Raw genomic sequence first — 56364 nt, 5'->3', positions numbered from 1 at the left:
CTGCAGCAAGCCGCTGGCAACCTCATTGATGCCTTCTATTTCGCGCCGGGGCATCCTAGCGTATCCGAGTCGTTGCTGCGGAAACCCGATTCACTGATGCTAGAGAAAGCCATAGCCCGCTTCCAACTTGACCCAAGCCAGTGCTGGATGATAGGCGACCGGTTGCGGGATATGCAGGCGGGTCAGAAAGCCGGCGTCCGGGGCATTCTGGTGGGGCCCGATGAGCCAAGTAGCTTCAATCTTCACCTCCCTGATTTGCCCGCCGCTACGGCGTTTATTCTGCAAAGCAGCTAAGCCTACTCAAGTATAAACATCAAAAGCCAGCGCCGCCCTATGTTAGGGGCGGCGCTGGCTTTTCAGGCTGGCTGGTTGATGCGCTTACTGCTGGTCAGCAGCTACCACCGTACTAGCCATGGCTGGAGCCGCAACCTGGGTGGCCGGCTTTGTAGCCGAATACGCTGGGCACTGTGTTTTGCAGGATGCGGTGCCAAACAGCGCAACAACTCCGAGTATGAATATTTTTTTCATAGCAAAGTTCAAAAAAATGTTTTTACAAGTGGCAGGTAACCAGTTTCTTATTAACCACTTAGAAGCAATAACGATTCCAACTTCTCAAAATTGTTTAGCCAGAAGAAAAAATATAGAAATTGGATAAATGCAAAAAGCCTTCTTCCGCAAGGAAAAAGGCTTTAGCTAAGTAGAGTGCCTAGGCGACAACCAGAGCGGTTGTGTTTTCAGGTTGTTACTGGCGCTCCGTGCTAGTACCGTGCTGAGCCGTGATGGTCGACGAAACGCGCGAGGCATCTTTTGTGCTGGAGTAGGCCGGGCACTGTGATTTTTTGTTGCAGGAGCCTAAGCCGAGGGTAGCCAAGCCAGCAAAGAGTAGCAGTTTTTTCATGAGCAGTAATGAAGTAAAGTATGGGACGCGCCCGCAGTTAAAAGTTGAAGGGTAAAGGTAGAGGAACGCACAACGAGGTGCAACCAGCCTGACATTTAGTTAGCTAAGTAGCTGGCTAGGGCCCACAAAACGGGCAAGTTTCCGTTGAGGAAACTTGCCCAGCATTGCAATTAGTAGCCCAGAATCTGCATCATGGCTTCGCCTTTCTGCTCCTCGGCGAATACGCGGTCCGTGAGGGTACCATCTTCGGCGCGGTCCAGAATCACCATTTTAGGAGCCGGAATCAGGCAGTGCTTGATGCCGCCGTAGCCCGAGAGGCTTTCCTGGTAAGCGCCTGTGTGGAAAAAGCCCACGTACAGCGGCTTAGCGTCTGTTGGCTTGCGCTCTGGCAGAAACACCTGATAAATGTGCTTCTCGGCGTTGTAGTAGTCCTGCGAGTCGCAGGTGAGGCCCCCAAGCTGGAGCTTCTTGTACTGCTTGTTCCAGCCATTGAGGGCCAGCATGATAAAGCGCTGGTTCAGGGCCCACGTATCAGGCAGGTTCGTGATAAACGAGCCGTCAATCATGTACCACAACTCCTTGTCGTTCTGAAGCTTCTCGTCCAGGATGCTGTAGATAGTAGCGCCCGACTCGCCCACGGTGAAAATGCCGAACTCCGTAAAGATATCGGGCTCCGGTACGTTTTCCTCGCCGCAAATACGCTTGATGGAACGCAGCACTTCGGCAATCATATAGGGGTAGTCGTACTCCTTCTGAATGCTGGTCTGGATGGGCAAGCCGCCGCCAATGTCAATGGTGGTAAGGGTAGGGCACACCTTGCGCAACTCGCAATATTTGTGCACAAACCGGCTCAGCTCCGACCAGTAGTACGACGTATCCTTGATGCCTGTATTGATGAAGTAGTGCAGCATCGTGAGCTCAAAGCGCGGATCATTCTTGATCTTTTGCTCATACAAGGGCAGCGCATCAGTGTAGCGAATACCCAAGCGCGAGGTGTAAAACTGGAAGCGTGGCTCTTCATCGGAAGCCAGACGCATGCCCACGTTGCACTTTTCGCGCACGTTGTCGTGGTAGTAATCTACCTCGTTTGGCGAGTCGAGGATGGGCATGCAATTCACGAAGCCGTCGTTGATGAGGGCGGTGATTTCGCGCTTATATTCCTCGGTTTTGAAGCCGTTGCAAATTACATAGGTGTCCTTCGTGACCTTGCCTTTGGCGTGCATGGCCCGGATGATGTTGGTATCAAACCAGGACGAGGTTTCGATGTGCACGTTGTTTTTGAGCGCCTCTTCTACCACAAAGCTGAAGTGCGAGGCCTTGGTGCAGTAGGCGTACGAATATTTGCCCTGATAACCGGTTTGCTCAATACCCACCCGGAACCACTCTTTGGCCCGCTGAATCTGGGACGAGATTTTGGGCAGGTAGGTAAGGCGCAGGGGCGTGCCGTGCTTTTCCACTAGCGCCATCAGGTCGATATCGTGAAAGCGCAATTCGTTCTGTTCCACGCGAAACTCATCGGTCGGGAAGTCGAAGGTTTGCGAAATCAGGTCGTGATAAGTATCCATTAATGGAGGTTCTGAGGAGATTTTTGAAGTGATGCAACCGCGCCACTCAGCCTAATGAAAGAAAGCTGGGCAGCTAGTGTAATGTTCAGCTTACAGGATTTCTAAACCCGACAGCTTTTTCCGAACTTAGGACCCGCAAAGATACCCCCTCGCGGGGGTTTTGGTTGTGCTTTGTTCGTTGGTTGCGCCGGAAGGCCCGCGCGCGTCAAGCCTGAGTGGTGGTTTAGCCACTCAATCGGCAAGCATCTAAACCACTTAACCTCTTATATGCCAATGTAATATGCGACGCATTAAGCTTCTGGAAGTCCGCTCCGAAATTGGGGCCGGAACCCGTGGCGCCAGCCTGGGCGTAGATGCCCTGAAGGTAGCCTGCCTGAATAAAGGCTGCGACTACTTTCGCCGGTTCAACTCGGTTAGCGTGCCGGACCTGAACCATGTGCTCTTCGAGAAAAATCATTTTCCTAAAGCCAAGCACATCGATTCTATTTATACGGTGCAGAAAGGCATTGCCAGCGCCGTAGAGCAAACGCTCCGCTTTGGCGAGTTTCCGCTGGTGTTAGCCGGCGACCATAGCAACGCCTCGGCTACCATTGCCGGCATTAAGGCGGCCTACCCCCACAAAACGCTAGGCGTGGTGTGGGTAGATGCCCACGCCGACATTCACTCGCCGTACACTACCCCCTCGGGCAACATGCACGGCATGCCTATTGCCATCAGCCTCGGCGACGATAACCGCGAGTGCCAGCGCAACCATGTGGAGCCCGAAACTGAATTTTTCTGGCGCAAGCTCCAAAACCTGGGCGAGCCCGGCCCCAAAATCACCGGCGACCACCTCGTGTATGTGGTAGTGCGCGATACGGAGCACGAAGAAGATGCCATTATTGAGCGCCTGGGCATTAAAAACTACAAGCTAGACGAGGTGAAGGCCAAAGGCACCCGGCAGGTAGCCCGCGAAATTTTTGAGCGGCTGCGCTTCTGCGACATGGTATATGTGTCGTTCGACGTGGACTCGCTGGATTCGCGCTTCTCGAAAGGCACCGGCACGCCCGTGGTCGATGGCCTGAACGTGGAAGAAGCCATTAGCCTATGCCGCGCGCTGCTTGATAATGAGCGAGTGGTGTGCTTTGAGATGGTGGAAATCAACCCTACCCTCGACAACGAAAACACCATGGCCACCAACGCCTTCGATATTCTGGAAGCGGCTACTGATGCGATTCAGAATCGTCTGCGCATGGAAGAGGTAGTAAGCCGCTAAACGGAGCCCATCAGAAGCTTGACAAACTGGAAAAAGCGGATACATTCGTGCACTTTCGTTGCGTTTGTATCCGCTAGCTCTTGTTATGATGATAACCCGTTTGCTTTCTGGCCTGGGCCTGGTGGCCCTGCTGGCTTCCTGTACTGCTACCCCTTCCTCGCCGGGCAACGCCGGAGCCAGCACGGTGCCGGTAGTGGTGAAAGATTCCGTTACGGGCACCGTAACGTACCGGGAGCGGATAGCCCTGTCGCCGACAGCGGTGGTACGTGTGCAGCTGCAAGATGCCTCTTTGCAGGATGTAGCTGCTACTATTATCGACTCTGTCACGATTAGGCCCAACGGCCGGCAAGTACCCATTGCGTTTGCTCTGCGCTACGATACGGCCCAGATTCGGCCGAATAATACCTACGTAGTGCAGGCCCGCATCAGTGACGGGGGCCGGTTGCTGTACCTCTCCGATGTAGCTTATCCAGTACTGACGCGCGGCAACTCCAAGCGTGTTGAGATGCTACTGCGGAAGGTGAGGTAGGCCTCATGTTCATTGATTACTAGGTCATCGACAACGCCAAAGCCCCGCCGATTAGGTTGCTTTTTAGAAGCATCTGGTCGGCGGGGCTTTGGCGTTGTCGATGACCTAGTAAATTATCTACTGCGGTGCTGGTAAGGCACTCCGAAAAGCCACGACGAGAGAATGGGCAGGGCGAATACGGCCACGGTCAGCACGGTGAGGCCAGCATCGGCGGCTTCGCTGGCCAGGAAGTGGCTAAACGGATGATTTGGCTGGAAATGCTCAAACAACGAGAGCAGCAGCTTGAGGCCCAGAATACCAATGACGATAAAGGCTGCCGTTTCCAGAAACGGGTATTTGCCCATGAGCAGCACAAAGGCCTGGGCCACGAGCCGCATAGCCAGAATCCCGATAAACACACCCAGGCAAATCAGAATCAGGTTATCAGTGAAGGCCACTACAGCAAACACGTTGTCGATGGAAAACGCTAAGTCCATCAATTCAATAAGCGCCACTGTGGCCCAAAACGGACCTAGTAACCCCAGCGTGCTGCGGTAAAGCCAGCTTTTCTCTTTGTCAAGGTCATCGTCCTCGGAGTTGCCGTGCTTGCTAGTGAAGTGGTCGTAGGCCAGATAGAACAGGTACAGGCCGCCCAGGGGCTTTAGGTACCAGAACTTAATCAGGAAAGAAGCAAACAGAATACACAGCCCCCGGAACACATAGGCCCCGATGATGCCGTAACGTAACGCCTTGTGGCGCTGCTCTTTCGGTAAGTCGGAAACCATAGTGGCCAGCACCGCCGCGTTATCCACGGAGAGCAGACTTTCAATGATGATGAGGTTACCCACAATAGCCAGCGCGGCCACGGGGTTGTCGAGGATTTGTTGTAGATGGACGTTCATGCGGGGGGCGCAAGATACAAGTTGGCGCTATACACGCAGGTAACAGGGTGCGGGTTGGGCTTTGCGCCGTCTTTTTGCCTAGTAGGCAATCGGCTCAGAACCAGGAAACTCGCTAGCATGGTAATTTTTTCGGAGGCATCCGGTCGGGCTTTCTACCTTTGCACCAGCGGCGGCCTAGGGTGGCAGCCGCGTTAACTCCCTATGAAGCCGATTGTTTGGACCCGAAATCAACGACGACTCTAGCGTAAGCTAGGGCAACGCCCGTGCCGCATCTGCTACCTAGGGTAGCGCATGGCAAACAGGCTAGCCCGTAGTTTACGCTGCATCCGTTTTTCGCTCCATAACTATTCATCTTCCGGAAGTCCTGCTGGGCTTCTTTTAAGCGTTTCGCTTTCTGTGCAACAACTAGAACAAACCCTCAAGGCGGCCCTGGGCGCCGCCATCAAACATGTATTCGACGTCGAGGTAGCCTCGCCTCAGCTCACGTTGCAGCCTACGCGCAAGGAGTTTGCGGGGCAGTTTACGCTCGTTACGTTTCCGTTCACCAAAACCCTAGGCAAAGGCCCCGAGCAAATTGGGCAGGCCGTAGGGGAGTGGCTGGTGGCCAATGAGCCGCTGGTAGCCGGCTACAACGTGGTGAAGGGCTTCCTGAACCTGGAAATTGCCGACAGCGCCTGGCTGGAGGTGTTTGAGCAGCTGCGCCAGACGCCGGCCGGCACGCCCGTGGAAACCGGCGGCCCTCAGAATGTGGTGGTGGAATATTCTTCGCCCAACACCAACAAGCCCCTGCACCTGGGCCACCTGCGCAACAACTTCCTAGGGTACTCGGTGGCCGAAATCCTGAAAGCAACTGGCGCTACCGTTACCAAGGCTAACCTCGTCAACGACCGGGGTATTCACATCTGTAAGTCGATGCTGGCCTACCAGCAGTACGGCCACGGCGAAACGCCCCAGAGCGCGGGCATCAAAGGCGACCACCTGGCGGGCAAATACTACGTGCTGTTTGAAAAGCACTACCGCGAGCAGGTAAAGCAGCTCGAAGCCGAAGGCGTACTGCCCGATGTAGCCAAGCGCCAGGCCCCCATGATGCTGGAAGCGCAGGATATGCTCCGCGCCTGGGAAGCCAACGATGAAGAGGTAGTAAACCTTTGGAAGCAGATGAACGGCTGGGTGTACGAAGGCTTCGATGCCACCTACCAGAACATCGGCGTCGATTTCGATAAGTATTACTACGAGTCGGGGACGTATTTGCTGGGCAAGGAGCGGGTAGAGGAAGGCCTGCAGAAGGGCGTGTTCTTCAAGAAAGAAGACGGCTCAGTGTGGGTTGACCTCAAGGAAGAAGGCCTCGACGAAAAGCTCCTGCTCCGCGCCGACGGCACCAGCGTGTACATCACCCAGGACTTGGGCACGGCCGAGCTGAAGTTCCAGGACTTCCACTACGACCTCTCGGTGTACGTTATTGCCGACGAGCAGAACTACCACATGCAGGTGCTGAAGGCGGTGCTCAAAAAGCTGGGCAAGTCCTACGCCGATGCCATCTATCACCTCAGCTACGGCATGGTTGATCTGCCCTCGGGCAAGATGAAAAGCCGCGAAGGCACCGTAGTGGACGCCGACGAACTGGTACGCGAAGTAGTGGAAGCCGCCAAAGCTGCTACCCTCGAAAAAGGCAAAACTGAAGGCCTCACTGATGAGCAAGCCGCGGAGCTGTACCACATGCTGGGCCTAGGCGCCCTAAAGTATTACCTACTGAAAGTGGACCCCAAGAAGCGGATGCTCTTCAACCCCGAAGAATCGGTGAGCCTGGAAGGCCATACCGGACCGTTCATTCAGTACTCGCATGCTCGTATTTCGGCCATTCGTCGGAAAGCGGCGGAGCTAGGTATCAGCGAAACCGCTGCGCTTACTAGCCTCACGGCGCTGCACAACACCGAGCGTGAGCTGGTGCAGGAGTTGGCGCGCTACCCCGAGGTAGTAACCGAAGCCGCCCGGACCCACTCGCCGGCCATTGTAGCGCAATACGCCTACGACCTGGCCAAAGCTTACAACCGGGTGTACACCGAGGTAGAAATCTTCCGCGAAGCTGACCCAACCAAAAAAGCGTTCCGGGTGGCGCTTTCAGCGCAAACCGCGCAAGCCATTAAAACCAGCATGGGCTTGCTGGGCATTCAGGTGCCGGAGCGGATGTAAGCTGCCGCATGAGCTACTTGCTCGCGCGACAGTCCCTAGTCGAATTTCACAGCAGCAATGCCACAAAATGGCGTTGCTGCTGTTTTTTCTTTTGTCATCAAATCAGGCGCAAAACCGAGTTTTGCGCAGCAGCTTATGAAAAGTGTAGCCGTGTATTGCGGTGCCAGCAGCGGCACCAACGAACAATTTACCCAACAAGCCCAGGCCATGGGCCAGGCGCTGGCTGAGCGGAACTTTACGCTGGTGTACGGCGGCGGCCGCGTGGGCCTGATGGGCGCCATTGCCGACAGCGTACTACAGCATGGCGGCAATGCCATTGGCGTCATCCCTGACTTTCTGGCTGATAAGGAGCTAGCCCATACCGGCCTCACGCAACTGCACATTGTGAAAAGCATGCACGAGCGCAAGCTGATGATGGCCGACCTCGCGGAAGGGTTCGTGGCCATGCCCGGCGGCTATGGTACCCTAGAGGAGCTGTTTGAGGTGCTCACCTGGGGCCAGCTCGGTCTGCACCGCAAGCCCATTGGCGTGCTCAACGTAGAGGGCTACTACAACCACCTGCTCCGCGCCCTCGACCATATGGCCGACGAAGGCCTGCTGCGCCGCGAAAACCGCAACCAACTCCTGAGCAACCCCAACCCCCATGGCCTGCTCGATGAGATGCTGGCGTACCAGCCCATTGCTCTGGAAAAGTGGCTGACCCCGCGCACCACCTAGGTCGAACCTAGTAAAAAGTAACTATCCTGCTGTTCTTGCCGAAGCATCTCTACCGTGAGTAAGCAAAGGAGTTAGACAGCGGTAGAGATGCTTCGACTAGGCTCAGCATGACGGTTTCTTTGGCAACGTCAGCCGAGCGAGATGCTTCGTCACATGCTCTGCAGGACAGTCAGGAAAATCAAAACAACTTTTCAGATTATAGCCTACGCCACATCTGCCTGTTGCCTAGCGGAAGCACCACGTTTACTAGGTAGCATAGTGGGTCAAAGCCATCCGGCCAGAACATTGCGTATACGCCGTGGTTTGTCTCTGACATTTCCCTCAACCTCTTCCCACATGAAAGCTTTTGTTCTGCTGAGTGCGCTGGCTGCTGCCGGTTTCTCCTGCAACTTCACTTCATCCTCTTCTACTCCCGCCATGACCACCGAAACGACTGCTCCCACCGCCGCCGGCACCGTATACGACTTCACCGTGAAAAGCATTGACGGCAAAGACGTGAAACTGAGCCAGTACAAAGGCAAAAAGCTGCTCATCGTGAACACGGCCTCGGAGTGCGGCTACACCCCGCAGTACAAAGAGCTAGAGGAACTCTACCAGAAGCACGGCGACAAAGTGACGGTGCTGGGCTTCCCGGCCAATAACTTCGGTGGGCAGGAGCCCGGCACCGAAGCCCAGATTGCCGCGTTCTGCGAGAAAAACTACGGCGTGACGTTTCCGCTGTTTTCCAAAGTATCGGTGAAGGGCGATGACACAGCGCCGCTCTACAAGTTCTTGGCAGATAAGGCAAAAAACGGTGCGGTAGGAGATGCGCCGAGCTGGAACTTCTGCAAATACTTGGTAGATGAGCAGGGCCATGTGGTAGCCTTTTACCCTTCCAAAGTAAAGCCCATGAGCGAGGAGTTGGTAACGGCTATTCTGCGCTAGGTAAGGACCTCAGGATAGGCGGCGGCCTGTGCTTTCTGTGCTGCCTAGGGCTAGCAGAAAGCACAGGCCGTTTTTTTGTGCCCCGGCGCGCAACAGGTTTTTCTACCTTCGCCCCGAATTCACCACGCATCTGCATGATACGCACTGTTATTTTTGATATGGATGGGGTTATCGTTGACACCGAGCCCGTGCACCGCTATGCCTACTACCGGCATTTCGAGGAGCTAGGCATTTCGGTTTCCGATGCGGAATACGCCGAGTTTACCGGCCGCTCCACCAAAAATGTCTATCAGCATCTAAAAGAAAAGCACAGCCTCACACCTCAGGTAGAAAGCCTGGTAATGAGCAAGCGAGAGTTTTTCAATAGGGCCTTTGATGAAAAACCCGATCTAGAGCTGCTCGGTGGGGTAGGAGCGCTGATTGAAAACCTGCACCAACATGGCGTGCAGCTTATTCTGGCGTCCTCGGCTTCCAAATCGACCATCGACCGGGTGATGAACCGCTTTCAGTTGGGTTCTTTCTTTTCGCATCTGGTCAGCGGCGAAGATTTTCCCAAGTCCAAACCCGATCCGGCCATTTTTGTGCACGCGGCCTCGCTCTCCACTGCTCCTAATGCGGAGTGCTTGGTTATTGAAGATTCCTCGAACGGTGTGACGGCCGCCAAAGCTGCTGGGCTGTATTGCATTGGGTACAACAGCGAGCATTCACCTATGCAGGACCTCAGCCACGCTGATTTGGTAGTAGGGCACTTTTCGGAGCTCACTGCCGCCCAAATCGCCGCCATTGATACGCAAGCCAGCAGCTAGACCACGGGTGCTTCTGGCTGTAGTTGATGCCTAGCAAAGCTAGCCGAGCTTCGGCTCGTTTACTAGGCAGCCCTCGCGCCCAAACCGCCGATGCGGGCGGGTTCGCTCACCCGCATCGAATAAATTTTACTTTAGTTTACCCCTATGGCATCTTCTTCCGCTGGCCCTGCTACCCCTCCCAGTACGGCTAAAGCCTGGCTTTCGGCGTTTCGGCCCCGTACGTTGCCGCTGGCGTTGGCTAGTATTATGGCTGGTGGTTTTTTGGCGGCCAGCACGGGCCATTTCCGGGCTTCAGTGGTGGGCTTAGCGGCCCTTACCACCATTCTGCTCCAGATTCTGAGCAACCTTGCCAACGACTACGGCGACTCTCAGAATGGCGCCGACAGTGTGCACCGCGAAGGGCCCCAGCGGGCTGTGCAGAGCGGCGCTATCTCGCCTCAGCAAATGAAAAAGGGCATGCTGGTATTTGGCGCGTTGTCGTTGCTGAGCGGACTGTTGCTGCTCTGGGTAGCCCTAGGCACCGCCGGCGCCTGGATCTTTGCCTCGTTTTTTGTGCTAGGCTTGTGCGCCATCTGGGCCGCCATTAACTACACGGCTGGTTCCAACCCGTATGGCTACGCCGGGCTAGGGGATATGTCGGTGTTCATCTTCTTTGGGATAGTAGGCGTGTGCGGAACGTACTTTCTGCAGGCGCGCACGTTGCCTATTGTAATGCTACTGCCTGCCGCCGCCCTCGGCTGTTTTGCCACGGCAGTGCTCAACGTGAATAATATCCGCGACATCCGCTCGGATAAGCTGGCTGGTAAAATTACTATTCCGGTGCGGCTGGGCGCTGTGAAGGCCCGGCGCTACCACTGGCTGCTCCTGATCTGGGGCTTTGGCTGCGCGGTGCTGTTTGTGGCCTTCACCTATCATTCGCCCTGGCAGTGGCTGTTTCTGCTCTCGGCCCCGCTGCTTGTGCGCAACGCCACCCAGGTGTGGCAACGCCAGGAGTCCATGCAACTCGACCCCTTACTGAAGCAAATGGCCCTGACCACTTTGGTGTTCACGCTGCTTTTTGGGCTAGGGCAGGTACTGTAACACGATGGGATTTTGGATAAGCTATATGAGGAGGATCAATCCGGCGATCCTGCCACTTGTGGTACTGGCAATAATTAGCCTATATACCATATACTCAGTTTTATTCAAGTCTATAATTATAGAAGCCACTCCATTCTATGCCGGGCTGGTTCTGTTGCTCATCGCTTTCGGGTTATTTCAAATCAAAAGCCGATATTTCAAGTACGTAGTGCTAGTGCTACTGCTCCTGTGGCTGGTACGGGTAATCAACTACCTACCAATGAAATTGTATGTAAGTGTTAATCGTAATGAGACCAGCATATCAATACAACCGGTCGCTTTACTGTTTTTGCTAGCTTACTATTTGCTCTACCAAAGACGTGTGAATAAGTGGCTGCTAAGCTTAGTGGCCTTAGATCCAAATTCAGAGAAAGCGAAACAGGCTAGGCGTCAGGAAATTGATAAGTTTAAAACAACGTTTCGCAACTATCCGGTTGAAAAGCTGGAGCTCATTGTGGCCGAAAGAAAGCTTGTAGGTAATGCTGTCATAGCGGCAAAAGAGTTGCTGATAGAGCGTACTGCAGCCCTGAGCAACCCTACTACTTAGTAGGAACCAGTTTTACAAGCAGCCTTGGAAACCGGGAAACCCAGCTTAGGCTGGGTTTTTCGTGCGAATGAGTATGTTTGCAACGTTGTTGCATATAATATAAATCGTCATGAATCAGGTTGATGTAGTGATTGTAGGAGGGAGCTATGCTGGGTTAAGTGCTGCCCTACTGCTCGGGCGCTCCATGCGGCAGGTGCTGGTGCTGGACAATAACCAACCCTGCAACCGCCAAACGCCGCATTCGCACGGCTTTCTCACGCGCGACGGAGAAACGCCCGCCACCCTGGCGGCCATTGCACGCGAGCAGCTAGCACACTACCCCACCGTATGCCTGCAAACCGATACAGTAGTGCAGGCCAGGGCCGAGCTAGGGGGCTTTCAGGTAGAAACCGCCAGCGGCTTAGTGGTGAAGACAAGGAAGTTGCTGCTGGCTACGGGGGTAGTAGATGAGTTGCCCGCTATTCCGGGGCTAGCGGCGTGTTGGGGCATTTCGGTGCTACACTGTCCGTATTGCCACGGGTATGAGGTACGAGGGCAACGGCTGGGGTTGCTGGCCAATGACGAAACGGCCATCGAGTTGGTAACGCTGATCCGAAATTGGAGCCGCCACTTGACTTTGTTTACTAACGGACCTGCCGCCTTTACGCCTGATGTGCAACAGGTGTTGGCCAGGTATCAAGTGTCCGTAGTAGAAACCCCAATAGCAGCAATAGCGCATGCAGCTGGCTACTTGCAAGAACTTCGTACGGCCGATGGACAGCACCATGAAATAGATGCGTTGTTTGCTCGCTTTCCTACGCACTTGGCTAGTAATCTGGCCGTGTCACTAGGCTGCGTTCTAACCGAAACCGGGCACATCGAAGTATCGGAGTTCGGTCAGACGAGTGTGCCAGGAGTATTTGCCGCTGGCGACGCCACTACTCCCATGCGGCAAGTGGCTAATAGCGTTGCTGGTGGTGCAAAAGCCGGTGCCTTTATCAATCGGGAACTGATTATGGAGGGGAGTTACGCGGAAATATAAGGGGAGGTACCGGAGCCGTATATAGGGGGCTTCAGCTATTGCTAGCTGAAGCCCCTTTTGGTTAGACACCTAATAAAGCAGAGCCGTAGCGCTGTGCAGAAATATTTTGTAGCAAAAAGAAAGATTAGTTTGTCTGTTTCCGATGCAAGTCAGTACCTTTTAGTGCCTTTAGCACTATCCGTGGTTCGTGTTAAACGCGCAAGTGTCCCCAGCACATTGTTTAATCCCATCATCACCTCTTTCCTGTTCTAGTATACACAATCGATTGTGATGCATCGTAATGATATCTGCACAATCGATTGTGTGTGACCTTTCTTAAATCCCACCATTTTATGAAACACACAGTACTCATTCGATTTTGGCCCAACCAGATACATCAGGCATTGGCCCGGCTTGTGTTGTTTACGCTAGTGCTATGCGGCTCTCTAGCGCCGGTTTATGCCCTCGACGGTGCCATTGGCTCGCACGATCCATCTACCATCACCAAAGACGGCAACAAATATTGGATGTTCACTACCGGAGCGGGCATCTACGCGGCTTACTCAACCGATATGTTTCATTGGGAGCCGGGACCCAAAACGGTTTTCCCTATCGGCACGTGGCCTTCCTGGATTAACCAGGCAGTGCCCGGCTTCGATGGTACGTTTTGGGCCCCCGATCTGACGTACATGAACGGGAAGTACTACCTCTACTATTCCTGCTCTGCCTTCGGCTCGCCCCGCTCAGCTATTGGAGTGGCTACTAGCCCTACGCTCGACCAAAACTCCCCCAACTACAAGTGGACGGACCTAGGCATGGTGGTTTCATCCGCCACTCAAACCGACATCAATGCCATCGACCCGGCGCTCCTGAAGGACGATGATGGCAAAGTGTACATGACCTACGGCTCGTTTTCGGGCGGTATTGGTATTGTTGAACTCGACCCTGCCACCGGCCTGCGGAAAGCGGCTGCTCCTATAGTGCACGTAGCCGGCGGCAACCGAGCCTCGTGGGAGGCGCCTTACCTCTTTAAAGAGGGCAACTACTATTACATGGTAGTTAACCGTGGCGCCTGCTGCCAAGGTGTGAACAGCACGTATTTCCTCGTAATGGGCCGCTCAACTAACATCAACGGTCCGTATATAGACAAGGCCGGTGTAGACTTGCGTAGTGGTGGCGGTACGCGCATTTTGTCGAGCTCCGGCAAATACGTAGGCCCTGGGCACTTTGGTCTGTTGCGGGAAAACGGCGCCAACTTCGTTTCGTTGCACTATTACGACCGCAACGACAATGGCAACCCCAAGCTGGATATTGCCAATATGGGCATCAGCACCACGGATGGCTGGCCCTTTGTGACCCGCGACTGGGTAGCCGCCGGGCGCTACAGCATTACCAACCAAAACAGCGGCCTCTCGTGGGATGCCTGGGGCTGCACCGGCGCGGCGGGCCAAGCCATTGCCCAAGGTCAGTACAACAACATGACGTGCCAACAGTGGGACTTCACCCCCCTCGGCGATGGTACCTATAAGATTACGAATGCGCAGGGAGGGTTGGCCGCCGATGTTATCAACTGCAACCCCGGCAATGGTACCAAGCTGCACCTCTGGCCCTACCTCAACAACAACTGTCAGAAGTTCAAGATTGAGCGCACGGCTGACGGGGCTTACTTACTGACTTCCCTGACGGGAAACCGGGTAATTGAGGTGCCCGCAGCTTCTACCACGCCCGGTACGCAACTGGCTTTGTGGGACCAGAACGGCTTTTTGTGTCAGCGCTGGTACATCAACCGCACCAGCACCGCCACGGCTAAGGCTACGGTGGTAGCACCGGCCAGCGGGCAGGCCGGAGTGAACCCCGAAAACGTAACGATGCAGTGGTCGGGCTCGGCTCCTAGCTACAACCTGCTGCTCGGCACTTCGCCTCATGACTTGCGTGTACAGGCTACTTCGCTTACGGCAACTTCCTTTACAATTCCTGGCACCAGTGCCTTGGGGCAGTATTACTGGCGCGTTGATAGCAACACGAACGGAGTAGTGGCCCTAGGTGACCTGTGGTCGTATACCGTGGAAGACAAAGTGCCGCCCGTTGCCCTGGCCCGCGACCTCACCGTGCTACTCGATGCCCAAGGCCACACCACTATTACAGCTGCCGACCTCGATAACGGCAGCAATGATGCCTACGGAATAGCCTCCGTGAAAGCCAGCCAAACCACTTTCGACTGCACAAACCTAGGGGCCAATACGGTAGTGCTGACCGTGACGGACAACAACGGCAATACGGCCACGGCGCAAGCAACCGTAACGGTAAAAGATGAACAGGGGCCAACCGCCATTGCGCAGAATATCTCGGTTACGTTAGTGCAGGGCCGGGCCACCATTACGGCGGCCAGCATCAATAATGGCTCCTCTGATAACTGCGGTATTCATGCCATGATCGTGTCACCGAGCACCTTCACCTGCGACAACCTGGGCGATAATACCGTAACGCTAACGGTGCGCGATGCCAGCGGCAACGAGGCCAAGGCAACAGCGGTAGTGCACGTAGAAGGGGCACTGGCCTCGGCCGCCATTACCGCAACACCCGAGAACACGGTGTACACGGGCGGTGTGCCCACTACCTTGTATCTGGGCTATGGTCCGCAGCGCCTTACGCTCACGGCCACCGGCGGCACCAGCTACCAGTGGAGCCCGGTGGCCGGCCTAAGTAGCACCACGGCTGCTAGCCCCGTTTTCACGGCCACCACTCCCGGCACGTTCCAGCTTGAAGTAACCGCTACCAACGAATACGGCTGCACTGCTACCGCCCGCCTTACACTAACGGTGCTGGAAGCTCGTTGCGGCAACAAAAACGACAAGGTGCTGCTCTGCCACAATGGGCAAGAGCTGTGCGTTGATGCCAGCGCCGTAGACAGCCACTTAAGAAGCCCCGACCACCACGATAACCTAGGAAGCTGCGCCGCCGTGGCTGCCCGCTCTACTGCTCAGAGTGCAAACTTGGCTGCCAACAAAACGGTGCTCGAGCCCGAGTTTGGCGCGTTCCCGAACCCATTCACCACCAGCACCACTATTCGCTTCCAGTCGGCCACAACAGCTCCGGCTCAAGTGCAGGTCTACAATTTCCTGGGCCAGCTAGTTGCTACGCTGTATGATGGCTCAGCCGAGCGGGGCCGCGAGTATTCGCTCACGTTGGATGGTGCCAAGCTAGCTAGCGGCATCTACACCTGCCAGTTGCGACTTGCTGGCAAAGTACATATCCAACGCCTAGTGATGGTGAAGTAACCTTGCTAGAGCTTTTGCCCATAAACACCTCCTTTACGCTGTAAGGGAGGTGTTTTGCTTTAGATGCCTATGCTGGAAAGCACGCTCGCACACTTCCAGCAAACGGCAGACCTAGTATCACTAGAAAAAACAGGTCGTTGCAACTGTCCAGAATGCGCTTGAGTCATAGCACTTAGCCTATATTCAACGCGCAAAAGAAAGCGGGTTAGTTTCGCTGTAGTCCTGACACTATCCCAAGCTGACGCAAGCGAGAAATGAATTACTACCGATATGTATTGCTACCAGGTAGCAGCAGGCGCGTCCTGAAGGGAATAATATTGCTAGGGTGGCTAACGAGCTGTACCGCCTCAGCTCCACATGCTTCCGCATCCGGTTCTCTCTCCGAAGTAGTAGTAACAGGTGCCGCCAAAAGCTCCCCCAACTCCACTGCTGCCGAGCTGCCGGAGCAACAGGCGCCGCAACCCGCAGCCCCAAGGCGCATGGTGTACGATGCCGACGTGCGCCTGCGGGTAACGCGCCCCGATACCGCCCAGGCCCGCGTAAGGCGCTTGGTAGTGCGGGAGCAAGGCTACCTGGTCCAGACCAGTGAAGAACGGATGCAGCTGCGGGTGCCGGCTGAGCGGTTGCCGGTGGTATTGCAGGCCCTGCCCGGCATTGGGAAAGTGGAAAGCCAGAACCTGCGCGGGCAAGATGTGACGGAGGAATACACCGACTATCAAATCCGACTTGAGAATGCGCAAAAGGCTCGGCAGCGCTACCTCGAGTTGTTAGCGAAAGCGGCCAACGTTACGGAGGCCGTGGCCGTGGAAAAAGAGCTGCAACGACTCAACACCGAAATAGACCAGTTTACCGGGCAGTTGCAGCGGCTGCAGCACCTAACCAGCTACGCTACCCTAACCATCGAGTTGCGGCCCAAAACCCGGCTAGGGCCTTTAGGCTACGTAGCAGTAGGCGTGTACAAAGCCGTGCGTTGGTTATTCATTTGGGGAAAGAGCGACGCTTAAAATTCTCCCAGTCATCTAATGAAAAAGCCCCCGCTACTTCCGCAGCGGGGGCTTTTTTGTGTGGTTTTCGCTTACTCAGCGCTAGGTGCTACCGGGCTCGAAACCGTAGCGTCGGAAGGGGCAGTGCCGCCTTCCGGGCGTGGGCCGCGGCCGTTGCGGTTGCGGCCACCCCGCTTGCGGCGGCGCTGCCCTTCGGCCTTTTCGCCTTCCGCGCGGGGCTCTGTGCCTGCCTCACCTTCGGAGCGGGGCGCACGGGGTTCGCGGGGCGGGCGGGCTTCACCTTCCGGGCGCGGGGCGCGGGGCTCACGGCGCGGGCGGCTTTCACTGCCTTCTGCGCCCGCCTCGCGAGCGGGGCGCTGATAGGGCTGGGCTGGCGCCTGGCCCGAATCTAGTGCTGCCAGTGCGGCCTGGGCTTTGGCAATTCGCTCCTGCTGCTGGGCATCGGGCTTGCCGTCGCCACGGTCGGGGCGCGGGCCTTTGCCGTCGCGGGGGCCGCCAGAGCGTCCGCCGCCTTCGCTGCGTGGGCCACGGTCGCGGCCACCACTACCGCCGCCGGAGCGGCTGCCACCACGCTCAGGGCGGCCGCCCACTTTGCCGCGCAGGCCACTGAAGCGCTTGGGGTCAAACTCCGGGGCCTCGCCAATGCCTAGCTCTTCGGTAATGTTCTTCTTCTCAATTTCGCGCTCAATCAGCTTCTCAATCTTCACCACGCGGTCCTGGTCCTGGTCCGAAATGAAGGTGATGGCTGTGCCTTTGGTAGCGGCGCGGGCCGTGCGGCCAATGCGGTGAACGTAGTCTTCGGCAGCACGCGGAATATCGTAGTTTACCACGTGGCTCAACGAGTCGATGTCGATGCCGCGGCTCAGTACGTCGGTGGCTACCAGAATGGGGAATTGCTTGTTTTTGAAGGCCCGCATGATTTCCTCACGCTCCTCCTGGGTGCGGTCGGAGCTGATACCGCGGGCCTCAATGCCAAGCTTGTTGATAGCCCGCACGATACCTCCCACAGCTGCTTTCTGGCTCGTAAACAGCACCATGCTCTGCACATCCTGCGTTTTGATGATGTGCTCGAGCAAGTAAATCTTCTGGCGGTCGAAGGCCAGGTAGAACTGCTGGTCGATGCCGGCTGCGGGCTTCGAAACGGCCAGCCGGATTTCCTCGGGCTGATTCAGGATCTGCTGCGAAAACTCCCGGATTTTGTTGGGCATGGTGGCCGAGAACAGCAGCGTCTGGCGCTGCTTGGGCAACTGGCGCACAATGTTCATGATGTCATCGGAGAAACCCATGTCCATCATCTTGTCGGCCTCGTCGAGCACTAGGTACTTCAGGTCCTCGAACTTCACGTAGCCCATTTGCATGTGGGCAATAAGGCGGCCGGGCGTGGCAATGATGATGTCGGCGCCGGAGGTGAGGGCGCGCTTTTGCTGCTCCCAGCCTTCGCTTTTGCCGCCGCCATAAATGGCAATGGAGCTAGCTTCTACAAAGTAGCCGAAGCCGGTGACCTGCTCATCAATCTGGGTGGCCAGCTCACGGGTAGGCACCAGCACCAGGGTAGAGGTGGTGCCGTGCTTGGCGTGCGAAATCTTATCCAGGAGCGGCAACAGGTAGGCGGCCGTTTTGCCAGTGCCGGTTTGAGCGCAGGCAATCAGGTCTTTGCCTTCAAGTATTTTAGGAATGGCTTGCTCCTGAATGGGGGTAGCGTTCTGGTAGTTCATGGCGTCCACGCCGGCCAGTAGGTCGTCGTGGAGGTTGAATTCGTGAAATGTCAAGGCGCAGCTTGTTTAAAATGATTGATGGCTGACCTTGCTTTCTGGTCAGCGAACCGCTGTATTGTAATGGGAACAAAGATAGAGGGATTTGGGTGCGACGAGCCACGCAACCTCTTCAATAACCGGTCAGGCCCTAGGTCCGCTATGTTTAAGTACTGTCGAGTCCAAAAAACTACTTTACGTACCCCACCTACGCGTGCAAATGCGCTGCGTTTCATTACCGGTGATGCCAAAACCAGCTTGCGGTAGGCGCTCCCACGCGTGCTCGTGCTACAGAAAGCAAAGTACCCGCCAGTGCTTGCAGGAAAACGGCAGCCATCAACTAAAAGTCATCCGACAACCAAGCTTGCCCATACGGCGTGCCGTTAGATGTAGCGCTTTCACATGATAAGCCAGGAGAAAATAGACCTCAACCTATTAGATAGGTATAATACTAAATCATAATTATCCGTTATTTGACTTCTGAGGCCTGCACTGTTCAGCTTTCTGTTACTTAATCGGCTTTATTCCACGTTTCCCTATCTATGAAAAAGTATTTACTAGGCCTCCTGCTGCTTGCACCGTGGTGCGCCAATGCCCAAGCTCCTGCTCCGTTCGTTATTAAGGGCAAACTGGGTAAGCTAAATGCGCCGGCCAAAGTATATCTGGTGCGCGGAATGACCGTGACGGACTCAGCCACGCTTAAAAACGGAGCTTTTGAGCTGAAAGGCACCGTTGAAGCGCCCGTTATGGCCGAGCTGATTATGCGCCGCAACGGCCGGTTCGGCAGCTTGTTCGGCGCGCTGGGCGACCGTGCCCGCCTCTACCTGGAACCCGGCACCGCGCTTGTAACCAGCCCCGATTCTCTGGCCCACGCTACCCTCACTGGTGGGGCGCTTAATAAGGATTATGCGCGGCTACTTGCCGCCACAGCACCTGCCATTGCGAGTATGCATGCCATTGGGGCAGAGTCTCAGAAGACCACGGAGCAGCAACGCCAAGACCCCGCTTTCCAGGAACAGATGAGGGGCAGGTTTCAAGCAGTCAGCAAGCAGATTGCCCAGGCCCACTATGCTTTCATTAAGGACAATCCTAACACACTAGTTAGCCTTGACGCGCTAATGGGCATGAAGATGATGGATGTGCCGCAATACGCCACCGTAGGTCCTCTCTATGAGGCCTTGAGCCCCGCGCTGAAGAACACGCCTCAGGGCAAAAGATACGGCGAGTTGGTACGAGGGCTGAAAGCCGTAGCTATTGGCGCCCAGGCACCAGACTTCACCCAAAAAACTCCCGACGGCAAAACTATGTCGTTGCACGATTACCGCGGCAAATACGTGCTGGTTGATTTCTGGGCTTCCTGGTGTGGTCCCTGCCGCGAGGAAAACCCTTCTGTGGCCAAAGCCTACGAGGAATACAAGGGGCGCAACTTTGAGGTGCTGGGCGTATCGCTCGATAAAGAAAAGGACCGCGAAAAGTGGATAAAGGCCATTCAGGATGATAAATTGTCCTGGCCGCAGCTATCGGACCTGCGCGGTTGGGAAAACGAAGCGGCGAAGAGCTACCAAGTGCGTAGCATCCCGCAGAATTACTTGATTGACCCTGCTGGCAAAATTGTGGCGGTCAACCTCAAAGGGGCGGAGTTGCGAGCTGCTCTGGCGCAGTATATCAAGTAATCTGGCTACGGTGATAAGCTCCCGTGCGAGATGCCGCATGTATTTCGTTCCGTTAGTGCACAGTTACGTTGCCGCTAGTTCTCTGCCCTGCTCGCGTTTGAAAACAACAGCGTGGCGCCCCCTTCGCATGAAAGCTCTTGCGCTGCTCTGCCTGGGCTGGCTAAGTGCCTCTGCCGCACTAGCCCAGGTAACTGTGGCAACCGACTCTGCTGTGGCCGCGAGGCCAGCCATGGCACCCTCTGAGGCACCTGCTACGGGGCCGCTTACCACCTACGGCTTTGTAGATGGCTATTACGGCTACGACATACAGCACGCACGGGGCAACCAACGTCCTAGCTTCCTGTACTCGCACAACCGGCAGAATGAATTCACGGTGAACAACGCCGTGTTGGGCGTGCGCTATGATAATGGGCAGGTGCGCGGCGCGCTAGGGCTACACGCGGGCACCTACGTCTCGGCGAATTATGCGGTCGAAGACCAGGTATTGAAACACTTGTTTGAGGCCTACGCCGGTTTCCGTCCATTCCAAAAAGCCTGGCTGGATGTGGGCGTTTTCGCCTCGCACATTGGGTTTGAGTCGGCGCTTAGCAAGGATAACTGGACGCTGACTCGCTCCCTGATGGCCGAAAACTCGCCCTACTACGAGGCCGGTGCCCGTTTCACCTATGCGCCTACCCCCAAGCTGACTCTTACCGCCTTAGTGCTCAACGGATGGCAGAATATCCGCGAAAACAACCAAGCCAAAGCCCTCGGCACGCAACTGCAGTGGAAGCCCACGGATAAGCTGGTCGTCAATAGCAGCACTTTCCTAGGCAACGAGCAGCCCGAAGGCCAGCCCAAGCGCCGCCGCTATTTTCATGATTTCTACCTCAGCTACAGCATCACCCAGCGGCTGAGTGTAGCCGGGGTGTTTGATGTGGGCAAGCAGGAGCAGGCCGTTAGTGGCAGCAAAGCCGATACCTGGCACGCCGGCGCCGCCTTTTTGCGCTATCGGTTGGCCGAAAAATGGTCGGCGACGGGCCGGCTGGAGTACTACTATGCCCGGCACGGTGTCATAATCAGAACTGCTTCACCACTGGGCAGCGAGGCCGATTTCAATGTGAAAGCTGCTTCTCTGAACCTTGATTACCTGCCTACTACCAACGTGGCGTTTCGGGTGGAGGGGCGCGTGTTCCAGGGCCGCCAGGATTTCCTGACGGACCGCAACGGCCTACCCACCCGCTCGTACGGCAACCTGACTTCTAGCGTGGCGCTGTCGTTTTAAGCCCGGTTACTGCTCCAGTATTGCCAGCTGCCACCGCAGTTCCTCGGCCCGGATGGGGTAGGGGGCGCCGTGGCGTAGGGTTTGGTAGACGGCCTCAAACAAACCAGGGTAATTGCCGCGCGGTGCCGGTATTTCCGTTACGGTTTTAGCGCCAGGGCTGCTTATCGTCGTCAGCGTTCCAATGGAGTCATCCAGGCCATACTGGTCGTCGGTGGGCAGAATGCCTTGGTCGAGTTGAGGTTCCTGCACGTCGGTACGCTGCTTCTGGAACGAGCCTAGCGTGCCGTGCAGCACGTACGCCGGTATGGGCGCGGCTGTGAGCAGGCTGCCCGTCACGAACACGTTCAGGCCCTTGGGGTACGTAAGGTGAAAATGAAAGTAGTCATCGACGCGGGAGCCAGGCCGGTTACTAGCCCGGGTTGTATGCCAAGCCTCGGGCCGCCCAAACAAGCTCAGCGCTTGATCGAGTACGTGCGGGCCTAGGTCGAAGCTAAGGCCGCTGCCCGCCGTTTCCGGGTCTTCTTTGAATACCTTCGTGTTAAGTGCCGCCTTGTACCGATCAAAGCGAAAATGCACCTCTGTGAGCCGCCCCAGTTGGCCGCTTTCTACTACTAACTGCACCAGTTGAAAGTCGCTGTCCCAGCGCCGGTTGTGGTACGCCAGCACGTGCAGGTTTTGCTCCGCAGCCAGGGCTAGTAGCTCGTCGAGTTGCGCGAGAGTAGTGGTAACGGGCTTTTCGATGAGCACGTGTTTGCCCGCTTGCAGGGCCGCGCGGGCCAGCTCGAAGTGGGTATTGTTCGGCGTGTTGATGATGACCAGCTCCAGCTCCGGATCAGCTAATAGCTCGGGCACGCTATTGTAGCTGATAATGCCCGGGTAAAAATCGGCGGCTTGCTTGCGGGTGCGCTCTACCACGGCCCGCAGCTGAAAGCCCGGGTGCGTAGCCAGAAACGGCGCGTGAAATATCCGGCCCGACATCCCGAAGGCCAGCAGGCCCGTTTGCAGTACGTTGGTCATAATAGAGGCGTGAGTAAGTGACGGTGACTAGGTAGTCGGCGCCGATAAACCCATACGACGCTACGCCGCGAAGAACCGCAAACAAACGCACAAACTCCCGAATACGCTATGCCCGCCCTCGACCGTTTCTCATCCCAAGCTGATTTGTACGCCCGCTACCGCATCAATTACCCGGCGGAGCTCTACGCCTGGCTGCTGCCTCAGGTAACACACCGCGGCCGTGCTTGGGACTGTGCCACCGGCAATGGGCAGGTGGCCGTTGTCTTGGCTGAGCACTTTGGGCACGTGGAGGCCACCGACATTAGTACGGCGCAATTGGCGCAGGCTCCGACGCGGGCAAACATCACGTACCAAAAATCCCCGGCCGAGCACACGCCATTTCCTGCTCAACATTTCGACCTCATAACGGTAGCGCAGGCGGTGCATTGGTTTGATATGCCGGCGTTTAATCAGGAAGTCAGTCGGTTGCTGCGCCCCGGAGGGGTAGTGGCCGAATGGGGCTACGGCCTCGTGCACATTAGCCCCGAGCTGGACCCGCTGCTCCGTACCTTTTATGCCGACACCATGCGCCCCTACTGGGACGAGAACCGCTGGCACATTGATGATGCGTACGCCCGCCTGCCGTTCCCATTTGCAGGCGTGCAGCAAGCCCGGTTTGCCGTGCACCGCGAATGGTCGGCGGAGTGGTTTCTGAACTACCTGCGCACGTGGTCGAGCGTAGTGAAATATGAAAAACAGCACGGACAGGACCCTGTGCTACTCATTGCCGATGAACTGACTAGGCTGTGGGGACCCGGCGAGCGAAAAGTAGAGTTTCCGGTGTTTGCGAGGCTAGGGCACAAAGACTAAACCGGCAACCGGCGCGTTAGGGCCGAGTATTCATGTAGCCCTATTCATGACGCTTTATCTGAAGGCCCTGGCCCTGTTTTACCGCTCCGTGCTGGTGTACACGCTGCTCGTATCGGGGCTGATTATCGGTTCCTCGTTGCTGCCCCAATTCGGTAACTGGCCGCCCCCGCTAGTACCTGTGCTGCTGCTAAAGCTGCTGACTTTTCCGCCAATTATTTACCTGACCTCCCAGTTGCGGCCGCATCAGTACTGGTTTTACCGTAACCTGCACCTCTCGCCCCGGCAGCTGTGGGGCGGCGTGATGCTCCTGGATGGAGTGCTGTTTGTGTTGCTGGTGGTAATTGCTAGCCTGCTGATTCCATGAAACCCACCTCGCAACCAGAGCCGTGGGTGTTGGAAGCCGATGGCATTCAGCTCGCCTTTGGCCAGCGCGCCCTCCTGACGGATGTGTACCTGCGAGTGCAAACCGGCCAGATTGTGGCTCTGCTAGGCCGTAATGGCAGCGGCAAATCAACTCTGCTCCAAACCGTTTTTGGCTCCCGGTCCGTGCCCGATGCCTCCGTGCGCGTGAACGGCCAGCGTGTAATTCCGGCTTACCAGCAAGCGGGCCTGATGAGCTACCTGCCACAGGCACCCTTATTGCCCGGCAACCTCACCATCCGGCAAGCCGCTCGTCTGCTTGCGGTGGATGCGGAGGCGGCCTTGGCGGGTTTTCCGGAATTTCAGCAGCAAGTGCAGGCTGGGTGCCGGCTCAATGAGCTGTCGGGGGGCGGAGTACGGCTGCTGCAGGTGCTGCTGTTGCTGGCGCGCAAGAATCGTTTTTTGCTGCTGGATGAGCCGTTCTCGGGAATTATGCCGGTACACGTGGAGCAACTCGCTAGCCTGATGCAAACGGCCAAGCACCATACCGGCGTGCTCCTCACCGACCACCGCTATGCCGAGGTGCTGGCGCTGGCCGATGTGGTGTACTTGCTGCACGGCGGGCGCCTGGAAAAACTCCGTGACCCCTGGCCCGAGCTGCGGGAGCGAGGCTACCTAGCGTCCTGAGTTTGCGTTGCGCCTCCTACCTTCGGCCCATGGTCGAACTCTCCCAACAATTACCTCTTGACGGCCTGCGGGTGCTGGAGCTGGCAACGGTGCTGGCTGGCCCACAAGTCGGGCAGTTTCTGGCTGAACTAGGGGCCGACGTACTCAAGGTTGAACCACCCACCGGCGACGTAACCCGCACCTGGCGCACCCCCGCTGAGGATCCAGGCACGTCTGTATCGGCGTACTTCTCGTGTGCTAATTGGGGCAAGCTGAGCTTGGTGCTGGACCTTACTACCCCCGCTGGCCGCACCGAAGTGCACCAGTTGGCGGCTACCACCGACCTAGTGCTGGCTAGCTACAAACCCGGCGACGCCGAGAAACTGGGCGTCGACTACGCCACCCTGGCGGCCCTGAACCCGCGCCTGATTTATGGCCACATCACCGGCTACGGCCCCGAGGCCCACCGCGCCGGCTACGATGCCGTATTGCAGGCCGAAACGGGGTTTATGCACCTTAACGCCGCCGGGACAGGGCAAGAACCCCAAAAAATGCCCGTAGCGCTAATTGATCTGCTTACCGCGCATCAGCTGAAAGAAGGCCTGCTCACGGCGCTCTATCAACGCGAGAAAACCGGCCGCGGTACACTAGTGCAGGTGTCACTCTGGGAGAGTGCCTTAGCCTCACTAGCCAACCAAGCCGCCACCTACCTTGTCACGGGCCACGATCCGAAGCCTATGGGCTCTGGGCATCCTAGCATTGTACCGTATGGGACGGTGTATGAAGCGGCGGATGGCGTACGGCTACTGCTAGCCGTGGGCGCCGACCGTCAGTTTCAGCACCTGTGCGGCGTACTAGGTCGGACGGAATGGGCAACCGATGCGCGTTTTCAAACCAACACCAACCGGGTAGCGAACCGAGTAGAGCTGGAAGCCATGCTGCGCCAGCGGATTTCGGAAGTAGCGGGGGCGGAGTTGCTGGCGGCGCTGGAAAAGCTGGCTGTACCGGCGGGAGGGGTACGCACGGTAGGAGAGGCCCTTGGGCAAGCGTCGGCCCAAGCCATGCTGTTGCCCGCTACCCCGGAGTTTCCGCACTCTGGCTTGCGCACCGTAGCGTTTCGAAGTGCTTCATGGCCAGCGGCTAAGGAGCTGCTTCCGCCGCCCAAGCTGGTGCCTCCAGCGGTGACTTAATAGGATGTAGCCGGGAAGAACAGGGAATTGCCAAGACAGAAGATGCATTGGTCGAAACATGCGCCGGTAAAACTCAGAACTGGTTATTTTGCGTAAGTGATAGTTTGCACCTGCTTACTACCTAGGGCCACCTGCTCCTTTTCGTGCCCGTGTGTGGGCTTTTTCATAGCATTGAACTTCATGGACGAAACGCTCAATAGCCACTCTACTTCTGCTAGCTCTTCGCACACCGAAGAAAGTACGCACGCTACCACTGGTAGCCCCAATACGGACGGGCAGCGCCCGAATGCCCCCGGCGAGCCCGCTCCAACTCCCGAAGACCGCCTCGACCTGATTTTTGAGGGCCTGAAACAGAAGTCGTCGGCCAAACAAGCCATTTACCGCAACACGCAGGCCACCTTTGCCATGCTGCGCAAGGTGTCGCAGGAGCTGGTAGTGGAGCTGAGCCGCAAAATCACGCCCGTCGACTCGACAGTAATTATCGAGTACCGGCCCGTAAACGAGATGGAGTTCCACATTCGTTTCTCCGGCGACCTACTGGTGTTTGTGCTGCACTCCAACATCGTCACCTTCCCCGATGACTACGGTCCCATGGCCACCAAGTACGTGGAAGAAGACTTCCGTCGCCGGTTTTTCGGGCACATTATGGCCTATAACTTCATGGCCGACAGCATCAAATACCAGCGCATGAACGACCCCGGCTACCTAGTAGGCCGGTTGCTCATCAACATCGACAACCACTATTTTCTGGAAGGCGTGCAGCAGCTAGAACTGCCTGACAACGACATGTCGGACAATCCCGTGACGGAAGATGGCCTCAAGCTGTTCGTAGAAAGCGCCATGATTGCCGCCGTAAACAACGACCTGATTGCGCCGCCGCTGGAAGACATCCAGAAAATTAACGTGAAGCAAAAGCTGGAAAACCAGCAAGTCAGCCGCCCCCGCAAAGTCGGCTTCAGCTTCTCCAACGAACAGGATCATCACCCCATCAACATCGACGGCCTGCCCTACTAGGGTACTATCTGGCGCAGTAGTCATAAAAGAGAACAGTCAGCCTGAGCATTGCCCAAGCTGACTGTTCTCTTTTATGACTACTGCGTTAGCGGCGTGAGTAACCTACTTTCTCGCGCACTTTATTCAGTACTTCCGAGCCGTAAGCCTGGGCTTTGCGGGCGCCTTCAGCCAGGCGCTTGTCTACCTCGGGCAGGTTGTTCATGTAGAAGTTGAACTGCTCCCGCTCCGTGGCAAAGCGCTGCACAATCAGTTCATAAAGAGCCGTTTTGGCGTGGCCGTAGCCGTAGCCGCCGCGCAGGTAGTTCTGGCGCATTTCCTCCGTCTGGGCCGGCGTGGCCAGCAGCGAGTACAGCTTGAAGGTGGTATCCGTTTCGGGGTTCTTCGGCTCCTCCAGCGGCGTGCTGTCCGAGACAATACTGCGGATGGTTTTAAGTAGGGCCTTATCATCGGCGAAGATGTCGATGATGTTGCCGTAGCTCTTGCTCATCTTCTGCCCATCGAGGCCCGGAATCGTCATCAGTTCGGTATCTACGCGGGCCTGGGGCAGCACGAAGGTTTCGCCGTAGCGGCCATTGAAAGCTGAGGCAATGTCGCGGGCAATTTCCAGGTGCTGGATCTGGTCTTTACCCACGGGTACCACTTCCGCGTCATACAGCAGAATATCGGCCGCCATCAGCACGGGGTACGTGAACAAGCCCGCATTTACGTCGGAAAGCCGGTCGCTCTTGTCCTTGAACGAGTGCGCGTTGGCTAGCATCGGATAGGGCGTGAAGCACGAGAGGTACCACGTGAGCTCCGTTACCTGTGGCATATCTGACTGGCGGTAGAACAGGTTTTTCTCGGTATCGAACCCACAGGCCAGCCATGCAGCAGCTACCGCGTAGGTGTTTTGGCGCAGCAGCTCCGCGTCGCGCACTGTGGTGAGGGAGTGCAAGTCAGCAATGAAGTACAACGACTCATTGGCTGCGTTTTTCGACAGCGCGATGGCCGGAAGAATGGCGCCGAGCAGGTTGCCCAAGTGCGGGCGGCCCGTGCTCTGAATGCCGGTAAGAATGCGGGACATGTAGTTTACTTTGAATTACGCGTTATCGGCTTCTAATGAGCCTGTCGGAGCAGAAAGTGAATAAGTACTTATCTAAAAAAGCATTACACACTTACATCAGCGGCCGCTTCCTGCTGCAGCTCCACGGTTTCCTCTTTTCCTAGGTAGCGGTCGATGAGAAAGTGGGCTAGGTACAGCACAGGCGTGAGCAGAATAGCTGCCGCGAATTTATACCAGTAATTGGTGTTGGCCACGCTCAGTACCTGATCAAAGGTCCAATTACCAAATACATAGAACGCCACGAACAATACCACAAACGAATCGACGAGCTGGGAAACCAGTGTAGAGCCCGTGGCCCGCAGCCATACGTAGCGCCCGCCTGCTACCCTTCTAAACCACTGAAAGATGGACGCATCCAGCACCTGCCCGATAATAAAGGCCGTGATGGAGCCCAGAATAATGCCCAGGCCCTGCCGGAAAATGCTCTGGTAGGCAAACTCAATATTAAAGGGTCGGCCCTGGGCATCCTTGCTGTTCACATCGAGCCAGAACTGGGCCGGCGGCAGCTTAGTGGTAGCCAGAATCACGAGAAAGGAATACAAGATCAGGCCCACGGTCAGGAAGCTGACGCGCAGCACGCCCTGCCGCCCGAAGTACTCGTTGATGATATCCGTGGTGACAAACACCACCGGCCAAATGATAACGCCGGCGGTTAAGTTGCCGGGCAGACCTAGCAACGCATCGACCGAAAAAATCTTGACGCCAATGATTTCGGCCAGTAGCGCATTTACAATGAAGATGCCGCTGAGCACCAGATACAGCTGTTGCTTTTTGTGCGTAAACGATTGGGCCATAGAAGACAAGTAAAACGGACGGCGCGGCAGGCGTGCCACGGCGGCGCGAGTTTTCGGAACAACAACCAGAACCAGACGACAGAGTTATTCCGCTATACTTATCTGTAGCCCTTCTACTGCCAGTTCCGTCCACTCAAACATGGTTTTGGCCTCGGCCAGCAACGGCGTCAGGTCGCGGTAGCGGGAGGAGAAATGCCCGATCAGGAGGCGGTGCACCTGGGCGCGGCGGGCCAGCAGACCAGCCTGGCGGGCCGTGGAGTGGTGCGTGGCCAGGGCCCGGTCGCGCAGGTCATCGGCAAAAGTAGCCTCGTGATACAGCAAATCAACACCACGTACTAAGTCGGCCAGGCTTTCCGTGTAGAGCGTGTCGGAGCAGTAGGCGTAGCTGCGAGCGTGTTTGGGGTTGGTAGTTACGGCAGCATTCTGCACCTGCACCTGGCCCAGGTCATCGAGCACATCTTCGCCGAGGGTGAGGGCATTAAGCTGGGCAGGGGTGAGGCCGGCCGGCAGGCGCTCGGAAAGCAGGCGCCGCCGCTTGGGCTTCTCACGGAATAAGTAGCCGCAGCACGGAATGCGGTGGCGCATGGGCAGCGTGTGCACCGTCAGGTTCTTGTCCTCAAAAATCTGAACGTGCTGGGTGGGGTCAACGGGCGTAAACTCCAGCTCAAAGTTGAGGTGGGTATAAGAATGCCTGAACTGCGTGGTTAGCACTTCATCCAGGCCCGGAGGGCCAAACAGGCGAAGGGGCTCCGTGCGGCCATTCAGGTGCATGGTGCCAAGCAGCCCAAACAATCCAAAAAAATGGTCGCCGTGAAGGTGGCTGATAAAGATGGTGTGGAGGCGCTGATGCCGGATTTTGTGCTCCATCAGCCGGCGCTGGGTGTCTTCCCCACAATCAATCAGGTACTGAGTGCCGCTCACCGTCAGGACCTGCGCCGTGTGGTGGCGGTCCATGAACGGCGTGGCCGAGGCACTCCCCAGAATTTTCAGCTCAAACTCCAAAACCGGCGGTACGCTTCTTTTAGTGAGAGGAAAGCAGAGTGCAGCACAAGGCGGCTACCTGCTGCCGGAAAACAACAGAAAAGAAAAAGCTGCTGGCTGGTAGCTGTCAGCACGAAAACTAACAACCAACAGCCAACAGCTAGCAGCTTACAAAAAGCTATTCTTTGCTGGTCAGGTCACGCTCAATGGCGTGCAGGAAAATGCGGTCAATCCCTTCTTCCACAGTTGGCAGAATGTGCAACACCGACTCGAGCTTCGAGATGGTAATGAGCTTCATTACATGGTCTTGCAGGCCCGTGAGCACTAACAAACCGCCGGTGGAGTTGCACAGCCGGTTGGCAATCAGGATAGAGCTGAGGCCCGACGAATCGGTGTACTTTACGTTGCTCAGGTCCAGAATTAGGTTGTTAATGCCCTCGGCATTTAGCTTCACGAATTCCGACTTCAGATCAGGCGCGACGGTGGTGTCGAGCTTCTTTTCATCAATCGTGATGATCGTGTAGGTTTCTTTTTTATCTATGGAATACTTCATACCGCAGGTCATTCGGTGGTTATGGGAGTTACGAAGGTAACAAAAAAACTATTCGTTGGTGAACAGACGATGAAGGAGTGAAAAACTGACACAAGGCTGCTTCACGGGTGTTTTTGATTTCGGATTCCAAAGGTCAGGCTGCTCCAAGTGCTCTGCCAGTCAGTTTCTTGCCCGGCGGGCGCCGCGGTAATCCGGACGGTGCTAATCAGGTATTCACCGGGCCCGGCTATACGAAACAGCACTCGCCCGTTTTGGTTACTGCGAAGTTTGCTTACCAGCGCGTGCGACGCAACACCGCCCCGCCGCCAAAGTACTACCTGCTGACCGGCCACCGGCTTTCCTTCGGCCAGTACCCGCACGGTAAGCGCCGCATTGGGTGGTAGGGTTAGCGGGTTTTGCTCGGGTAGCAATTCCAGAGGTAACCCTATTGGCCGGGCCCATGTGCGGGTCGTGTCGGGGGTGCGCTCAGGCCCCCCCACCTGCACCAGTGTTTTGGCGCAGCGGCGGTACGCTTCGCGGCCGGGGGTAGCGGCCTCCCCGCGCTGCTCGCGCAAGGCCAGCGCATGGTCCAGCCCTTCTTTCTTTAAATATGCCGTGAACTCCAGAGCCGGGAGCATACTCAAGACCTCTGTGGTGGCAAGGGCCACCACGTGGGTGCCGGGCTGCTGAAACGTGAGCGTGGTACTTAGCGTGTCGGGGGGTGGCGGAAGGGCAGGGGGTAGCAGCTGATGGGCTGGCTGTCCCGGCGCGAGGTGGAGCAGGCACACCAGGCGGTTGCGCTGGCCGGGCCAAGTACTACCCTGAAAGTTTTCGCCAATCAGCCGCCGCACATGCACCTTGGTGCCAGGCATCACAAAAAACCGGGCCGGCTCCAGCCAAAACTCACGGGCTACCGCCTCGGCCCCTAGCAGGCAAATAGCCGCAAAGGCCGCAGTACGGGAAGCAACGGAAACAGAGTGCATGGGGCCGCAGGTAGGCTAGCCAAGTTACAAGATGATGGCATAAGTGAAAAAAATCAGGTAGAAAGCCAACAATACGGTTGAGTTATCGGTAGTGAAGTAAGTTGTTTAATATTTCACCCAAAAAAGTTAAACAAAATGGATGCTCTTTCAAGAAAATGGTCGATTCTGCGAGTGCTGGCTTTATGGCTATGCGGTCTGGCTACTGTTAGCCTATCTGCCTGCGACGACGACGATGACACGCTGCCCGACAACTCCTCGCAGAACATTGTGCAGGTAGCCCAGGGCAATGCCTCGTTTAGTACCCTAGTAGCGGCCGTCACAAAGGCCAACCTGGGTACTACCCTCAGCGGCACCGGGCCGTTCACGGTATTTGCGCCCACCAATGATGCCTTCGCGAAGCTGGCGCCGCCCTTCAACAATGCCGCCAACATCACGGCCATTACTAACCAGGCCCAGATCGACCAACTGCGGGGCATCCTGCTCTACCACGTGGTAGGGGCCAGTCTGCCGGCTTCTGACATTCCGAACGGGGCTAGTAACCGTACTACTGCCCGGCCCGCCAGCACGGTGGGTGGTGCGGCCATCAACGATAACACACTGTATATAACCAAAAACACAACCGGCGTTTTCCTTAACGGAAGCACCCGCGTAGTAACTGCCGATGTAAGCGCCAGCAACGGCGTTATTCATGCCATTGACAACGTACTGATGCCGCCTTCGCAAACAATTGCTGGGCTGGTAGTGAGCAGCGCCAGCAGCACCACGGCGCCTGAGTTTACATTGCTTCTGGAAGCGCTACAGCGCCCTGCCGCGGCAGCCATTCTGGCCGCAGCGGGCAGCTCCAGCGCGAACGTAACGGTGTTTGCTCCTACTGATGCTGCTTTCCGCGCCTTGCTGGGTACGGCTCCGCTGAGCTCCGTATCGGATGCTGATCTGACCGCTATTCTGTCGCGCCACGTAATCACATCGGGCCGCGTTTTCTCTTCTGATCTGGCACCGGGCACGGTAGCTACACTGGGCGGCAACGTAACAGTAGCGGCAGCCGGTAACGGCTTTACCGTACGAGGCGGCAACGGCACAGCGGCCACTATTACCGCAGCCAACTTGCTTGCCACCAATGGGGTAGTGCACGTAATCAATCAGGTGATTCAGCCCTAGTGAGCGGTAACCGGCACTACGCTCCATACCGTCTTCAATAAAAAACAAGCCCGGTCCTGCATTGCACGGCCGGGCTTGTTCGGTTTAGCGCTAATAGCAACCTAGTATTCTATTCCCGTTCCAGGGCTAGAGTATAGGCACGGTCGTAGTGTACGCGCAGGTTTTTCCAGTCGAAGAGCTCGGCGGAGCTTTCCACGTTGTTGCGCTGCATGATTCGCTCGCGGCGGTTGAGCTGCACAAATTGCCAGAGCATTTCGGTAAGTTCTTCGGCCGCTTCATCAAAGCTTTTTTCCTGGCGCTGCACCACAAATATGCCTTTGTCTTCGTGGTTGGGCACGGTTTGCATTACGTAGTCGCCGAAGCCGGAAAGGTCACTGGTGATGGCCGGCACGCCGCGGGCCACGCACTCCAGCGGGGTGTAGCCCCAGGGCTCGTAGTAGCTCGGGAAAATCCCTAGGTGGCAACCGCGCACAAACTGTCCGTACTCCATCCCGAACAGGGGCGAGGTAGGCGACACGAAATCAGGATGATACACGATTTTCACCCGGTCGTGCTGGTTGTTTACTAGGTTGGCCCGGCGCACAAAGTTCAGGATGTCGTCGTTGGCATCGTCTACTAGGTTGTGCGTGATGACGGGCGGCAGGTTTGTGGTCTTCCAGCTTTGCAGCGTGCGGCGGTAGCGCAGTTTCCAGTAGTCATCTACCATGCTGCTGAGGTCGGGCAGGCGGTGGTCGGTGCTGGCGGAGGCGGCATAGAACAGCCGTTCGCCCACCTGCCGCTCAATGGCCTCGCAGGTAGCCTGCACTTCATCCAGAATGGCACGGCTTTGCAATACCTGCGGGTTGATGCTGTGGAACGGGCGCTTCGTGATAAAGAACATCACAATATTGCCTTCCAGCCCGCTTTGCTGCAAACGGTAATTCAGGCGGGCCAGCGCCTCCAAAGTCAGGTCGAAGCCTTTGTTGTGGTACTCGTAGCGGCCGCTCGTGAACAGGTACAGCGTGTTATCCAGATCAAAAGAGTAGCTCTGGAAAAAGTGCGCCATCACGAACTCGTGAATCTTGGTCTTGTACTGCTGGTGCAGGTTCTGGAACTCGTGCAAGGCCACAAACCGCTCAATGTTGAGGCCGTTGGGCAGCACCGCATCCGGAATCCGGTCGAGCAGATAGATACACTCGCGCACCGTTAGCTCGCTTACCGTAGTAAAGACGTGGGCGCCGTGCGCAGCGGCCCGCTCCATCGTCACGGCCGGCTCAATGTTAAAGTGTCGGGCTTCCTGCTGCCACTCCACCTGCATGAGGTGGTCGTAGAAGTTGGGATCGTTCATGGCCAAATAGCGACCTAGCAGCGTGGCGTGGGTAGTAAATACCAGATGTACTGGCACTTGGTCGCGGCGCAGGGCCGGTATAGCCACGCCCGTCATCCACTCATGGAAATGCGCTACCAGGCGCTGCGGCGGCACTACCTCGGCGGCCAGAATTTCCAGGAAGGTTTTGGCCAGGTCGCCGAAGGCTACAACTTGGTGCAGCAGGTCGTCGCCGTCGGGCATCGGAATGTGGTGGTCGTTCCAGAGGTCGGACTTAATCTGCCCTAGGCGCGGGTAGGCCTGAAACGGATTGATGAGCACCACACGGGGGCGGCCCGTTACCAGCCAAATGCCCATGCACACATCGAAGCCGCGGCGGCGCATTTCGCGCACGGCCCCGGCAAACGGATCGGTGAGGCTGGCCATCTGGTGGTCGTCGTAGGGCTCAAACTCACCCTGGGCCTGGTTGGCGAAATACGGGCCTAGCAGGCAATACCGGTCGTCCCAGCCTTGCACAGTGGCGGGCACTTTGCTGCGGATAACAGTATAAATACCTCCCACCTGATTGCAGACTTCCCAGGCTACTTCCACGAGCAGGGCGTCCGGAGCAATTGGTTCGGGGGTAGGGAGAGGAACTTGCATAGCGTGGGAATTGGGCGAGTGGGCAAGATAGGCTTCTGGCGGTGTTTGGCTAGCGTTTTCCTACGGGATGCGCTAAAAAAAGTGGGGTTTGCCCAGTGAACTGCTTTTTACAGCACTACACTAGGCAAACCCCAAAGCCAAACCTGCCGCAGCAGGTACGCTAGCTCGGCTCTTGCGAAATAATCAGCACCGAATACGGCGCTAGGCCAAACGTGCCATGAAATGGCTGGTCGTCATATACACCTTCCTCCGCCTGGGTGTCCATGCTCTCAAAGTTGCCGAACTCCTGGTCGTAGCCTTCCCAATCGGAGTTGAAGCGTACGCGCCAGTGGCCGCCCCTGGGCAGCCCAATGGTGTAAGCCGGGTGGGCAGTATCGGCAAAGTTGCAAAGTACTACCGTGGTGTCGCCGGGGCCGCCTTGGTCGCGGCGGATGTAGGCCACAATTTTATCCTCGTTGTTGAGGTGGGAAATATCGATGCTCTGACCCATCAGGCCGCGGGTATTCCCATCGAGGTTGCGCCGCAGCCGAATCAGGTCGCGGTACAGGTGCACCAGGCCCGCGTGTTCTTCGGCGCGGCTCCAATCCAGGGGCTGGTCGTCGGAGAAGGAGCCGTCGGCCAGCATCGTCTGGCCCTGAAAAATCATCGGGATGCCGGGAGCGGTAAACACCAGCGCGGCCCCTAGGGTAGAGCGCTTTTTCGGAAACCACGAGGTAGCATTGCCGGGCATAATTTCCTCCGTAACGCGCGCTTTGCCGTTGGCTACCTCATCATGCGATTCGGTGTAGATGACGCGCTGAAATGCATCGCCGTTGTAGGAATAGCTCAGCGCTTTGGCCACTTCTTCCATGTTGCGGTCCTCGTCGTTGGGCGTCACAAGGGCCTCGCGGATGGGGTACACAAAGGCTGCATCCCACTGTGCCGAAAAGCCCTGGCCATCTTCCTCCGGCGACTTGGTGATGTACTCATTGCCCTGCAGATCTTCGGCAATGGTAATCTTCCAGGGCATCCGCTCCCGAATTTCCTCGTTGATCCACTTCATCAGGCTCCAGCCATCGGGCAGGTCGTGGGAAGGGTCGTTGGTGCCGTGCACGTTGCGGATGTGCGAGATAGAGTCGCAGCGCAGCCCGTCTACCCGGAACTCTTCCAGCCACATCAGGGCATTGTCGCGGATGTAGCGGCGCACGGCTTCGCGGCCGTAGTCGGGGCGGTTGTGGCCCCAGGGCGTTTCGGCGCGCCAGTCGTTGTAGAAGTAAATGCCGCCGCCGTCGTTTTCAGCCCAGCCATCAAACTGCCACAAGTCCAGGTCGCCGGGCCCGAAGTGGTTGTACACCACATCCAGAATAACAGCAATGCCGCGGCGGTGCGCCTGCTTGATAAACTCCTTGAAAGCCACCGGCCCGCCGTAGTCTATTTCAATAGCAAAGGGATGAGCCGGATTATACCCCCACGACAAGCTACCTGGAAACTCCGTAGCCGGCATAATTTCTACGGCATTGATACCGAGGTCCTGCAGGTAATCGAGCTTTTCAATGGCATCATGAAAGGTGCCGGGGCGCGTTGGGTCGGGGGCGTGGAAGGTGCCAATGTGCAGCTCGTAAATTACTAGCTCATTCCAGGCCGGCATCTGAAACTGGTCGTCTTCCCAGTCGAAGTTATGAGTAGGCACCACCGAGTTGCCGGCCGAGTGCGTGACTTCGCGGGCGTAGGGGTCGTTGCGGGTTAGCTCGCCCGAGGGGGTAGTGAGGTGGAACTTGTACTCGGTGCCAGGACCAAGCTCCGCAAAATCGGCGGCCCAGTAGCCGTCATTTTCATGGGCGAGCGGGTGGGTACTAGGGTCCCAGGAATTGAAAGGCCCAACTAGCGCTACAGCCGTAGCGGCAGGTGCCCAAACTCGAAAAGTAGTGCCTTGGAGGTGCGGTAAAGCGCCCATACCATCCTGTAAGGTGGTACGGGGTAGAGCAGAAGCGGTTTTAACCATTGTAATTCAGAAAAAAGGAGCATAAAGCTCGACAACTGACTCATACTGCTTTTCACGAGTTTTAGTTATCGATGCCTATTCCTTGCCGTTGGTGTGCCGGCACCAGAAGCCTACACACGCTTTCTACTGAAATTTCAGGAGCACATGCTCCTTATGTAGTATCCGACTGCTCCTGCACGTTCTGCTGAGCGGAGTCAATGCATCTCATCGCATGGTTGGGGGTGTTAGTCAACATCAGTCAAGCAACATGCTTCGGCTGCTGGCCTGATGCGCCAACTGCTCCGCAGGATGTTCACAGATGATTAATAGCACTTTTCAGGTACTGCCTAACCTATATCTGCCGGGGCTATGGCAGCTAGTGGTTTACCTTCGGCTGCTTTCTGCTATCCGGTAGCGGCTACCAATAGCCAGGCACTTTCTTAACATGAAACTACTAGCCCTCGATGAACGAAGAGCCCATGTGGGTAGTTATATCTAAAATCCGGAAATTGCCCCTGGTAAATCACTTGCCAGCGCCTTGAAATTGGGCCTAGTGCCAGCTGAAGGCCTTTATGTTGACTTTGCCTATGTGGGGCCGTTGCTTCGGATTTTAGCTGATTACCTGTTGTAGTACCTCTACTTTTTTGCCTCGTGCCTCGTCCCAAACCTGTCATTTACGGCCTGTATTCCTGGACGCCCGACTACGGGCTGAGCTACATTCATCCTGCCAACCGCCGCACCTTTGAGTGGCTGGAACCGGTGGGCAAACTATTCGAGAAAATCGACGAAACCGACGACTGGATCTTGCTCCGCTATGATGAGCAGCAGTTTAAAGTCAGCCGGGAACTGTTCAAGGAGTTGTATGGCAAGCCTCCGTTCAGCTTTGGCGACCTAGTGCAGGAAGTAAACCCCGCCCCGGGCCAGCCGCCGCATCAGGGCCAGATTTCAGATGTATACTGGGATGAAGCCGCCGATAAAGCCCGTTTTCAGATTGTGGAGAAGAAACGCAAGCTCAAGCGTGTATTTGAGGCTGAGGAGTTACAATTTGTGTAACGCCGTTGGGCTCAACGCAAGAGGCCGCGAATCACGTGATTCGCGGCCTCTTGCGCTGGTGGGCGCCTAGGTCAGATGCCAGGCTACACCCCGATGGCAATGCCCACTACTACGGCCACGGCTCCTAGTAGCAGCAACGCTAGGTAGAGGGGGAGCGCAAACTTCCACCACTCATCAAAGCGCACGCCGCAAGCGGCCACAATAGCCATGAGGGCGCCATTGGTGGGCGTGATAAGCTCGCAGAGGCCAGCACCGTATTGGTAGGCCAGCACCGTAACCTGCCTCGAAAGGCCAATGAGGTCGGAGAGGGGCACCAGCAGCGGCATGGTCAGGACGGCCTGGCCGCTCACGCTGGGCACGGGCAAGTGCAAAGCGGTGTGTACACCCATCATGCCCAGGGCCGCGACCCAGGCGGGCAGCCCGGCCAGCGGCGCCGACATGCTGTTGACGATGGTATCGACGATTTGGCCCTGCTCCAGCACTACAAAGATGGCCCGGGCAAACCCAATCAGCAGGGCCGAAAAGGCAATGTCGCGAAAGCCGGCAATAAAGCCCTCGGCCGTGCCCGTAAGGCCCAGCCCACCTACTAGGCCCGCCACTACCCCCAACGCAAAGAACAAGGCGGCCATCTGCTCGAACTCCCAGCCTAGCTGCAGTACTCCGTAGGCAAAGAAGGCAAACCCCCCAAACAGCAACGCCAGTACCACGGCGTGGTTGCGGCCCTGAGCAGCGGCCCCGGGTTCGGAGGTTTCAGCAGTTTCGGGGGCTAGGCGATGACGCACGGCGTAGCGCACGGTGCCACCAATCCAGATGGCCAGGGCCAGCACCAGAAACACCATCCGGAAGGCACCACCCGAAAGCAGGGGCAGTTGCGCCAGTTTTTGGGCAATGCCCACCTGAAACGGGTTTAAGGGGCTGAATGCTGCACCAACTGCCGCCGAGCCAATACTAACCGCCGCAGCCGTAAGGGTAGGGTAGCCAATGCGGCGCATCAGAATCAGCAGCACCGGCACCAAAGGCACGATTTCTTCCTGCATATTCTCTAGCGCGCCCATGGTGGCAAACAGCACCGAGATAATGGGAATCACGATGGCCTCGCGGCTCCGAAACTTGTTGAGCAGCCAGTCGACGCCCTGGCGCAATGCACCGGTCAGGTCAACTACCGTGAAGGCACCGCCGGCCAGAAACACCAGAAAAATAACCGAGGCCGCATCTACCAGTCCTTTCGGGATATCGACAATGGCTTGCAGGGGGCTGACGGGTGAGGCAGGCACGCGGTGGTAAGAGCCGGCCACTACTACCTCGCGGCCGGTAGCAGCATCGGCGTGGCGCTCAAACAGGCCGGCGGGCAGTACGTAGCTGAGGGCACATGCCAGCAGGATAAACCCCACCAGCAACACTAGCGGGTGCGGAAAGCGAATCGATTTCATGCCGCGAAGATGGTGAAATTGTGAGACGAGGAAGGCATGAAAGCGCTTGCTGGTGTGCTGGGGCCTAGTACGCTCTGGCTTGGTCATTCACCTTTTCGCTACATCGGAACCGCTGGGGTGTACCTTCGGGTTATGGAAGCCGCTCATGAAATACGCCGAATTTAAACAGCTGCACATGTACCGCCAGGCTGAGCACCTACGCCAGCACGGCCACCTGCTGGCCGAGCGCCGCCAGGACAGTTTCCGCCTGCGCCTGTTTGCAGCCGGCGACTTCTATGCGGAGGAATGGTGTGAGTGGGACGAGGAGCGTATTCTCTTCATTCATCTGTTTCAGCACCCGGCCGGCCTGCGCGACTACCTCGACGGAATCAGGCTGCCGGAAGAACTGTAGGGATGCTATCTTGAAGCCTCGACCCTATCAGAACACGTGGGTCTGGTGCCGAACTGACACACGTATTGGCCTTTTACGTTTGAGCAACCTGAGCACTTATACCGCTTTGAGTAAGTAGTACTGGCAGAAAATGTAATAGCCGCCGTCTACTGCTGTTGAGGCAGCATAAGTATTTCGAGCTGCATATGCAGTAAATCCTATATTGAGGCGTGAAATCTTCCCGCTTCCTTCCGTTGCTACTGGCGCTCATCAAATTTGCCACTAGCTACCTGCTGGCCAGCCACGCCTACGAACTACACCGCGACGAGTACCTGTACCTCAACTACGGCCACCATTTGGCCTGGGGCTACCTAGAGGTGCCCCCGCTTACTGCGCTGCAAAGCTGGATTACCCTGGCCCTGGGTGGTGGCTGGTTTTGGGTGAAGTTCTGGCCTATTCTGTGGGGTAGCCTGACCATATATGTGGTGGCGCGGGCCGTGCAGCGCATGGGGGGCGGTACCTGGGCGGTGCTACTGGCGGGAGTCTGCTACCTCAACAGTGCGTTTTCACGAGTCAACTTCCTGTTTCAGCCCAATTCCTTCGAATGTTTTGCCTTTACGCTGGTATGCTACTTGCTAATTTGCTTTCAGGAGCGGTCGGCGGCGCGCTACCTCTATAGCGTAGGCTTGGTGTTAGGACTGGCGCTGCTAAACAAGTACACGACACTGTTCTTTATTGCGGCGCTAGGGGTTGGAATTCTGGCAACTCCACTGCGGCGCGTGCTGGCCACGCGCGCATTTTGGGGAGGTGCGGGCCTAGCGTTGCTGCTCTGGCTTCCCAATCTGGTGTGGCAGCTTACCCACGACATTCCGTTTCTGCACCACATGCAGTTGCTACAGGAAAGCCAGCTAGTAAATGTATCCGTAGGCGATTTCTGGAAAGACCAGATGCTGATGTGTTTCCCAACGTTGCTGGTGTGGCTGGCAGGCATCGGGGCATTGCTGCTAAGCCAGCGGCTGCGGCCCTACCAGGCAGTGGGCATTGTGTACTGTACCGGGCTGTTGATATTGACGGTGCTGCACGGCAAAAGCTACTACGCCCTGGGCTACTACCCCATTCTGTTTGCGGCGGGCGCGGTGTGGTGGGAGCACCAGCTTCAGCGTGTGCCCCGCGTGGCCGCAGTGCTGCGGCCCGTGTTTCTGGTAGTTCCGTTTCTGGCCAGTATTCCGGTGCTGCCGTTTCTGTTTACGCTGTACTCACCGGGCCGCATGGTGGAGCTTGGTAAGAAGTACCGCGACCTTGGTTTGTTGCGCTGGGAAGATGGCCGCGACCACCCACTACCTCAGGACTATGCCGACATGCAGGGCTGGCAGGAAATGGCCGACAAAACCTGGCAGGCCTACCAAAGCCTACCCGCTGCTACCCGCGCCCACACCCTCATCCTGACGGCCAATTACGGGCAGGCCGGCGCCATCAACTACTTTAACCGAAGCCGGCCTATGCCGTCAGCCCAGAGCTTCAATGGCAGTTACCTGTTTTGGTTTCCGGCGGCCGCTGTGCAAACCTGGCAGCACATCCTTATCATCGACGACGAGCCCGATGACTTGCAAGCGCACTTCCAGGAGTTTTGCCGTTTTGACGAAGTCCGGAACCCATACGCGCGGGAGCAAGGCACGGCCATTGTGCGGTGCTCAGGTCCTGATGCGGCCATCCGGAGGCAGATAACGCAGGAACACCAAGAGGCACTGGCCGAGTGGGGCGACTTTCAGGACCACTAAAAAGGCCCGCCAAACGGTTGGCGGGCCCTGAAGGGGTAGTACCAGAGAACTGCCTAAAGCACTAAAGGTTACTCGCGTTCTACGTCCACAATTTCCTCTTTCTCCAGCATAATCTTCAGATCGTAGCGGGTAAGCTCAACGGGGTCGGCGGCAAAGTTCTCGGGCTTGTTGAGCTCCTCCACGTTGGTTTCGTTTTCCATTTCGTAGTTATTGGCCAGCAGCTTTACGCTGTTGCCGGCCACCTCGTGCACCTTCATTAGGGAGTAATGGCCGTTTTCGGTCCGGATGTGGTACAGGTCGCCTTTGTGCGGGGCCGTAATAAGCGTTTGATTTTGCTCCCGGTTTTTGCTGCCCACCACTAGGCCCCAGCCCACGATTAACACTACCAAGCCCAACCCGGCAAAGTGCCACAGCGGCACTTTAGCATTTTGCTTCACGCCCTCAAAAGCCTGTTTCAGGCTTGGTTCCATCTGTTTGGGCTCCAGCACCTGCCGGCAGTGGCCACACTCCGAGGCGCCGGTCTTGCCAATCGGGAACAACGGAATCCAGTAGACGTGCGCATAGCGTCCAAATACGCTGACGCGCAAACTGTCAGGAGTAGCACAATGGCTGCAGGTGCCGGCCACCGGCTCGGTAAGAAGCTTTGGAACCGTAAATAATCATAAAGCAAGCATAGATGATGTGAACAGGCCAGGGCTACCCTAAGAATAACCCTACTGCAAGCAGTACGGATGGCTACCAGGAAGCACGGCAGTTGAGCGGGTAATATTCGGAAATATATATGGAATTCAGATAGGAAAAATGGCTGGCCAAACAGAACAACTTGTCTGTTTGGCCAGCCACTACTTTTGACTGCTTACTTACCTGGCGTACTAGCTAGGGCTGCTGCGCAAACCGCTGCCCAAAAAAGTCGCCGGGGTTCCAGGTGGGGCGCTGCGGGTTTTGAGCTACCAGGTAGCCAATCAGGAAGTTAAGCTGCACGTATTTCTGGCCTGCTTCAAAGTCAAACGTGCCGTTGATGTCATCCTGGGGCTTGTGGTAGGTGAGGGCGCGCCACTTCTGTACCTGCTCGCTGAGGTTGTTTTTGCCATCGGCGGTGCGGTTGCCGTACTTGATGTGCAGGGCCGGAATGCCCTGCGCCACGAAGCTGTACTGGTCGGAGCGGATAAAGCGGTTCTGGTCGGGCTCCGGGTCTTCTTCCACCGTCAGGTTGAGGTAGCGCGCGGCTTCGGCCACGGGTTGGGCCAAGGTGGAGTGTTTGGCCCCCAGTGGCACCACCGAAAGCAGGGGCGCAATAATGGTGGGCATATCGGTGTTTACATCGGCCACAATAGCCGATTTTGCTACCGTAGGGCGGGCTGCAAAGTAGGCTGAGCCTAGGAGCCCCAGCTCTTCGCCGGTTTGCAACACCAGCAAAATGCTCCGCTTGGGTTTCTCCTTCAGGCGCGAATACAGCCGGGCAATTTCCAGCACAGAGGCTACGCCAGAAGCGTTATCGTGGGCGCCGTTGTAGATAGAGTCGCCTTTCACGGGAGTGCCCACGCCTAGGTGGTCGAGATGGGCCGAGTGCACCACGTACTCCTCGCGGAGCTTGGCATCGGAGCCCGGAATTTTGCCAACCACATTGTAACTTTCAAAGTCTTGGTAGCTAGATTGCCAGCTGGCCTGCAACGTGCCACCCAAGGCCACCGGAGCCGGCTTACCTTGGCGCAGGCTACCAAATACGCGGGCCGTATCGGACGCCACGCTACGCAGCAGTGTTTGTAGGCCGGCCACTGATACGGTGCCCGTCAGCTCAATGCCCGAGCCACTGATAAAACCGCGCGCCGCGGCTACGCGGCCATCAGTGCCTAGTACACTAGTGGTAGTTATAGGCCGGCTGCCGGCAGTAGCGGCCGCCGTCGTGGGGGGCTTCATGGAAGAGAACAGCACACCAACTGCGCCGTGGCGGGCGGCGGTTTGCACCAGCAGCGTTTGGTCTTGGCTGGCAGCAGCCACAGTGCTGGGGAAGCTGCGAGGAGCTCCGCGCACAATCACTACTACCTTGCCTTTCACATCAAGGCCCTGGTAGTCGTCGTAGCCCTGGTCGGGGGCCGAAATCCCATAGCCAGCAAACGCTAACCCCGAAGCGGCCAGGCTGGTGCTGGGCTTTTCGGGGTGGGGGTAGAGGTGAACATCGGAGGGAGCTAAGGCCGTGCTGCCGGCCGCCGGCTGGTGCGTGACGGTAGCGCCCGGGCTGGTAGTGGCGCGGCGCAGGCGCACGCGCTGGGTAAAGCTGCCCTCCTCGCCGGCCGGCTGCACGCCAAAGCTTTTAAGCTGATTGGTTACGTAGTCGACGGCCAGTTGGTAGCCCGGCGTGCCCGGCTTGCGGCCCAGCAGTCGGTCATCGGCTAGGTACTGAATGTGCGCTTTTATATCGTCGGGCTTCACCTTGGTCAGGGCCTTGGCTACGCGTTTCGGGACGGGGGAAGTGGTTTGAGTGGTTTGGGCAGAAGTGGAGCCGGCAAGCAGTATGCCGGCTGCCAGCAGGAGGGGCAGTTGTTTCATCGGCCCAAAATACGCAGCCGCGCCCGTACCTGCGCCAGCTTACTTGGTTCTGCTCCAGCTAAAGGTGAGGGTAGTAGCTGTGCGCTTGCCCTGCGTGTAGGCTGGCCGCCAGCGGGGCGAGGCCAGAATCAGGTTTTGCAGAAACGTGGTTTCTGTTTGGGTGAGGGTAGTAGGAAGCAGTACCTGTTGCAACGAAGCAAAGCCCAAGGAGTCTATCTGCAGCTCTGCCCGAAACCCTTCAGGCTTAATTTTTCGACGTAGTTCCGGCTGTGCAAGTGCTTCTTCCAGAAAGGCGCTAAACTCAATTTTGCCGTAGCTTAAAAAATGAGGCCCGCGTTGTTCGTCTATTGAGGTAATAAACCTGCGAGGGGTAAAGGTGGCCGGCAGTACGCGTACTAGGTGCTTGGTGGCTGTAAGGCTGGTGCCGGCAATTCCCATAGAAAGACCAATCCGATCCTCGCTGTAGCGGTACCACACGTTATTGAGACTGTCGCGGATTATGAGCTTAACGCTGGGCGTAGTAGTAGCCGGACCGATGCACAGCACATCTGCATAAATGAAGTCAGAATACTGCTGGGCGGCCAGCTGCGCAAACTCCTGGCGGTCGTGTACTACGCGGTAGCCCATACGGGTAAGTTGGTCGGCTACCAGCTGGCGTACCGGTGCCCCATCAAATGCCTCACCTAAGGCATTGACGCCCCGGGGAGCCAGTACCTGCAGGAAAATGGAATGAGGCTGTTGTTGCCCAAAAGCAGATAACGCGGCTGCCCACAACAGCAGCAAGAAAATAACTCTCATTCTATAAAATCGTCACACTATCTGGCGGCTGGCCTACCGTTGAGGCCTAGCCTGCGGATGCTTGCTCTAGCTGCTTAAGCAAACTTTCAATGCGGGCGGCATGCGCATCGAGGCGCTCCAAGCCCGAGCGGGATTCCTCTAGCTGGCCGCGTTGGTATTGTTGCACCAGCTCGCGACTGGTATCGAGCATGCGCTGCAACTCCTGCTCCAGCTGCTGCACAAACAAGGTGGCGCCATACTGCGGCTTTAGCACCGCGTACAGCCATTCGCCCAACGGGTTTTCGCGCATGGAAAACATGGTTGGGTCGGGCTCCCGAACTCCATAAAGAATGGAGCGCAGCCGCGACTTAAACAGCACCTGCTTGATGCGAGCCTGTTGAAAATCAAGGTTGGTTAACTCCATACTAACTGAAATAAGCGCCCGAAAGCAGAACAAGTATTCGGCCTAGCGAGCATCAGAATTCAGTTTCTCAATAGCCTGGCGGGATAACACCAAATCCGTAACATCGAAGGCAAACACAGTGATGCCCGCCTTGTGTCCGTTTTCCTGAAAGAGTTGATAGGTAAAGTTGAGGTAGTGTCGCTGCAAGTTGCCGCTGCCATCCTGGTCGAGCATAATTTCTACTTCCTTGCCCTCGAAGGTCTGGCCCGTGTTGTACACGCCATCCAGCAACTCTATAAAGCCTTGTTCAATAACTTCGGGCAGGGCCTCTTGCACAGTTTTGCCTACTAGCTCACGGTTGGGGAACAGCTGCTGATACGGCGGGTTCACGAACTCAAAGCGGTGCTCCGGCCCGCGCAGAATGCAGATCAGGGCCGGCGTCTGGATGAACAGGTTATAGAACGTTTCGCGCTGCTTTTGCACCTGCTGAAACGCCTGGTACGCCTGATCAGAGAGGATGGCCTGCTGCTCGTTTTGCTCCAGCAGCTCCTGCACCATCTGCTTCTGGTCCTGAATGTCGGTGCCGCCGCCTACCCACATGGTAATGTGGCCTTGGGAGTTGCGGTGGGGCTGGCCGCGCATCAGAATCCAGCGGTACTGCCCATCGTGGCGGCGCAGGCGGTACTCGGCCTGGTAGGGGTTGCCGGTGCGTACGCTTTCGTGCCACAGGCCCAGTATCCGCTGCTGGTCATCGGGGTGAATTTGCTGCAGCCACTGCTCACCGGTTTGCTGGCCTAGCGTGCTGCCCGTAAACTGCAACCAACGGGAGTTAAAGAAATCGCGCTGCCCATCGGGAGAAGCCGTCCAGATCATCACGGGCAACGACTCCAAGATAAAGTTGGTGCGCTCCTGCTGCCGCGCTAGTTCAAGCCGGGTTTGCTCGCTGAGCAGTTCCGCCCGATACCGCTCGGTCACGTCCTGGGTGCGCTGTAGAATAAACTCCAGTTGGCCTTGCTCGTCCAGAACGGGGTAGTGCGTAGCCTCCCAGTACCGCTCTTCTAAGCCGCCTCCCTGCTCGCTGGGGCGCTCCAGGTCATAACGAATTAGAGGCATAGTATGTGGCTCCCGGTACAGGCGCACGTGCTCATGCGACTCCCGAATGATGCGGGCCGACTCCTCATCGGAGGCTGGATAGGCCTCAAAAAAGGGTTTGCCTACCGCCTCCTCCCGGCTTTTCATCGAGACCCGCTCGTGGCTGTTGGTGTTATCAAGAATGGTTGCGTCAGCATTCGGCGCAATCAGCAGAAAGTTGTCGGAGAGGGCATGAAACAACTTCTGGTAGTTAACCGGAAATTCGGGAGTAGGCATGATGTGATGAAAGAGCAGGTATAAAACGCTTGCTACTAGGCGAGCCCGCCGCTACAGCGGAACAGTAAAACGTAATGCTTATTACTAAACTAGCCGAAAAGACGGCCGGCACTGTGCGAGGTGGTGGCGTAAAATACGATAAACTGAACCGTACAAAGGTAGGGCCAGAATGATGCTGGCCCCAGCGGTTTAGCGCTGCAAGAAACCTAGGCGCGAATCATGTGGATGTGCGGAATATCGTCTTCTAGGTAGCCTTCGCCCACCTGCCGGAAGCCGAAGCTTTCATAAAAAGCCTGCAAATACAGCTGGGCCCCAATCTGGATGGGCTGCTCGCCAAATAGCTCGGCAACCGCCGCAATAGATTGCCGCAGCAGCTCTTGGCCCAGCCCGTAGCGCCGGAATTTGGGGCTTACCACCACCCGCCCGATGCTGGCCTCGGGGTAGCTGATGCCGGCCCCAAACAGGCGGGAGTACGCCGCTAGCTCACCTGCCTCGGTAAACCCTAGCAAGTGATGTGCCGCTTGGTCCTGCCCATCAATGTCCTGAAAAGCGCAGGTTTGCTCCACCACAAATACCTCCGAGCGAAGTTGCAGCAGGGCATACAGTTCCGCCAGCGTAAGAGCAGAAAAGGGTTTGGTAGTCCAGGTTAACGTCATGAGGCGAAAATAGTAGCACGAAGGCCGCAAAGATGGGCGGTATTAGGCAGAACGCAGCATGGGGCAGCGCTTAGGCCGGCCGGCGCGTATACCTATTGGCTGCTCTCTGCAGTAGCTGAGTTGTTAGCCACTCTTTGTCCGCATCTGGTGGGGCGGATTCTGGCGGTGATTTCACTAGCCCTAGGGGCTGGCTAAAGTCCTGCTTACCCGCGCTGCCACATTCTACTTTATGCTTATGAAAACGCTTTTTTTCGTGCTTGCGCTAGGGGTGGCCACGGCCGCCTGCTCCCCGGTTCGGGTAGAATCAACTACCCAAACACCGGGCGTGAATTTCACGGCCTACAAAACGTATAATTTCATGGATGTTTCGGCCCGGAACGAGGCCTTTTTTGCCGGGGGCGCCCTAGGGGTAAATGAGCTGAAGCAAGCCGTGGCCCGCGAGATGGAAAGCCGCGGCTACCAGCGCGCCGACTCGCCAGACTTGTGGGTAAATATTGGGGTAGTAACGGAGCAGAAAGTGCAAACGCGCGAAACCAACATTCGGGAGGCGCCGCGCTACATAGGACAGCGCCGCTACCATTGGCAAAGCCAGCAGGTACCCGTCGGGACGTACCAGGAGGGCACCGCCACCGTGGACATTGTAGATGCGGCCCGCAACGAGCGAATCTGGCAGGGTGTGGCCGCCAGCACGCTTTCCAAAGACCCCGAAAAACTAGCTTCCCGCATCAATGAGGGTATTGCCACTTTGTTTGAAAAGTACCCGGTAAGCCCCACCAAGCCCTAGAAAAGTAGGGCCTGTGGTCACCTGGTTTGGGTTTGCTGCGTACAGCAGGCTAGCAGGGCAACTACTCTTTCCTGTCAATCCGCATCCTCACCTACCTCTTCCTATCTCATGGCTAAGCAAAAGAAATCAGCAGCAAGCAAGACAACGGCTGGCAAGCCAGCAACTGGCAAAAAAGTTAAGGTTAGCAAGAAAGTGGCACCGGGTAAACTAGCTCTTATTGGGGCCGGCGTGGCCGCGGTAGCTACGGGCATTTACCTGGCGGCTACCAAATCGAAGAGCAGTAAGGCGGCCGCCCCAGACCTGAAGAAAACTGCTGCAAAGGGCGCTCCTGGCAAAACGAAAAAAGGCGCTGCCGCCGATGTAGATGTGGCCCTGACCAACGAGGTAGCCAGCTACACCGAGCACAACCCTAAAAACGCCGCCAACTTCACCGACGACGGCGCCACCGGCAACGCCGACTAGGGTTACACCTGCTTCGAACCTAAAACAGCCAAGGCTCCTGCACATACGGGGGCCTTGGCTGTTTTGGGGTAGGGGTTTAGCCCGCAGCCAGGGGTAGCAACCGGCTAGCGGCCGCTGGCTTGGTCTAGTACGGCCACCACATCCTTGGTCGATACCTTCTGGCCAGTTTCGGCGGCGCGGTAAATGGCTTCCAGAATCTGCACGTCGCGCAGGCCCATTTCGCCGGGCACGCGGGTGACTTTGTTGTTGAGCACGCAGTCGGCAAACTCATCCATTTGGCGAGCCTGTTGGGGCACGTTGGGCAGGTTCATGGGGCCTTGGCTGGTGCGCCCTTCCAGGCCTCCATAGCCAAAAGCTGGCCGCAGTTCCATCCAGCCTTTGGCAGCTTCGGCGTGCAGGCGGCTGTTTAGGTTTTCGGCGTAGCTGGTGCGGCACTCGGCCACGGCGCCATCGGCAAACTGCATTTGCCAGTTTACGCCGGCTTCTACTTCCTTGAACAAGCCTTTCGGGTCGGGGTTAGGCGCCAGTTTGGCCGTTACGGAAACGGGCAACTGGCCTTTGGTATAAATAACGCCCTGTACGCAGTAAATACCCATATCCATGAGCGGTCCGCCGCCAGCCAGCTTCTTGCTCACGCGCCAGGGGGTGTCGTTAGTAAAGCGAAACCCATTGTCGGCCACTAGGCTTTTGATGGGGCCTAGCACCTCTCGCTGGCCTAGGCGCATCATTTCCTGGTGGTGAGGCTCGTGGTGGAGGCGGTACCCAATGCCAAGCTTTTTACCGGCCTTCTTTACCGCTTCAATCATGCGGCGGCAGTCTTCGGCAGAAGTGGCCATGGGCTTCTCGCAGATGACGTGCTTACCGGCCCGCGCGGCGCGCTCCACAAACTCGGCATGCATACCCACGGGCAGCACCACGTACACAATGTCAATGTCGGGGTTGTCGGCTATTCTATCGAAGGTCTGGTAATCGTAGATGTTCTTGTCGGGCAGGTTGTACTGCTTTTTCCACCTAGCAGCTTTTGCGGGCGTACCCGTCACGATGCCGGCCAGCTTGCACAGCTTGGTTTCCTGTAGGGCCGGCGCCAGCTGGCTCGTGCTGTACTTGCCCAGGCCTACCAATGCCACGCCTAGTTGTCGGCCCGTCTGCCACGCCTCTCGGCTGGCTGGCCCGTAGCTTATTTCCTCCAGCCACGAAAGAGGTTGCCCCACCGCCGAAGCGCCCACGAGCGTTGCCCCAAGGCCTAAGGACAAGGTGCGCACAAAGTCCCGGCGCGAGGAATACGAAAAGGTATCAGAATGAAGCATAGCGTAGCCATAGATAGATGATAGATAGAAGTACCTGATTTTACCTGTACGGGTTGCTGCCGCTAGGTAGTATTTAACTCTATAATAGTTTGGCTTAGTGATGTATAGGTTGTCGATAATACTGTATGTGCTACACAAAAAGGCCTGGCGTGGGCCAGGCCTTAAAAAGAATTTGTCGCAGAAAAACCACGTCTATTCGGTGTACGTGTACGCCCCGGTTTTGGCAATTACTTCGCTGGTGCTGCTGCCAGGGGCTCTGGCAAGCAGATAAAAATACACCGTAACGGGGTGCTTCAACCGAGTATCCTTCCAGAGCTCTGAGAGAGGTATAGTTAAGCTAGTTTTGCCCGCCCGGTCTGAAAGCACCGCCGTGGAACTAGAGCCTGTTCCAATGGTGGTGCCAGCCGTAGTGGTTTCAAACTGCGCTGTGATGGAGTAGATGTAGTCCGTTCGCTGGTTTTCGGCCAGGGCATATGTGAGGGTGGCAGTGATAGTGGACGCGGCCGATAGCTTGGCGCCTGTTGCCGGCGTTACTGCATCCGCCGCAATAGTGTTAGGCGCTGGGGTAGGAGGTGTACTAGGGGTAGGAGTGTTCTGCTTATCGTCCTGGCATCCGGATAAGGAACTTCCACCGACTATTAGGCCGATCATTAGAAAAAGTGCTTTGCGCATGCTGATAATGATGAAAATGGGTAAGTAGATATAAAAGAAGCAGCCTGAAAAATAGACCGAGACTAAAGCAAAAGGCCCGAATATATAGGCTTTCCGGTACTTTCTCGGAAAGCACTTGGCGCAGCCGGATGAGGCTGGCTGCCTTGTACCCTTCAGTGGATATGAAGCGCGCGGAATACTAACTAAACAGTGGGCATTACAGTGCCCGGACAAAAGCCGCCATTTTCTCGCGCGTAGCGGAGTCTGGCATGGGGCCTTCCGCAGCAAGTAGATTATCGGCAAGGTGCTGAGGGTTGCTGGTGCCAGGTATCACGCACGTCACGGCCGGATGCGAGAGAATGAACTTGAGCAGAAACTGCGGCCAGCTGCTGATGCCCAGTTCGGTGACCCATTCCGGCAGGGTATGGCGGCGCACTTTGCCTAGTAAGTTGCCCTCCGTGAAAGGCCGATTGATAAGCGTTGCTACCCCCAGGTCGGCGGCGGCCGGGAGCAGGCGCTGCTCAGCATGGCGGTCCAGGACGGAGTAGTTAAACTGCACAAAGTCAAAACGCTCGGTGCGCAGCACGTGCTCCAGCTCCGCGTGCATAGAGTCAGTGTAGTGCGTGATGCCGAGGTAGCGAACTTTGCCCGCCGCCTGCCACTCGCGCAGCGTAGGCAGGTGCGTTTGCCAATCTACTAGGTTATGAATCTGCATCAGGTCGAGGTGCGAGCGGCGCAGCTTGCGCAAGGATTCCTCCATTTGCCGGATGCCCACCGCGTGCCCCTGGGTCCAGACTTTGGTGGCGTAGAAGAATGCGTTCTGCGTGGGCAGCAGAGCTGTCAGCTCGCCTACTACCGCCTCAGCCCGCCCGTACATCGGTGATGAATCAATGACGCTGCCGCCGGCCGCTTGCAATACCTGGAGGGTTTCGAGTAGGCCGGGGTGTGCTACCGCATTCCCAACATCAAAGGTTTGCCACGTGCCTAGGCCTATCACGGGTAGCGGCTCCTGGCTGGAAGGAATTAAGCGGGTACGCATGTGATAGGGTAGTTCTGGATGAGGAACCTACTATATTGCTTGCCAATCAATCAGATACACACTGCGCTTCATTGAAATACAACAAGCTAACCGATACCATATTCACAGTTGAAGACTTCCTGAGTCGTAAAGAGTGCCTCGACTACATCATACGTAGTGAGGGCCTCGGGTACGAACGAGCGAAAGTAAATACGGCCAGAGGGTCCAAAGTGATGACCAGCGTACGCAATAACAACCGCGCCTTCTATAACAGCGAAGAGTTGGCTGCTAGTCTCTGGAATAAAATTCGCCCCTTCGTACCCGAGCAGCTAGGCAACAGCACGGCTATTGGTCTTAACGAGCTGTTCCGATTCTATCGTTACCAACGCGGCCACCAGTTCAAGGGCCACTTTGACGAAAGCTACGTGCGTAACGCTACAGAAGCCAGCTACTTTACCTTCATGGTGTATCTGAACGATAATTTCGGGGGCGGTGACACCACGTTCCGGGGCCTCCGAATTCAGCCTAAGCAAGGTATGGCCCTGATTTTCCTGCATAGCCTCTACCACGAAGGAAGTGAAGTAACGCAGGGCGTGAAATACGTGCTTCGAACCGATGTCATGTATCGTACAACACAAACCAGTTTAAACTAGCTGCGGATAGTTAGCTGGGTGGCGTGCATTCCAAAACTACTGCTGCCGAAGTGCCGTGAGCAGTGCCGTGGCCTGCTGGCGTACCCGGGCTTTTTCTTGCTGCGTTAGGTTAGGCTTCAGGAGCAGATCAAAGAGGGGCTGCTGCCCAGCCGGAAGGCCGGCCCGTTTCACGCGCTGATCCTGGGGCTTTAGGCGTTTTACTAGGGTAGTAACCTCCTGCAAGGCTTTGTCAGGACTGATAGCGGGGTTTGCGGGCATTGGAGGGGTAGTGGCCGAGCCTCCACCCATATACCGAAACTCGACAATGCATCCTTTGCAAACGGTACCTTTGGGTGCTTCCTCTGAGGGGCCGGAAGTGACGGATGCGCTGTCGGTGGCCAGGTAAATGCGGGTGCCATCCGGCGAAAGCGCTAGGTCGCGGTAGCGGACAGGGGCTTTAAAATACATCAGTGTATCGGAGGCAATGCCGGTACCATTCTCATGTAGTTTCAGCCGAATCAGCTTGCCCCTTTTCAGAGTCGGAATCAGAAGGGAATTTTGCCAGCCCGGAATAGTAGTGGCAGTATACATGGCCAGGCTGCTTGGGGCTTCTGAGTTCCAGGTGGGTTGGGCTGGAGCTTGGTTGCGTATGCGCGTGAGTATGGTGGTCAGGAACTGGTTGCTTAGCGGGTAAAGCGAAAAAATGGGGTTGCGGTACGCAGCGCCTAGCTGGGTAGCAGCTGCCTTCTCGCTGCCAATGGTGGGGTAGGTAGTGTGCCAGCGGCCCGGCAGGCTTGGGTGCTCCGAGGCGGCGGCAGCTAGGCCATCATAGTTGCCATCAGCCAGGCCAATCACGAGGGGGTGGCCATAGTTTTTGCCTTGCTCCACGAGGTTGATTTCGTCATCAGAGAAAGGTCCGTGCTCAGAGGAGTACAGCCGGCCGGTACCGCCTACCACCGCATACGCCAGGCCTTGGGCGTTGCGGTGGCCTAGGCTCCAAACGGCGTTGGGGCCTTGCTGAGAGAAGGGGTTGTCGTGCGGAATCCAGCGCCCCGCCGGGGTAGCCTCTGCCTGGGGCTCCAGATGAAAGCGCAGCACTTTGCCCTCGTACGACGTTGGGTTTTGAGCGTGGTTAGGCCGCCCCCCGTTTTCAAATTGACCGGCTCCTAAATCGCCCACGCTATAAAACAGGTAGTCGCGGCCTTGTACCGGCGCAATCAGGAGGCGGCCGGCGTTGTGGTCGTTGCTGCCCGGAATAGTGTCGCTGAGCACTTGGGGGCGGTTCAGCGTTTGGGCTTTGGCATCGTACTCGTAGCGTACCAGGAGGGTAGTGAAGAAGTAGCCGCCATAGTTAGGCGCGCAGCCGTTGCCCGGTTCCTGAGCACCTGCAAACCGGTAGATGTAAGCCAGGTACACGTAAGGCTTACCAGTAAGCAACTGCGGATGCAGGGCTAGGCCCATCAGTCCGCCCTGGGGCCAGGGCTTGCCGCCATCTACCTCGTCCGGAATCTTATCATAGCGCGGAAACTCCCGGGCTTTGCTCAGGTCCAGCAACACATGGCGGGTGCCGGTGGCAGGATCAATACGGCTGACGCGGTAACCTCACGCTTCCGTAACCCACAGGTAGTTATCGGGGCCATACGTTATTTCCCACGGGTCGCTGAGCTGCTTAGCTACCACGCGCATGGCAAACTGCTCGCCTTGGGGGCCGGTACTCGTTTGGGCGGAGGCCAGGTAGGGTAGCAGGGCCCCTAGGCTCCAGAGTAGTATCAAGCGTAGCCGCATAACATAAAGTAACGCCGGTAAGTAAGGTAGATAGCCCGCAGGCGCCTTTTGCTTACTTACCGGCGTTACTTTATGTTATGCTTGACCTTGTCAAAAATGACTAGGGCGGCGCTCCGGGAAGCTGGTTATTCGTCTTCCGGAAACGTGCCCATGCCTCCGCTTTCAAAGTCGGCAATGGCTTGTACCAGCTCTTGGTTGGTATTCATCACGAAGGGGCCGTAGGTAGCCAGTGGCTCCTCAATAGGAGCGCCGGACAGCACCAGCAGAACCGCGTCTTCAGTGGCGGTGAGGTGCACGTCCGGAGAGTCCCAACCAAATACTACGAGTTGCTTGGTGGTGGCCGGGCGGTTGCCATGAAGGGTAATGCTGCCTTTCACCACATAAATGCCCACGTTATACTCAGCCGGTAGCTGCAAGCTGGTCTCGGTACCGGCGGGCAGGTGCACATCCAGCAGCGTGATAGGTGAGAACACCTCCGCCGGACCCGCTACCCCCTCGTACACACCTGAAATTACGCGAATGCTGCCGCGGCCATCAGCGGTAGGCACACTAGGTATGCTTTGGGTCCGAATGTTCTGGTAGCGGGGTGGGGCCATTTTATCCTTCTTGGGCACGTTTACCCACAACTGTAGCAACTCCAGGGTGCCGCCGCGGCGAGCAAATTCTCGCTCGTGGCGCTCCTCGTGCAGCAAGCCGGCGCCAGCCGTCATCCACTGCACGTCGCCGGGGCCCAGGGTGCCGCTGTGGCCCGCCGTGTCGCGGTGGGCGAGGTAGCCTTCATACACGACGGTTACGGTTTCGAAGCCGCGGTGAGGGTGCGGCGGCGTGCCCAGGGGTGCCTCGGTGGGCGTTACGGCCATGGGGCCGGTGTGGTCGATGAGCAGAAACGGGCTGAGCTGCCGAATGCGCGGCCCCGGCATGGGGCTGGTCACGTCGAACCCATCACCCACCACTTTTTTGTTGCCATCAATCACCTGAAAAATGCGGCGGCCAGAAGAAGGGTTCATAGCGAAAGTAAGGGTAGTAAAAAGTACGAGCCGCGCTCTGGCGGTACACCTCAGCAACCACCCAGCTAGCCGGCAGGTTTACGGAGGTAGCAGGCCTAGTCCTGAAGCAACGTGCGCATAAACGGATCGGTGAAGTCGGCGGCGAAGTGCAGCACGTTAGGCAGCTGCTCAAACTCGGCGGCCTGATGCGTAGTGGTTAGGATAACGGCGTGCATGCCCGCATTCTGGGCGGCTTCAGCCCCTTTTGGTACATCTTCAAACACCAGACAGTCTTCGGGAGGCACACCCAGCTGGGCCGCGGCTTTCAGAAATGTTTCGGGGTGGGGCTTGCTAAGCGTCACGTCATCGGCACTAACTACGGCACTGAAGTAGCGCCTGATGTCGAGGCCATCAAGTACAAAATCAATGTTGAACGGAATAGCCGCCGAGCCAATGGCCAGCAAAATGCCGCGCGCATGCGCCTGCTCCAGAAACTCCTGCAAACCTGGCAGCAGCGCCAGGTGCGGCCGAAATTCCTGCTGGTAGCGCTGCTCTTTGCGCACGGCTAGTTCCTCCATTTCTTGCTCCGTAAATCGGTCGGGGCCAAACATGCGCACCAGTACTTCCTGGTTTTTGCCGTACATCTGGGGCTTTACTTCCTCCCAGCTAAAACTGCCACCCAGCTCATGGTTAAAAATGTGTTTCCAGGCGCTGGTGTGGTAGTCCATGTCATGAATCATGGTGCCGTTGAGGTCAAAAAGGAATGCTTTCATAAGGAGGTGATACCGGAAGAGAAGGGCGCCAGAGGCCAGCGTAGCCCATGCAAAATAGCCTCTTTACGGCCCAACGACTCATACCGCTAACACTAGGCTGCTTTTCCTTAGCAACCTCGGCGAGTAGACACCCAGCCAAAACCGGTGGCACAAAGGCGGCTGCGGCCGCTTTAAGGCCCTATAGTCTGCATTCTGCTTACTACCAGCACCACTGGTTGCAGTACCAATGGGTACAGGCTATACCACACGGATTTCCTGCTACCGCAGCGGATTTCCTTCGCTTCATCGGGCAAAACCAACGCTTCGGTAACAGCAAATTTTATCGGAATGGGCAGCGGGCCACATTTGGTTCATCCTTACGCTGCTACCCTCATGAAACGACTGCTACTCCTTGCACTCCTGCTGCTGGCCCCGACTCTAGGCCTGCTGGCCCAGTCTACTACCCGCATCAGCGGCATCATTCTCGACGCCGACAGGCAGGCGCTGCCGGGCGTAAATGTGTTTCTCAAAACCACCTTCGATGGGGCCACGACCGACTCGCTAGGCCACTTCTCCTTCGAAACCGAGCAGCCTGCCGGCGCCTATGCGCTGCAGGCCAGCTTGCTGGGTTTCGTGACGGTGGAGCGGCCCGTGACGCTGAGCGGCGCACCAGTCCGCCTCGATCTTACGCTGAAAAGCACGCCGCATGCGCTGGGCTCGGTGGTGATTACGGCCGGCGCCTTTGAAGCCAGTGATGAGCACCGCAGCGCCGCCCTCAACACCCGCGACATCCAGACTACGGCCGGGGCCCTGGCCGATGTAGCAGCGGCCTTCAACACGCTGCCCGGTACCACGCGGGTAGGCGAGGACGGTATGCTGTTCGTGCGGGGTGGAGCGGCTTCCGAAACCAAGATTTATATGGATGGGCTGCCCGTGCAGAACCCGTATAACGCCACCGTAGCGGCGGTGCCGGCGCGCGGCCTATTTTCGCCTAGCTTGTTTAAAGGCACCGTGTTCAACACCGGCGGCTACTCCGCTCTGTACGGGCAGGCACTATCGGGCGTGTTGCTGCTGAACTCCACTGATCTGGCTCCGGAAACGCAAACCGGCATTTCCGCCACTTCGGTATTTGTGGGTGCCTCCCGCACCAAGCGCTGGGAGCGGACCTCCCTCGATGCCACCCTCGACTACACCAACCTGACGCCTTACCAGCACCTGCTGCCTCAGAACGTGACGTGGTACCAGTCGCCGCGCGGGCTGAACGCCTCCGTGGGGTTGCGCCACCGCACCGGGCAGGCGGGCATGCTGAAAGTGTATGGCACCTGGAGCCAGCAGCAGCTCAGCATTGGGCAGCCCAGCCCGGAGCCCGCCGGCCAGCAGAAAGTGGCCCTGCGTAGCGGCAATGGCTACCTCAACACTACCTTCCGCAGCCCCTTGCGCCGCGGCTGGAGTCTGCAAACGGGCCTTAGCCTCAGCCGCGACAACCAGCGCCTGGCCCCCGACACCGTGCGCCTCCGCACCCTGGAGCAAGCCGCCGTAGCCCGCGTAGTGCTCATCAACGACTCGGCTGCGGCCCGCTGGAACGTGAAAATAGGCGCCGAAGTGCTTGCCCAGAAAGTAACCCAGTACATCCAGCCCAATGCTGCTTCG

The 56364-nt window shown here is 57.0% G+C and carries 54 protein-coding genes (2 of these 54 running past the window's edge); 28 read left to right on the top strand and 26 right to left on the bottom strand.

What is annotated here, in order from left to right:
* A protein-coding gene (locus ACYVHC_RS15865) for a D-glycero-alpha-D-manno-heptose-1,7-bisphosphate 7-phosphatase (RefSeq protein ID WP_460614760.1) crosses the window boundary here: on the top strand, positions 1 to 294 show its 3' portion. 240 nt of this gene lie to the left of the window's left edge; the window shows 294 of its 534 coding nt (coding positions 241-534); its start codon lies off the left edge, out of view; its stop codon occupies positions 292 to 294.
* A 118-nt stretch (positions 295 to 412) separates the two neighbouring features.
* Entirely contained in the window at positions 413 to 655 is a 243-nt protein-coding gene (locus ACYVHC_RS15860; protein WP_460614759.1) for a hypothetical protein, read from the top strand.
* A gap of 87 nt (positions 656 to 742) precedes the next feature.
* Here the strand turns inward: ACYVHC_RS15860 and ACYVHC_RS15855 are convergent, their stop codons facing one another.
* Positions 743 to 898 carry a hypothetical protein gene (locus ACYVHC_RS15855; protein WP_460614758.1) on the bottom strand — a complete coding sequence of 52 codons (156 nt, stop codon included), beginning with the start codon at positions 896 to 898 and terminating at the stop codon, positions 743 to 745.
* A 170-nt stretch (positions 899 to 1068) separates the two neighbouring features.
* A complete protein-coding gene (locus tag ACYVHC_RS15850; RefSeq protein WP_460614757.1) occupies positions 1069 to 2463 on the bottom strand; it encodes a type III PLP-dependent enzyme domain-containing protein in 1395 nt (464 codons plus the stop codon).
* A 280-nt stretch (positions 2464 to 2743) separates the two neighbouring features.
* Between ACYVHC_RS15850 and ACYVHC_RS15845 the strand changes: the two genes are divergently transcribed.
* Positions 2744 to 3718, top strand: coding sequence for an arginase (locus ACYVHC_RS15845; protein ID WP_460614756.1), 975 nt, complete (start codon positions 2744 to 2746; stop codon positions 3716 to 3718).
* Between the two features lie 85 nt (positions 3719 to 3803).
* Positions 3804 to 4247 carry a YbaY family lipoprotein gene (locus tag ACYVHC_RS15840; RefSeq protein ID WP_460614755.1) on the top strand — a complete coding sequence of 148 codons (444 nt, stop codon included), beginning with the start codon at positions 3804 to 3806 and terminating at the stop codon, positions 4245 to 4247.
* 113 nt (positions 4248 to 4360) lie between these two features.
* Here the strand turns inward: ACYVHC_RS15840 and ACYVHC_RS15835 are convergent, their stop codons facing one another.
* Complete coding sequence (locus tag ACYVHC_RS15835) at positions 4361 to 5128, bottom strand: TerC family protein (protein WP_460614754.1); 768 nt, start codon at positions 5126 to 5128, stop codon at positions 4361 to 4363.
* Between the two features lie 396 nt (positions 5129 to 5524).
* Between ACYVHC_RS15835 and argS the strand changes: the two genes are divergently transcribed.
* The 9 genes from argS to ACYVHC_RS15790 all read left to right on the top strand — a co-directional run bounded on the left by argS (position 5525) and on the right by ACYVHC_RS15790 (position 16713).
* A complete protein-coding gene (argS, locus tag ACYVHC_RS15830) occupies positions 5525 to 7318 on the top strand; it encodes an arginine--tRNA ligase (RefSeq protein ID WP_460614753.1) in 1794 nt (597 codons plus the stop codon).
* A 135-nt stretch (positions 7319 to 7453) separates the two neighbouring features.
* The gene (locus ACYVHC_RS15825; protein ID WP_460614752.1) at positions 7454 to 8035 is read left to right on the top strand and encodes an LOG family protein; all 582 of its coding nucleotides are present in this window, start codon (positions 7454 to 7456) and stop codon (positions 8033 to 8035) included.
* A 336-nt stretch (positions 8036 to 8371) separates the two neighbouring features.
* Complete coding sequence (locus ACYVHC_RS15820) at positions 8372 to 8959, top strand: glutathione peroxidase (protein WP_460614751.1); 588 nt, start codon at positions 8372 to 8374, stop codon at positions 8957 to 8959.
* A 134-nt stretch (positions 8960 to 9093) separates the two neighbouring features.
* Positions 9094 to 9765, top strand: coding sequence for an HAD family hydrolase (locus ACYVHC_RS15815; protein ID WP_460614750.1), 672 nt, complete (start codon positions 9094 to 9096; stop codon positions 9763 to 9765).
* A gap of 144 nt (positions 9766 to 9909) precedes the next feature.
* Positions 9910 to 10845, top strand: coding sequence for a 1,4-dihydroxy-2-naphthoate polyprenyltransferase (locus tag ACYVHC_RS15810; RefSeq protein WP_460614749.1), 936 nt, complete (start codon positions 9910 to 9912; stop codon positions 10843 to 10845).
* A gap of 259 nt (positions 10846 to 11104) precedes the next feature.
* On the top strand, positions 11105 to 11431 hold the full coding sequence (locus ACYVHC_RS15805; RefSeq protein ID WP_460614748.1) for a hypothetical protein: 327 nt from the start codon (positions 11105 to 11107) through the stop codon (positions 11429 to 11431).
* 109 nt (positions 11432 to 11540) lie between these two features.
* Positions 11541 to 12452, top strand: a complete 912-nt coding sequence (locus ACYVHC_RS15800) for an NAD(P)/FAD-dependent oxidoreductase (RefSeq protein WP_460614747.1) — start codon at positions 11541 to 11543, stop codon at positions 12450 to 12452.
* Between the two features lie 332 nt (positions 12453 to 12784).
* Positions 12785 to 15709, top strand: a complete 2925-nt coding sequence (locus ACYVHC_RS15795; RefSeq protein WP_460614746.1) for a family 43 glycosylhydrolase — start codon at positions 12785 to 12787, stop codon at positions 15707 to 15709.
* Between the two features lie 254 nt (positions 15710 to 15963).
* Complete coding sequence (locus tag ACYVHC_RS15790; RefSeq protein WP_460614745.1) at positions 15964 to 16713, top strand: DUF4349 domain-containing protein; 750 nt, start codon at positions 15964 to 15966, stop codon at positions 16711 to 16713.
* Between the two features lie 71 nt (positions 16714 to 16784).
* On the opposite strand, the gene ACYVHC_RS15785 is transcribed toward ACYVHC_RS15790, so the two are convergent.
* Entirely contained in the window at positions 16785 to 18428 is a 1644-nt protein-coding gene (locus ACYVHC_RS15785) for a DEAD/DEAH box helicase (RefSeq protein WP_460614775.1), read from the bottom strand.
* A gap of 578 nt (positions 18429 to 19006) precedes the next feature.
* Here ACYVHC_RS15785 and ACYVHC_RS15780 point away from each other — a divergent pair.
* Positions 19007 to 20137: a redoxin domain-containing protein gene (locus ACYVHC_RS15780; protein WP_460614744.1), complete on the top strand. Its 1131-nt coding sequence runs from the start codon at positions 19007 to 19009 to the stop codon at positions 20135 to 20137.
* Between the two features lie 127 nt (positions 20138 to 20264).
* Positions 20265 to 21401, top strand: coding sequence for a porin (locus ACYVHC_RS15775; RefSeq protein WP_460614743.1), 1137 nt, complete (start codon positions 20265 to 20267; stop codon positions 21399 to 21401).
* A gap of 6 nt (positions 21402 to 21407) precedes the next feature.
* Here ACYVHC_RS15775 and ACYVHC_RS15770 read toward each other — a convergent pair whose 3' ends face one another.
* Positions 21408 to 22418 (bottom strand): oxidoreductase, encoded by a 1011-nt coding sequence (locus ACYVHC_RS15770; protein WP_460614742.1) that lies wholly within the window; start codon positions 22416 to 22418, stop codon positions 21408 to 21410.
* A gap of 108 nt (positions 22419 to 22526) precedes the next feature.
* On the opposite strand from ACYVHC_RS15770, the gene ACYVHC_RS15765 reads away from it, so the two are divergent.
* The 5 genes from ACYVHC_RS15765 (at position 22527) to ACYVHC_RS15745 (ending at position 26497) form a co-directional block, all read left to right on the top strand.
* Positions 22527 to 23267 carry a class I SAM-dependent methyltransferase gene (locus ACYVHC_RS15765; protein WP_460614741.1) on the top strand — a complete coding sequence of 247 codons (741 nt, stop codon included), beginning with the start codon at positions 22527 to 22529 and terminating at the stop codon, positions 23265 to 23267.
* A 46-nt stretch (positions 23268 to 23313) separates the two neighbouring features.
* Positions 23314 to 23631 carry a hypothetical protein gene (locus ACYVHC_RS15760; protein WP_460614740.1) on the top strand — a complete coding sequence of 106 codons (318 nt, stop codon included), beginning with the start codon at positions 23314 to 23316 and terminating at the stop codon, positions 23629 to 23631.
* Positions 23628 to 24314: an ATP-binding cassette domain-containing protein gene (locus ACYVHC_RS15755; RefSeq protein ID WP_460614739.1), complete on the top strand. Its 687-nt coding sequence runs from the start codon at positions 23628 to 23630 to the stop codon at positions 24312 to 24314. Before ACYVHC_RS15760 ends, ACYVHC_RS15755 begins: the two co-directional genes overlap by 4 nt.
* Positions 24315 to 24343: 29 nt before the next feature.
* Positions 24344 to 25483, top strand: a complete 1140-nt coding sequence (locus tag ACYVHC_RS15750; RefSeq protein ID WP_460614738.1) for a CaiB/BaiF CoA transferase family protein — start codon at positions 24344 to 24346, stop codon at positions 25481 to 25483.
* A 180-nt stretch (positions 25484 to 25663) separates the two neighbouring features.
* The gene (locus tag ACYVHC_RS15745; RefSeq protein WP_460614737.1) at positions 25664 to 26497 is read left to right on the top strand and encodes a hypothetical protein; all 834 of its coding nucleotides are present in this window, start codon (positions 25664 to 25666) and stop codon (positions 26495 to 26497) included.
* Between the two features lie 85 nt (positions 26498 to 26582).
* Here the strand turns inward: ACYVHC_RS15745 and trpS are convergent, their stop codons facing one another.
* From trpS to ACYVHC_RS15720, 5 genes are all read right to left on the bottom strand, one after another.
* The gene (gene trpS / locus ACYVHC_RS15740) at positions 26583 to 27560 is read right to left on the bottom strand and encodes a tryptophan--tRNA ligase (RefSeq protein ID WP_460614736.1); all 978 of its coding nucleotides are present in this window, start codon (positions 27558 to 27560) and stop codon (positions 26583 to 26585) included.
* An 83-nt stretch (positions 27561 to 27643) separates the two neighbouring features.
* On the bottom strand, positions 27644 to 28393 hold the full coding sequence (locus tag ACYVHC_RS15735) for a VUT family protein (protein WP_460614735.1): 750 nt from the start codon (positions 28391 to 28393) through the stop codon (positions 27644 to 27646).
* Between the two features lie 84 nt (positions 28394 to 28477).
* Positions 28478 to 29395, bottom strand: coding sequence for a ribonuclease Z (locus ACYVHC_RS15730; protein WP_460614734.1), 918 nt, complete (start codon positions 29393 to 29395; stop codon positions 28478 to 28480).
* Between the two features lie 157 nt (positions 29396 to 29552).
* A complete protein-coding gene (locus ACYVHC_RS15725) occupies positions 29553 to 29927 on the bottom strand; it encodes an STAS domain-containing protein (RefSeq protein ID WP_044002696.1) in 375 nt (124 codons plus the stop codon).
* Between the two features lie 101 nt (positions 29928 to 30028).
* Positions 30029 to 30889, bottom strand: coding sequence for a DUF4198 domain-containing protein (locus tag ACYVHC_RS15720; protein ID WP_460614733.1), 861 nt, complete (start codon positions 30887 to 30889; stop codon positions 30029 to 30031).
* 135 nt (positions 30890 to 31024) lie between these two features.
* On the opposite strand from ACYVHC_RS15720, the gene ACYVHC_RS15715 reads away from it, so the two are divergent.
* Positions 31025 to 32047 carry a fasciclin domain-containing protein gene (locus ACYVHC_RS15715; RefSeq protein WP_460614732.1) on the top strand — a complete coding sequence of 341 codons (1023 nt, stop codon included), beginning with the start codon at positions 31025 to 31027 and terminating at the stop codon, positions 32045 to 32047.
* 109 nt (positions 32048 to 32156) lie between these two features.
* On the opposite strand, the gene ACYVHC_RS15710 is transcribed toward ACYVHC_RS15715, so the two are convergent.
* On the bottom strand, positions 32157 to 33995 hold the full coding sequence (locus ACYVHC_RS15710) for a glycosyltransferase family protein (RefSeq protein ID WP_460614731.1): 1839 nt from the start codon (positions 33993 to 33995) through the stop codon (positions 32157 to 32159).
* A gap of 160 nt (positions 33996 to 34155) precedes the next feature.
* Positions 34156 to 35928, bottom strand: a complete 1773-nt coding sequence (locus tag ACYVHC_RS15705; RefSeq protein ID WP_460614730.1) for an alpha-amylase family glycosyl hydrolase — start codon at positions 35926 to 35928, stop codon at positions 34156 to 34158.
* Positions 35929 to 36606: 678 nt separating this feature from the next.
* Here ACYVHC_RS15705 and ACYVHC_RS15700 point away from each other — a divergent pair.
* Complete coding sequence (locus ACYVHC_RS15700; protein ID WP_460614729.1) at positions 36607 to 37008, top strand: DUF6960 family protein; 402 nt, start codon at positions 36607 to 36609, stop codon at positions 37006 to 37008.
* Positions 37009 to 37091: 83 nt separating this feature from the next.
* On the opposite strand, the gene ACYVHC_RS15695 is transcribed toward ACYVHC_RS15700, so the two are convergent.
* Positions 37092 to 38438 carry a YfcC family protein gene (locus tag ACYVHC_RS15695; protein ID WP_460614728.1) on the bottom strand — a complete coding sequence of 449 codons (1347 nt, stop codon included), beginning with the start codon at positions 38436 to 38438 and terminating at the stop codon, positions 37092 to 37094.
* Between the two features lie 145 nt (positions 38439 to 38583).
* On the opposite strand from ACYVHC_RS15695, the gene ACYVHC_RS15690 reads away from it, so the two are divergent.
* Positions 38584 to 38829: a hypothetical protein gene (locus tag ACYVHC_RS15690; protein WP_460614727.1), complete on the top strand. Its 246-nt coding sequence runs from the start codon at positions 38584 to 38586 to the stop codon at positions 38827 to 38829.
* Positions 38830 to 39038: 209 nt separating this feature from the next.
* Positions 39039 to 40586, top strand: a complete 1548-nt coding sequence (locus ACYVHC_RS15685; RefSeq protein ID WP_460614726.1) for a glycosyltransferase family 39 protein — start codon at positions 39039 to 39041, stop codon at positions 40584 to 40586.
* 68 nt (positions 40587 to 40654) lie between these two features.
* Here ACYVHC_RS15685 and ACYVHC_RS15680 read toward each other — a convergent pair whose 3' ends face one another.
* The 6 genes from ACYVHC_RS15680 to ACYVHC_RS15655 form a co-directional block, all read right to left on the bottom strand.
* A complete protein-coding gene (locus ACYVHC_RS15680) occupies positions 40655 to 41173 on the bottom strand; it encodes a hypothetical protein (protein ID WP_460614725.1) in 519 nt (172 codons plus the stop codon).
* A gap of 289 nt (positions 41174 to 41462) precedes the next feature.
* The gene (locus tag ACYVHC_RS15675; protein WP_460614724.1) at positions 41463 to 43133 is read right to left on the bottom strand and encodes a M28 family peptidase; all 1671 of its coding nucleotides are present in this window, start codon (positions 43131 to 43133) and stop codon (positions 41463 to 41465) included.
* Between the two features lie 39 nt (positions 43134 to 43172).
* The gene (locus ACYVHC_RS15670) at positions 43173 to 43931 is read right to left on the bottom strand and encodes a hypothetical protein (protein ID WP_460614723.1); all 759 of its coding nucleotides are present in this window, start codon (positions 43929 to 43931) and stop codon (positions 43173 to 43175) included.
* Positions 43932 to 43977: 46 nt separating this feature from the next.
* A complete protein-coding gene (locus tag ACYVHC_RS15665; protein ID WP_460614722.1) occupies positions 43978 to 44334 on the bottom strand; it encodes a hypothetical protein in 357 nt (118 codons plus the stop codon).
* Positions 44335 to 44376: 42 nt separating this feature from the next.
* Positions 44377 to 45681 (bottom strand): PAS domain-containing protein, encoded by a 1305-nt coding sequence (locus tag ACYVHC_RS15660; RefSeq protein ID WP_460614721.1) that lies wholly within the window; start codon positions 45679 to 45681, stop codon positions 44377 to 44379.
* Between the two features lie 206 nt (positions 45682 to 45887).
* The gene (locus ACYVHC_RS15655) at positions 45888 to 46337 is read right to left on the bottom strand and encodes a GNAT family N-acetyltransferase (protein WP_460614720.1); all 450 of its coding nucleotides are present in this window, start codon (positions 46335 to 46337) and stop codon (positions 45888 to 45890) included.
* A 235-nt stretch (positions 46338 to 46572) separates the two neighbouring features.
* Between ACYVHC_RS15655 and ACYVHC_RS15650 the strand changes: the two genes are divergently transcribed.
* Together ACYVHC_RS15650 and ACYVHC_RS15645 are read left to right on the top strand one after the other, a co-directional pair.
* A complete protein-coding gene (locus ACYVHC_RS15650; protein ID WP_460614719.1) occupies positions 46573 to 47121 on the top strand; it encodes a DUF4136 domain-containing protein in 549 nt (182 codons plus the stop codon).
* 108 nt (positions 47122 to 47229) lie between these two features.
* Complete coding sequence (locus tag ACYVHC_RS15645) at positions 47230 to 47583, top strand: hypothetical protein (protein WP_460614718.1); 354 nt, start codon at positions 47230 to 47232, stop codon at positions 47581 to 47583.
* Between the two features lie 104 nt (positions 47584 to 47687).
* On the opposite strand, the gene ACYVHC_RS15640 is transcribed toward ACYVHC_RS15645, so the two are convergent.
* From ACYVHC_RS15640 to ACYVHC_RS15630, 3 genes are all read right to left on the bottom strand, one after another.
* A complete protein-coding gene (locus ACYVHC_RS15640) occupies positions 47688 to 48890 on the bottom strand; it encodes a Gfo/Idh/MocA family protein (RefSeq protein WP_460614717.1) in 1203 nt (400 codons plus the stop codon).
* 192 nt (positions 48891 to 49082) lie between these two features.
* The gene (locus tag ACYVHC_RS15635) at positions 49083 to 49541 is read right to left on the bottom strand and encodes a hypothetical protein (protein WP_460614716.1); all 459 of its coding nucleotides are present in this window, start codon (positions 49539 to 49541) and stop codon (positions 49083 to 49085) included.
* Positions 49542 to 49758: 217 nt separating this feature from the next.
* Positions 49759 to 50580: an aldo/keto reductase gene (locus ACYVHC_RS15630; protein WP_460614715.1), complete on the bottom strand. Its 822-nt coding sequence runs from the start codon at positions 50578 to 50580 to the stop codon at positions 49759 to 49761.
* Positions 50581 to 50651: 71 nt separating this feature from the next.
* Here ACYVHC_RS15630 and ACYVHC_RS15625 point away from each other — a divergent pair, with 71 nt between their 5' ends.
* Positions 50652 to 51212: a prolyl hydroxylase family protein gene (locus ACYVHC_RS15625; RefSeq protein ID WP_460614714.1), complete on the top strand. Its 561-nt coding sequence runs from the start codon at positions 50652 to 50654 to the stop codon at positions 51210 to 51212.
* Between the two features lie 36 nt (positions 51213 to 51248).
* Here the strand turns inward: ACYVHC_RS15625 and ACYVHC_RS15620 are convergent, their stop codons facing one another.
* The 4 genes from ACYVHC_RS15620 to ACYVHC_RS15605 all read right to left on the bottom strand — a co-directional run bounded on the left by ACYVHC_RS15620 (position 51249) and on the right by ACYVHC_RS15605 (position 54735).
* The gene (locus ACYVHC_RS15620; protein ID WP_460614713.1) at positions 51249 to 52748 is read right to left on the bottom strand and encodes a PQQ-dependent sugar dehydrogenase; all 1500 of its coding nucleotides are present in this window, start codon (positions 52746 to 52748) and stop codon (positions 51249 to 51251) included.
* A 45-nt stretch (positions 52749 to 52793) separates the two neighbouring features.
* Positions 52794 to 52976: a hypothetical protein gene (locus tag ACYVHC_RS15615; RefSeq protein WP_460614712.1), complete on the bottom strand. Its 183-nt coding sequence runs from the start codon at positions 52974 to 52976 to the stop codon at positions 52794 to 52796.
* Between the two features lie 125 nt (positions 52977 to 53101).
* The gene (locus ACYVHC_RS15610) at positions 53102 to 53983 is read right to left on the bottom strand and encodes a pirin family protein (RefSeq protein ID WP_460614711.1); all 882 of its coding nucleotides are present in this window, start codon (positions 53981 to 53983) and stop codon (positions 53102 to 53104) included.
* 95 nt (positions 53984 to 54078) lie between these two features.
* On the bottom strand, positions 54079 to 54735 hold the full coding sequence (locus tag ACYVHC_RS15605) for an HAD family hydrolase (protein ID WP_460614710.1): 657 nt from the start codon (positions 54733 to 54735) through the stop codon (positions 54079 to 54081).
* 372 nt (positions 54736 to 55107) lie between these two features.
* Between ACYVHC_RS15605 and ACYVHC_RS15600 the strand changes: the two genes are divergently transcribed.
* Positions 55108 to 56364 carry the 5' portion of a TonB-dependent receptor gene (locus ACYVHC_RS15600; protein ID WP_460614709.1) on the top strand. It continues 945 nt past the right edge of the window, so only the first 1257 of its 2202 coding nucleotides appear in the window; its start codon is at positions 55108 to 55110; its stop codon lies off the right edge, out of view.

The sequence above is a fragment of the Hymenobacter seoulensis genome (genome assembly GCF_054780535.1).
This window is presented reverse-complemented; position numbering and strand designations above follow the sequence as displayed.

Excerpts from the sequence above, each read along its gene's own strand:
- ACYVHC_RS15860 (WP_460614759.1), top strand. The coding sequence starts at position 413 with ATGGCTGGAGCCGCAACCTGGGTGGCCGGCTTTGTAGCCGAATACGCT.
- ACYVHC_RS15855 (WP_460614758.1), bottom strand. The coding sequence starts at position 898 with ATGAAAAAACTGCTACTCTTTGCTGGCTTGGCTACCCTCGGCTTAGGC.
- ACYVHC_RS15850 (WP_460614757.1), bottom strand. The coding sequence starts at position 2,463 with ATGGATACTTATCACGACCTGATTTCGCAAACCTTCGACTTCCCGACC.
- ACYVHC_RS15845 (WP_460614756.1), top strand. The coding sequence starts at position 2,744 with ATGCGACGCATTAAGCTTCTGGAAGTCCGCTCCGAAATTGGGGCCGGA.
- ACYVHC_RS15840 (WP_460614755.1), top strand. The coding sequence starts at position 3,804 with ATGATGATAACCCGTTTGCTTTCTGGCCTGGGCCTGGTGGCCCTGCTG.
- ACYVHC_RS15835 (WP_460614754.1), bottom strand. The coding sequence starts at position 5,128 with ATGAACGTCCATCTACAACAAATCCTCGACAACCCCGTGGCCGCGCTG.
- ACYVHC_RS15825 (WP_460614752.1), top strand. The coding sequence starts at position 7,454 with ATGAAAAGTGTAGCCGTGTATTGCGGTGCCAGCAGCGGCACCAACGAA.
- ACYVHC_RS15820 (WP_460614751.1), top strand. The coding sequence starts at position 8,372 with ATGAAAGCTTTTGTTCTGCTGAGTGCGCTGGCTGCTGCCGGTTTCTCC.
- ACYVHC_RS15815 (WP_460614750.1), top strand. The coding sequence starts at position 9,094 with ATGATACGCACTGTTATTTTTGATATGGATGGGGTTATCGTTGACACC.
- ACYVHC_RS15810 (WP_460614749.1), top strand. The coding sequence starts at position 9,910 with ATGGCATCTTCTTCCGCTGGCCCTGCTACCCCTCCCAGTACGGCTAAA.
- ACYVHC_RS15805 (WP_460614748.1), top strand. The coding sequence starts at position 11,105 with ATGAAATTGTATGTAAGTGTTAATCGTAATGAGACCAGCATATCAATA.
- ACYVHC_RS15800 (WP_460614747.1), top strand. The coding sequence starts at position 11,541 with ATGAATCAGGTTGATGTAGTGATTGTAGGAGGGAGCTATGCTGGGTTA.
- ACYVHC_RS15795 (WP_460614746.1), top strand. The coding sequence starts at position 12,785 with ATGAAACACACAGTACTCATTCGATTTTGGCCCAACCAGATACATCAG.
- ACYVHC_RS15790 (WP_460614745.1), top strand. The coding sequence starts at position 15,964 with ATGAATTACTACCGATATGTATTGCTACCAGGTAGCAGCAGGCGCGTC.
- ACYVHC_RS15785 (WP_460614775.1), bottom strand. The coding sequence starts at position 18,428 with ATGAACTACCAGAACGCTACCCCCATTCAGGAGCAAGCCATTCCTAAA.
- ACYVHC_RS15780 (WP_460614744.1), top strand. The coding sequence starts at position 19,007 with ATGAAAAAGTATTTACTAGGCCTCCTGCTGCTTGCACCGTGGTGCGCC.
- ACYVHC_RS15775 (WP_460614743.1), top strand. The coding sequence starts at position 20,265 with ATGAAAGCTCTTGCGCTGCTCTGCCTGGGCTGGCTAAGTGCCTCTGCC.
- ACYVHC_RS15770 (WP_460614742.1), bottom strand. The coding sequence starts at position 22,418 with ATGACCAACGTACTGCAAACGGGCCTGCTGGCCTTCGGGATGTCGGGC.
- ACYVHC_RS15765 (WP_460614741.1), top strand. The coding sequence starts at position 22,527 with ATGCCCGCCCTCGACCGTTTCTCATCCCAAGCTGATTTGTACGCCCGC.
- ACYVHC_RS15760 (WP_460614740.1), top strand. The coding sequence starts at position 23,314 with ATGACGCTTTATCTGAAGGCCCTGGCCCTGTTTTACCGCTCCGTGCTG.
- ACYVHC_RS15755 (WP_460614739.1), top strand. The coding sequence starts at position 23,628 with ATGAAACCCACCTCGCAACCAGAGCCGTGGGTGTTGGAAGCCGATGGC.
- ACYVHC_RS15750 (WP_460614738.1), top strand. The coding sequence starts at position 24,344 with ATGGTCGAACTCTCCCAACAATTACCTCTTGACGGCCTGCGGGTGCTG.
- ACYVHC_RS15745 (WP_460614737.1), top strand. The coding sequence starts at position 25,664 with ATGGACGAAACGCTCAATAGCCACTCTACTTCTGCTAGCTCTTCGCAC.
- trpS (WP_460614736.1), bottom strand. The coding sequence starts at position 27,560 with ATGTCCCGCATTCTTACCGGCATTCAGAGCACGGGCCGCCCGCACTTG.
- ACYVHC_RS15735 (WP_460614735.1), bottom strand. The coding sequence starts at position 28,393 with ATGGCCCAATCGTTTACGCACAAAAAGCAACAGCTGTATCTGGTGCTC.
- ACYVHC_RS15725 (WP_044002696.1), bottom strand. The coding sequence starts at position 29,927 with ATGAAGTATTCCATAGATAAAAAAGAAACCTACACGATCATCACGATT.
- ACYVHC_RS15720 (WP_460614733.1), bottom strand. The coding sequence starts at position 30,889 with ATGCACTCTGTTTCCGTTGCTTCCCGTACTGCGGCCTTTGCGGCTATT.
- ACYVHC_RS15715 (WP_460614732.1), top strand. The coding sequence starts at position 31,025 with ATGGATGCTCTTTCAAGAAAATGGTCGATTCTGCGAGTGCTGGCTTTA.
- ACYVHC_RS15710 (WP_460614731.1), bottom strand. The coding sequence starts at position 33,995 with ATGCAAGTTCCTCTCCCTACCCCCGAACCAATTGCTCCGGACGCCCTG.
- ACYVHC_RS15705 (WP_460614730.1), bottom strand. The coding sequence starts at position 35,928 with ATGGGCGCTTTACCGCACCTCCAAGGCACTACTTTTCGAGTTTGGGCA.
- ACYVHC_RS15695 (WP_460614728.1), bottom strand. The coding sequence starts at position 38,438 with ATGAAATCGATTCGCTTTCCGCACCCGCTAGTGTTGCTGGTGGGGTTT.
- ACYVHC_RS15690 (WP_460614727.1), top strand. The coding sequence starts at position 38,584 with ATGAAATACGCCGAATTTAAACAGCTGCACATGTACCGCCAGGCTGAG.
- ACYVHC_RS15675 (WP_460614724.1), bottom strand. The coding sequence starts at position 43,133 with ATGAAACAACTGCCCCTCCTGCTGGCAGCCGGCATACTGCTTGCCGGC.
- ACYVHC_RS15670 (WP_460614723.1), bottom strand. The coding sequence starts at position 43,931 with ATGAGAGTTATTTTCTTGCTGCTGTTGTGGGCAGCCGCGTTATCTGCT.
- ACYVHC_RS15665 (WP_460614722.1), bottom strand. The coding sequence starts at position 44,334 with ATGGAGTTAACCAACCTTGATTTTCAACAGGCTCGCATCAAGCAGGTG.
- ACYVHC_RS15660 (WP_460614721.1), bottom strand. The coding sequence starts at position 45,681 with ATGCCTACTCCCGAATTTCCGGTTAACTACCAGAAGTTGTTTCATGCC.
- ACYVHC_RS15655 (WP_460614720.1), bottom strand. The coding sequence starts at position 46,337 with ATGACGTTAACCTGGACTACCAAACCCTTTTCTGCTCTTACGCTGGCG.
- ACYVHC_RS15650 (WP_460614719.1), top strand. The coding sequence starts at position 46,573 with ATGAAAACGCTTTTTTTCGTGCTTGCGCTAGGGGTGGCCACGGCCGCC.
- ACYVHC_RS15645 (WP_460614718.1), top strand. The coding sequence starts at position 47,230 with ATGGCTAAGCAAAAGAAATCAGCAGCAAGCAAGACAACGGCTGGCAAG.
- ACYVHC_RS15640 (WP_460614717.1), bottom strand. The coding sequence starts at position 48,890 with ATGCTTCATTCTGATACCTTTTCGTATTCCTCGCGCCGGGACTTTGTG.
- ACYVHC_RS15635 (WP_460614716.1), bottom strand. The coding sequence starts at position 49,541 with ATGATCGGCCTAATAGTCGGTGGAAGTTCCTTATCCGGATGCCAGGAC.
- ACYVHC_RS15630 (WP_460614715.1), bottom strand. The coding sequence starts at position 50,580 with ATGCGTACCCGCTTAATTCCTTCCAGCCAGGAGCCGCTACCCGTGATA.
- ACYVHC_RS15615 (WP_460614712.1), bottom strand. The coding sequence starts at position 52,976 with ATGCGGCTACGCTTGATACTACTCTGGAGCCTAGGGGCCCTGCTACCC.
- ACYVHC_RS15610 (WP_460614711.1), bottom strand. The coding sequence starts at position 53,983 with ATGAACCCTTCTTCTGGCCGCCGCATTTTTCAGGTGATTGATGGCAAC.
- ACYVHC_RS15605 (WP_460614710.1), bottom strand. The coding sequence starts at position 54,735 with ATGAAAGCATTCCTTTTTGACCTCAACGGCACCATGATTCATGACATG.